This is a genomic window from Phycicoccus sp. M110.8, assembly GCF_032464895.1.
Lineage (GTDB): Bacteria > Actinomycetota > Actinomycetes > Actinomycetales > Dermatophilaceae > Pedococcus.
Window position 1 is genome coordinate 57,672 of the sequence record NZ_JAWDIC010000003.1, and the last position, 57,139, is coordinate 114,810.

The following is a 57,139-nucleotide window of genomic DNA, read 5'->3' on the forward strand; positions in this document are numbered from 1 at the left end:
GGGGGTGGCAGCCAGGCCCGTGAGGTTCAGGACGACCGCGGACACCCCGCTGGCCGGTATGCCGTCCCGGCCGGTGACCTGGAGGTCCAGCACCGCCTTGGGCCCCAACGGTCCCTGGCCCGCCGCCTGCCCGTCGACCGTCGTGCCACCGGCCCGGGTGTCGAGGAGGCGCCCCGGCGTCATGGGGGTGTACGAGGACCCGGCTGCGGCGAACCAGCCGACGACGTCGGCGACCACGTGGATCGACCCGGAGTTGTTGTAGAAGGACACCTTCCCGCCCGTGCCCACCGTCGCGATGACCAGGTTGGGCCGCACCTCCCCCGTCCTGAGGTTGAGGTTCGAGGCGCTGGGACGCGGCTGGCCGGTGGGCCAGACGGTGAGGAAGGTGGCAGCCGTGGGAGCCACGCCGGTCACGTTGAGGACCACGGCGCCGACGCCGGAGGCCGGGATGCCGTCGCGACCCCCGACCTGCAGGGTCCGCTCCGACCCGGCAGCAAGGGCACCACCTGCCTGCGCCTGCCCGTCGACCGTCGTACCAGCGGGGCGGGTGTCCATGAGACGGGCCGGCAGCAGGCTGTGGAAGCTGGCCTGCGGCGGGTCACCGGGGTCTGGGAAGTACCCCACCACGTCGACGACGACGTGGCTCGATCCGGCTCCCACCGTGATGGCGACGGATCCGGCGTTGCCTTGGGCGACGACGACGAGGTTCGAGGTGACCTCGCCCTTGCGCACGTTGAGGTTGGAGGCGTTCGGCGGCGTGCAGCTGAAGCAGCTCGCGGGCCACACCGTCAGGTAGGTGTCCCGGCTGGGGGCGACGGCCGTGACGTTGAGCGCCACGGCGTTGAACTGGAAGGTGTCCACCCCTCCGCGGGTGGTCACGGCGAGGATGGCGGTGCCGGTGATGGCTCCGGTGCCCGCATAGCGTCCGTCGACCGTGGTGCCACCGGGACGGGTGTCCATGAGCCGAGCCGGCGTGAGCGGGATGTAACCGGTCGGTTCCGGCGCAGCTTGTGCAACGGCCGGGTTCAGGAGTGCCGCGGCCAGGACGACGACCGCCGCGGCGCGCGTGAAGAGAGAACGGGCCATGTCTCCTCCAAGGGCCTCGAAACTGTGCGCCCCTCCGCACGCCAGATTCTGGGCCCCGGTGCCGCCGCCGGGCAGCCACAATCTGCGTAATCACATCGGCCGACCCCGGGTCGTCCCCCGTCACCCGGTAACGTCAGCCTCCATGAAGGGCATCATCCTGGCCGGCGGCTCGGGCACCCGGCTGCACCCGATCACCCTCGGGATCAGCAAGCAGCTCATGCCCATCTACGACAAGCCGATGATCTACTACCCGCTCTCCACGCTGATGATGGCGGGCATCCGCGAGGTCCTGGTCATCACGACCCCGGATGACGCGGACCAGTTCCGCCGCCTCCTCGGGGACGGCTCGCAGTGGGGCATCGAGCTCTCGTATGCCGTGCAGCCGGCGCCCGAGGGCCTGGCTCAGGCGTTCGTCATCGGCGCGGACTTCATCGGCTCGGACTCGGTCGCCCTCGTGCTCGGGGACAATATCTTCTACGGCACCGGCCTTGGCACGGCCCTTCGCGGCAACACCGACGTCACCGGCGGCCACGTGTTCGCTTACCACGTCAACGAGCCCTCGGCCTACGGCGTGGTGGAGTTCGCCGAGGACGGACGGGTGCTCTCGATCGAGGAGAAGCCGGCGAAGCCGAAGAGCTCGTATGCCGTGCCCGGCCTGTACTTCTACGACAACGACGTGGTGCAGATCGCCCGCGAGCTCGAGCCCAGCGAGCGTGGCGAGCTGGAGATCACCGGCGTCAACAACGCCTACCTGGAGCGCGGCACCCTCACCGTCACCGTGCTGGAGCGCGGCACCGCGTGGCTCGACACGGGCACGTTCGAGGGGCTGATGGACGCCTCGCAGTTCGTGCACGTGGTGCAGCAGCGGCAGGGACACAAGATCGGCTGCGTCGAGGAGATCGCCTGGCGCAACGGCTGGCTCTCGGACGACGAGCTCGGCCGGCTCGCCGAGTCGCTCGCCAAGAGCGGGTACGGCGGATACCTGCACGGGCTGCTCGCCGAGCGCCGGCGGGGAGTGGACGGCTGATGCAGATCCGTCCCCTCTCGGTTGTCGACGCCTACGAGGTCACCCCGCGGCAGTTCCCCGACGAACGTGGCCTGTTCCTCGAGTCGTTCCGCGGCGACCTCCTCGCCGAGCACGTCGGGCACGCGCCCCGGATCGTCCAGACCAACGTCTCGGTCTCCTCGCGCGGGACGGTGCGCGGCATCCACTTCGCCGACGTCCCGCCGTCGCAGGCCAAGTACATCACCGCGTTGACGGGCTCCCTGATCGACTTCGTCGTCGACATCAGGGTGGGTTCCCCGACGTTCGGCCAGTGGGACTCCGTGCTGCTCGACACGCGCGACCGCCGGGCGGTGTACCTCCCCGAAGGCATGGGCCACGCCTTCGTCGCCCTGGAGGACCACACCACGGCGATGTACCTCGTCACCGCTCCCTACAACCCGGGACGCGAGCACGGCATCCACCCACTTGACCCCGAGGTCGGACTCACCCTCCCCGACGGCATGGAGTCGCCGCTGCTGTCCCCCAAGGACGCTTCGGCGCCCTCCTTGGCCGAGGCGCAGGCATCCGGGCTGCTCCCCCGATATGCAGACTGTCAAGATTGGTACCGCGGGCTGCTCACTTGATGGGCACCCCGGACGATTAGCGTGCGGAACGGCGTTGCTGCTGGTCACAGCCTCGAAGGCGCGTCAACATGGCCTCAAGGGACTTGGTGAGGTGGTCAGGTCCGCGGCTTTTGACCTGTAAACTTCCAAAGGTTTGGTCAGGCAACAACACGGAGGACGGGCCGATGCCCCCCAGTAGACGTCAGCATCGCGAACGCCTTACACGCTGGACGTGGGCCCTCATCGACTCCTCGGCATGGCTTGTCGCGGTATTCCTTGCGGCTTGGCTTCGCTACGACCTGGACCTCGACCTCACAATCACATCCGCCATGGCGTGGTTCTCAGTGGGCGCGATCCTCGCCCAAGTGCTGTTCGGGACCGTCTTCGGCCCGTATGCCGTAGGGCACGAGCGTGGATCGTTCGAGGAGACCTACGACGTCGGCCGCACCGTGGCCCTGACCACACTCGTGCTGCTCACCCTGGTCTTCGCCTTTCACCTCAGCCCAATTCCACGCAGCGTTCCGTTCACTGCCCCGGCTTTCGCCATGATCGGCATGTTTGCCGCTCGCTTCATCATCCGGTCCTGGAGAGCTCGCCAAGCGCTCCTCGCAAAGGAGGAGCAGCGAGCGGTCATCTTCGGGGCAGGAGAGGCTGGGCGACGACTAACACGGAGCCTGATCCGGGACGCTGGAAGCGGCTACGCGCCTGTGGCTCTCCTTGACGATGACCGCGCTAAGGCACGTCTTCGCTTCGAAGGCGTCCGCGTGCGCGGGACGCGCAGCGACATGGCGGCCGTGGCGGAGAAGCACAGCGCGCAGGTCCTCATCATCGCCCTTCCGCTCGCGGAGGCCCCTACCATCCGTGAACTCACCAGCCTCGGGGAGGACGCCGGACTCGAGGTGCTCACCCTGCCGCCCATCAAGGACATCATCGGAGGACGGCCGACGGCCGGTCACCTGCGCAATGTCGACGTCGCCGACCTGCTCGGGCGTCGCCCCGTTAATCTGGACACCGCCGTGATCGCCGACCAGATCGCCGGCAAGAGCATCCTCGTGACGGGGGCGGGGGGCTCGATCGGATCGGAGCTGTGCCGGCAGATCGCCCGCTTCGGGCCGGCCAAGCTCTACATGCTCGACCGCGACGAGTCCGGCCTGCAGTCCACGCAGATGAGCCTGGACGGGCACGGCCTGCTCAACACCGAGACGGTCGTCCTCGCCGACATCCGAGACGTCGCCCGCATGCGCGAGGTGTTCACCCAGACCCGTCCCGACATCGTCTTCCACGCGGCCGCTCTCAAGCACCTGCCCCTGCTCGAAGCCAACCCGATGGAGGCGTGGAAGAGCAACGTTCTAGGCACCCACAACGTGCTCCAAGCGGCCGCCGAAGTCGGCGTCGGCACGTTCGTCAACATCTCCACCGACAAGGCGGCAAATCCCACCTGCGTGCTTGGCTACAGCAAGCGGATCGCCGAGCGCCTCACTGCTGACTTCGCGCGCCGGGAGCCTGGTCGGTACGTCTCGGTCCGCTTCGGCAATGTGCTGGGGTCCCGTGGATCTGTAGTCCACGCGTTCACGGCCCAGATCGAGCGGGGCGGACCGATCACAGTCACCCATCCCGATGTCGAGCGCTATTTCATGCTCATCCCCGAGGCCTGCCAGCTTGTCCTTGAGGCAGCATCGATCGGCTCGGACGGCGAGGTCATGGTCCTTGACATGGGCCAACAGGTGAGGATCGTTGAGGTGGCCAAGACGCTCATCCGTATGAGCGGGCGTCGCGACATCGAGATCACCTACACCGGCCTGCGCCCTGGCGAGAAGCTGGGCGAAGAGCTTTTCTCACCCGACGAAGGTCGTCGTCAAACGGCCCACCCCCTGGTCAGCAGCGTCGACGTCCCCGCCCTAGCCGCAGCCCACGTCTCGACGATCGTCCACCCTGACGCTCCAAGCGCGGTGGAGTGGATGCGCAAGGAAGCGTTCGTGTCGGTTCGTCCCCGTGGGGAAAGCGTCGGCGTCGACCGGTGAGTTCGCTGGCGTCCGAGGACGGGCCGCTCCTTTCGGTCATCGTCCCCGTATATAACGCGGAGACGCACCTTCTGGAGTGCCTGGAGAGTATTGCCGGCCAGACATTTGCCGACTTCGAGGTCATCGTCGTCGATGACGGTTCGACTGACGGCTCGCGCGGCATCGCAGAAGCGTTTGCGAACGAGGACGAACGCTTCACCGTGATCAACATCCCCAACGGGGGTGTCTCACGCGCTCGCAACTTGGGTCTCGACCACGCACAAGGCGAGTACGTGACCTTTGTGGACGCCGATGACTGGCTCGCTGACAACACTTACTCGGACTTGATGCAGCCGACGCAGCACGGGACCTTTGATGCTGTGGCGGGCGACCTGACGGTTGAGTCGAGCTCAGGCAAGCACGCAGTAGAGCAGACGACACTGCCCGGGGGCCGCTACGACGCTGAAAAAGTCCGCTCCTTGATCCTCCCGATGCTCATCAGCACGGACGTTCTCACCCGCGAGTGGCCCTTCCGCATTGTTACAAAGGTCTTTCGGCGGGCACACCTCCGTGAGCACGGGATCCTGTTCTCACCGGGCCTCCGGGCCGCTCAGGACTTCGTGTTTTCGGTTGCAGCTATGGAGCGCACGACCAGCTTTTACTACGCCAAGGGCTCTGCGGGCTACCACTACCGTTGGAATCCACAATCGCGCACCCGTTCGGCCTTAACGTCGGCGTGGGAGAACTACCGAGCGGTCGACCACGCACTCCGTGCGGCAGTCAACGATCGCCCGGAGTACGCAGGACAACTGGTGTTGGCCGAGCTCCACGGAGACCTCTCGGCGATGACCTACCTGTACCGTGCCTGTCGCCTTCGCGACTCGAAAGCGCTCTATCGGGTCATGCGTCGCAATCTGTCCTCGGTCGACCGCACCCCGGCTTACCGACTGCTGAGGTGGGAGGCAGTGCCCATTGGCAAGAGGGTCGTGTGCCGCTTGATGCGCGCCCGTCAGTACCGCACCCTGCACTGCCTGCTCACGGCGCGTGGACTTGCTCAGAGACTCCAACAGCGTAGGTCGGTTAGGAGGCGCTCCAGATGAGGCGCAAAGTGGCCTTCATTTGCAACAACCTCAACATTGGAGGCCCTCAAAAGGGACTGATAGGCCTATTGGACCGACTCGATCCTGAGCAGTTCTCGTGCACGGTCATCTCGCTACAGCCCGGGGGCGACTTGCGGCCTTACCTGGAAGAGCGATTTCGAGTGATCGACGTGGAGCCTTTGGCACGCAGCCTACAAGTGAACCGGGACCGAGTTGCCGCTGACGTGTGGTGCCTCGTCAGGCACCGGCTCTGGAAGTCGATACTGATGTACGCCTTCGCGATCCTCGCGGGTGCTGCTGGCCGCCCTGTTAATCCGTGGCGCCAACGGGTCTGGTTCTCTGGGCGCTCGGGGTTGCAACGGGTCGCCGAGCACTTCGACGCGGCGTTCGCTGTGTCGTCCGGCCCTTCGACGTACTTCTTGGTCGACTGCGTCGAATCGTCCCGCAGCTATCACTGGGTCATCGGCGACTACAGCCAGACCCCGATCGCACGGCGCGTGGACGTCCACTACCTCTCTCAACTTCGCGGTGGCCTGGCCGTGTCCGATGAGTGTGCGGATATCTTCACAAAGGTCTTTCCAGAGCTGAAGGCGCGTCGCCCGAAGCCTTACCAGTTCCAGACGCCGTGGCGGTTCTACGAGCACAATGAGGGCGGCATTCCGGAGTTCGAAACGGGCGCTGGCGCCAAGATCGTCACGGTCAGCCGTCTCGATCCCGGTAAGGGGCTGGGTCTCGCTCTGGAAGCAGCTGCCGAGCTGCGCGACGTGGGACTCGAGTTCCGGTGGCTCGTCCTAGGGGATGGTCCCGAGCGAACACGACTGACGGACCAGATCGAGCGTCTGGGACTCGAGGAGCTGGTCGTTCTGTGTGGCTTCAAGAACAACGTGTCGCAATACCTGCGGGCGGCGGATGTGTTCGTCCTACCATCGTCGTCGGAGGGCCGATCGACCGCGGTCGACGAGGCAATGGAACTGGGAGTGATACCTGTCATCACGGACTTCAAGACGGCCCGATCCCAGGTGACCGACGGTCGTACCGGCGTCATCAGTTCGTTCAAACCGGGTGACCTGGCCCGTAGCATCGCGAGTGCGCTCGATCCTGCCGTCCGAGCCACGATCCTTCCCAACATCGGCATCACCCGCGACGAGGACCCAACTCCCTTCTTTGTGAAGTTGTCGTCGTGACCCGCGCCCTGCGCTCTGTTGTGTTCGTGCTGCTCGCATGCGGCGTCGGCGCGACCATCCAGTTCGCTACGGTCGGAGCCCCGGACTACCCGAGCATCTGGATCCTGCCTGTCACCTTCGTGGCGGTCGCGTCCGCCGTCGTTGCCACCGGACGATCGACCGATCGCTTTCGTCTGCTCGAGTACTCCCTCGTGGCGTTGTGGTTCGTGCGCCTCGTGGTGATCCCTTGGCTCATGGTCGGCGCGGGCGGCCTCTACCTCGCCATTGAGCCGGTGCCCACTCCCGGCGAGTACCGTCGGGGCATCCTCTACATGGCGTACGAAACGGTCATCACAGGAGCCGTGCTCGCAGCCGCGCGGGCGTACACCCGGCGCGCACGGACCGAGCAACGCGCAGCGATCTCGTTCCGGCAGGGGAGCTACGTGCCGCAGTTGGCCCTGGTGCTCGCGGGGGGTGCTGCGCTGACCCTCGGCAGCGTCCGCCAGAGGTTCTCCTTCTTCACCAGCAGCATCACTGCCACAGCCCGTGAGCTGGCGAGCAGCTACGACGCCAGCACGTCGACCCTGTCCAGCCTGGCAAACCTCGCGCGCTTGGCGGTTCCGGGCGTCTTGATCACCATCGCGGTGAGGCAATACCGGAAAAAGCCCTCGCTGCAGCACCCCTTGGTGGCAATGGCCGGCTGCATCGTGGTGAACCTGTTCTACATTTCAACAAGCCGGGCCTCGTTCTTTGTGCCTCTTGCTGCGGCGATCATCGTGCTGGCCATCGCCTTCCCTGAAGCCCGCACCCTCATTCTCACCTGCGCAGGGTCGGCATTGGTACTCGCCACCGTGGTCGTCACCGTTCACAAATCGTTCGCGGCGTCAGCACAGTCGACTCTGGGCGACACTGCCAACTACCTCTCGACCTACCTGATGGGGCCCAAGGAGTACGCCATGGGCATAAGGGCCGTCCACCAGTACGGCTCGGCGGTCGACGGGCGCACGCTTTTCGGCGACCTGGCAGGCAATGTGCCGTTCGTCAGCAGCCATATCGACCCACTCAACAGGACGAGCCAGTACTACAACTGGACGTATCTAGGACGGAACGTCGGCGAAGGTGGTGGTTTCATAGCCCCCGCCTCCATCCAGAGCGCCTTCTACGTCGGCTGGGTGCTGGGCCCTTTTGCGACCGCGCTCGGCCTCGCGCCGGCCGTCTTCGGCATGAGGTACCTGCAAAGGCCAGACCAGGACCCTTCGGTCTCGTACGTCGCGGCGTTTGCCATCGTCATGGGCCTGCTGTTCCACACCAACAGCTTCTCCACCATCGCCGCGTTTCTGACCTTCCCAATCATCCCCCTGCTCCTGTTGGCCAGATTCGACCTCTGGATGACGCGAACCAAACGGGAGGGTGGTCCGACTCATGAGCGGCATTCGTATCGCGCGGCGTGATGTCTTCTGGACCTATGCCAACCTTGTCTTGTCCAGCGGGGTCAATCTCTTGCTCCTCCCCCTGATCCTGTGGGCCCTGACACCCGACGAAGTCGGTCAGTGGTATGTCTATTCCGCTCTCGGCGGACTCTCCCTGGTGCTGGACTTTGGGCTCTCCGCGACTTTATCCAGGCACGTCACATTTGCTTGGTGCGGTGTGTCAACGATTGAGAAGCAGGGGTACACGGACCAGCAACTAGACGGCCAACCAAACTACCCGCTGCTGCGCTCGCTGGTTGCTGCGACGAAGTGGGCGTACCACCTCGTGGGAGCGACGGCGCTGCTGCTCGCTGCCACGGTCGGCACCCTGCATGTTCAGCATGCGGTGCATGCCGGCTCGATCGTCGACAAGCAGCTCACCAGTTGGTGGGTCTACGTGGCGGCCATCTGGATCAACACATCCATGGCCTACTGGAACCCGCTGCTGCGGGGCGTAGGAGCTGTCGCGGAGACCGGGCAGGCCAACGTGGCGGGCAAGATCGCCCAGCTGCTGTTTACCTCGGCTGCGCTAGTAGCAGGATTCGGCTTGTTGGGCGTCTCGGTCAGCTACTTGGCATCCACCTTCGTCTTCCGCTGGATGTCCAAGCGCTACTTCCGGCGCCGCTCCGGCCTCCTGCACGAATCGCGGGACGAGGAGGGGGCATACTCGCGCTCCGCCCTGCTCAGGACCATCTGGCCGAACGCCGCCCGTCAGGGAGTGGTCAGCCTATCCCAGTACGTGATGACGTGGTCTCCCGTCCTCATTTCCTCGGGCTTTCTCGGTCTGCGCCAAGCGGCCACGGTGGGTCTGACAGTGCAGATCCTGGGAATCATCAAGGTCTTCGGCAACGCCCTCTTCAACGCCTTTCTCCCCCAGTTCAGCAGCCTAAGGCTCACTGGTGATCTGGACCGCTTGCGGGCTCGGGTCGCCCTCGTCCTGGGAAGTGCGACGTACAGCATCTTGGGCCTCGGCACCCTGGCCCTCGTCGTAGGTCCGCCAGGGCTGCACCTCTTGGGCACGGACGTGCGCCTGATGCCCTTGGCGTACGGTCTGTGCTTTTTCCTGAGCGAGTGGGCCGTCAACCAATACGCGCTGGTCAGCGGCTACCTGGGCACCGCCAACCGGGTCCCGATGCACAAGGCCTACTTCATCACCGCCCTTGTCGGAACTGCCGGTCAATTCCTTGCCGTCTCACGCCTCGGCTGGGGTTTGTGGGGCGTCATCGTGCCGCCCCTCCTGGCGTCGTTGGTCTACAACGACTGGATCTGGTTCCGACGGGCAGCGACCGATCTCAGAACAACCAGCTTGGGCCTGTTGGGTCGTTCCCTGACCGAGCCCTACGTCTTCGTTGCGACCCGTATTGGAGTGAAATGATGCTGCTCCGGCTCATCCACCTCGCCGGCGGGCTTCGGCGCCGTGGCGTCCCCTTGGCCCCCTCCGTCGTGGGTCGTCTGATCCGCTTCATGTACGGCTGCGAGATCTCCTACCTCGCCGACATCGACCGAACAGTGGTATTCCCGCACAAGGGATTGGGTGTCGTCGTCGGCGACGAGGCGGTCATCGGACCGGGATGCAGGATCTTGCAGAACGTGACTATCGGCGGCCGGTCGGGCATGCCCGGCGGTCCCGTCCTTGGACGCGACGTCCTAGTCGGTGCCGGCGCCTGCCTCTTGGGAGCCATCACCATCGGCGATGGCGCGATCATCGGTGCGAATGCCGTGGTGCTCGCCGACGTGCCTGCGGGGCACACGGCCGTGGGCGTGCCTGCCAGACTCATCGCGCCGACCCACGCCTAGACTCAGTCGTGGGGCCCGATGGCCTAATAAGAGTGGCTGCCCGTGAGAGCGACCTTGAGAGTCCTGACCAAGATCTTGAGGTCGAACGCGAGCGAGGCGTGATCCACGTAGTAGAGGTCAGCCGCGATCTTGCGCCCGTGGTCGATGCCGGACCGGCCGTTCACCTGCGCCCAACCCGTGATTCCCGGACGAACCTCAAGGCGTCGGCGCTGATCGGCGGAGTAGCACTCCACGATCTCCAGCAGCTCCGGCCTCGGACCCACGAGGCTCATCTCACCCCGCCAGACATTGACCAGTTGTGGCAGCTCGTCCAAGCTCCAACGACGCAAGAGGCTCCCCGTCCTGGTCATTCGCTCTTCGTGGTCACCGGAGGACTTGAACACGAAATCGTCAGGCACTCCGTCGCTCCACGCATACGCCTCTGCCGAGGTCGCTGGAGCCGCCGCATTCATGGTGCGGAACTTGAGGATCTCGAAGGGCACACCGTCCTGACCGGCTCTCTGCTGGCGGAACAGCACCGGCCCCGGATCGGTCGCCTTGATGCTGACGGCCACAGCCATCAGGACCGGCGAAGCAGCGATCAGGACTGCCCCACTGGCACAGCGGTCAATGACCCGTTTGATCACCAGGTAGGTGCGCTTGGACAACACCGACGCTCTCCTTCTCCTCGTCCGTGAGCTGGGCGAGTGGCACCAGACCTCCAACACCATCAGCAAGTCCGAGCACGCGCGTCGGGCGGGCGAATGAGTCGACAACGACCATCCCACGACTGCCGATGATGCCCCCCGACACGACAGGAACTCCCGCCAGGAGGGCGCGTCCGAAGCGCTGCTCGAAGAAGTCGGGCGACCCCGTATTCAGCTGGCTGCCGGTAGCCGAAGTGTCGAGCCGCACCACATGCGCTGAACGCTCCACTATGGCCGCAAGGAACTCCGTTGAGAGATTCCCGATCCCGACGTCCACCACGATTGCCTTGTCCGACAACCTGTCCAGCCACTCAGTGCCGATCGCCCCCCGCGCGGAGATCGCAGTGATCATCAGATCCACCTTCTGGTCTGTCCAGACCTCGATCTGGGTGGATGAGTGACGGGGAAGGATAGCGTTGATCGCGTCCACCGCTAGCTGCGCTGCGTCTGCCCGGCGGGCGTACAGAAACACTCGTGCACCCCGCTCGACCAAGAGCAGACCGGCCTTGAACCCGATGTTGCCTGACCCGACCACGCCCACCTTCAGCGCCCCGAGATCTGCTCCCATCAGGTGCGTCACCAAGACGTCCAAGGATCGCACCGTCGCGTCGTTGGGCTTGTGAGGATGCAGGGTCGAGTGCTGAATGCACTGTGTGGCGATGCCGAGGATGTCGACACCCTGCTTGCGCTCCACATCGATAAACAGCTCGCGCCCTGGCTCATCCAGCTCGCGCAGGATCTGCTCGGCGCCGATCGGGGTCTCGACCGAGAAGGCGGCGATGACCCCTTCGGCGTCAAGCCGGTCGGGGAGGCGGACCGTTCCATGACCGTGCAGAGTGGCTGTGCAGCACACCACGACTCGTCGAGGCAGTGCCTGCTTGCTCACCACGACTCCACCGTAGGACGTTCCGTGAACAGGAACGACAACGCGAGGACTCCTGCGTCGATCCTCCGGCGCCGGCACTTGGGAGCAACCGCCGCAAGGCGCAGACGCGCCCCCAGACCGCGCTGCTTCATCAGCCGTGCCGGCATCGCCTCCTGCGCACCGACCACCTCGATGACGGCAGCCGCTTGCTCCCACATCCACCCCCGCCGGAGTTGAGCCACTCGCCGCACCTTGGCGCCGAGACCCCGGTTGGCACCGATCTGGTTGGAGTCGTGTTGTCGATAAAGCATCTGCGGTTCGGTGTCGATATACCAGTCCCAGCCGTTCTCCCGGACGAAGGCGTAGTCCAGCCAGTCGTGGTACTCAACCTCGGTTAGGACGCGTCTGTGTTCTAGCAATACCTGCTGCAACCTCATGAAGACGTCCGCCCTCAGGACGTGCGTACACCCTGGGCCCGGACTGGAGAAGAGGTGGTCCCACTCGCGTTGACGTCCGGCCTTGTCGACGAGTGAGACCGAACCATCCTCGCTCCAGGACCACACACTGCTCGAGTACCCGGCTGCGTCGTGGCGAGACAGGACGTCGACGGCCCGGTCGACCTTCCCGGGGAGCCAGATGTCGTCTTGGTCGGCCAGCGCGACGTAGTCGTACGAGTCGACGGAGACTTCGGACATCAACCGAAAGAAGTTCGCCGCCGCAGATCCGAGGCGCCCCGGCGAAGGCATCATCTGCACCCGAGCGTCCCTCTGCACCAAGGCCTCGACCCACTCGCGGGTGCCGTCCGTGCTGTCGTCGACGCTGACGACGAGAGTGATTTCCACGCCAAATTGGCCAAGGATCGAGTCCACTTGAGGTGCGATGAAACGCATCCCGTTGTACGCCGCCATCAGGACCACCACGCGCGCTGGACCTGATGGCCGCGGCTCCGGCCGGTGTGCGACCGATGCTTGCTGTAGGACGTCCCGAGCAGTTGCTGGGGGGCGACTTCTGAGGGGCAAGAGACTCTGCCTAGAGACGATTGACGCCGGGAACCGGGGGCAGGACGCCCCGCGTGTCCAGAATCACGGGCGCGTGCTCCGCGATGGAGGCTAGGTCGAACTTCGCGTGCGACTGCAGCAGTACGGCGACATCGCAGTCCTTGAGCGCCTTCTCGACGTCCTCGGCGGACGAGAAGACCGACTCCGAGCCGTGGGGAGCCCAGGACGGCACGAACGGATCTGCATAGCGAAGGTCTGCACCCCAAGAGAGCAGGGTCGCTGCGAGCGGATCCGCTGGGCTCTCTCGGCGGTCGGCGATGTCCGCCTTGTACGTGACGCCGAGGAGCAGGATCCTCGCCCCGCGCACGGCCAGCCCTCGGTCATTAAGCAGACGCCAGACCCGCGAGGCGACGTAAGTCGGTGCGGCGTCGTTGATCTCCTCGGCCATCTCCACCATGCGAAACGCGTACCCGAGCTTCGCCTTGACGCGGTGCGACAGGTAGGACGGGTCGACGGGGATGCAGTGCCCCCCGACGCCCGGACCCGGCCTGAAGGCCATGAAGCCGAAGGGCTTCGTCTCAGCACAGTTGATGGCGTCCCAAAGGTCGATCCCAAGGTCGTCGCTGAAGCGCACCATCTCGTTGACCAAGGCGATGTTCACATGACGGAACGTGTTCTCGATCAGCTTGGCCATCTCCGCCTCCTTCGCGCCCTTTGCCTCGACCACGGTGTCGATGAAGGTGCCGTAGAAATTCTTGGCCGCGACTGTGGCTGCCGGGGTGAGGCCGCCCACAACCTTCGGCGTGTTCTTGACGCCGTAGGTCGGGTTGCCGGGGTCGATCCGCTCGGGTGAGAACGCGATGAGGACGTCATCCGCACCGAGGTCGCCTCGTGCCAGGACCCGAGGGGCAAAGACCTCCTCGGTCGTCCCGGGATAGGTGGTGGATTCCAAGATGACCAGACAGCCTGCCTGCACGTGCTGGCCGATGGTCTCGGCGGCCGTCTCGACCATCGTCAGGTCTGGCCCACCTGCATCGGATAGTGGCGTTGGGACGCAGACGACTATGACGTCCGCCTCGGCCAGCACCGTTGGGTCCGAGGACGCCGAATAGCCGGCCCGCTTGGCGGCTCCCAGCTCCTCGTCCGAGATGTCGTCGATGTGGGAGGTGCCAGCGTTGAGCGCCTCAACGGTCGCGGTGTTGGGCTCGTAGCCCGTCACCGCGAAGCCGGTTGCGGCAGCCCTGAGCGCTAGCGGAAGTCCGACGTACCCCTGTCCCATCACGACCAGGCGGCTGGATGACATGTGCGGATCAAGCTCCTCGTGGACGACCAACGTTGACAAACCCGACACAGCATAGTTGCAGCGCGGCCGGATCCCGTACGGCGCGCATGACATGCGGGCGACGCCTCGGGCCGCAGGCAGGCGACCCGAGGCGCGCTCGAGGAGACCCCTCAGGCTTGGGCGATTCGTCCCACCGCTGCGGCCACGGCGTCGGCGACCCCCAGCTCGAAGACGCTCGGGACGATCTGGTCGGACGTGGGCTCGGGCACCAGGTCGGCGATCGCGCTCGCCGCCGCCAGCTTCATCGCCTCCGTCACGCGTGGCGCGCCGGAGTCCAGGGCGCCCCGGAAGATGCCGGGGAAGGCGAGCACGTTGTTGATCTGGTTCGGGTAGTCCGACCGGCCAGTGGCGACCACCGCGGCATACCGGGCAGCCACCTCCGGGTGCACCTCGGGCGTGGGGTTCGCGAGCGCGAAGATGATGCAGTCGGGTGCCATCCGCGCCACCTCCGCCTCCGGCACCTGGCCGCCCGAGACGCCGACGTAGACGTCGGCACCGACGAGGGCGTCCCCCAGCGAGCCGCTCAGGGCTCGCGGGTTGGTGGTGACCGCCAGGCGTCGCTTGTGCGGCTGCTCGGCGAGGTCGGTGCGCGCTGGCGAGATGATGCCGCGCGAGTCGCAGACCACGATGTCCTCGACACCCGCCCGCGCCAGCAGGCGCGTCACCGCGACACCGGCCGCGCCGGCCCCCGACACCACCACGCGCAGGCCGGCCTGCTCGCGGCCCACGACCTTCGCGGCATTCAGCAGCCCGGCGAGCACCACGATCGCGGTGCCGTGCTGGTCGTCGTGGAAGACCGGGATGTCGAGCCGCTCCTGCAGGCGGCGCTCGATCTCGAAGCAGCGCGGCGCCGAGATGTCCTCCAGGTTGATGCCGCCGTAGGTGGGCGCGATCCGGGCGATCGCGTCGACGAGCTCGTCGACCGTGCCGGTCTCCATGCACACCGGGACGGCGTCGACACCGCCGAAGTGCTTGAACAGGACGGCCTTGCCCTCCATGACCGGCATCGCCGCCAGCGGGCCGATGTCGCCCAGGCCGAGCACCGCCGTCCCGTCGGAGACGACCGCCACGGTGTTGGACCGGGAGGTGTACCGCGCGGCGAGCGCCGGGTCGGCCGCGATGGCACGGGACACGTCGGCCACGCCGGGCGTGTACAGCAGGGACAGGTCGGCCCGGTCACGCAGCTGCTGCGTGGCGTGTACGCCGAGCTTGCCGCCCTCGTGCGCCCGGAAGACCGGGGAGGACGGGTCGAACAACGGGTACGACGGAGACGCGGACACGGAAGGTCACCTCAGACAAAGGAGGGGGGCGTTGGGGCACACCGCGCACGGATCGAACCGCGCGGTCTCGAGACGGAGCCGGGTGTGGCCACACAGAAACGCAGAGGCGGGGGTTACCCGCGAGTTCATCGTGGCACAGGGGCACGGGCGCCGACCAGCCCCGTGACGAGAGTGTGACCCGCGTCGCGCGACAGGTTCTCGGATGCGAGACGGAAACGATCTGGTCGGGACTGGCGCCGTTCGCAGGCGGGGCTGGCAGGATGCCCCTATCCCCACAGCCGTGGTGGGGCGCACGTCCCAGCCACGCGGCATACCCCGAGGAAGGACCTCACCAGCATGACCTCACGCCTTCGCCCCGCCGCCGCCCTGGTCGCGGGCCTGGCCACGGCCGGACTCGCCCTGAGCGCGTGCGGCTCCAGCTCGCTCGACACCGGTTCGTCGTCGTCGAGCAGCTCGAGCTCCTCCTCGTCCTCGTCCTCCAGCTCCGGCGGGGGCGTGGACCAGGCCCTCGCCGCCAAGGTCCCGCAGAAGATCAAGGACAAGGGCACCATCATCGTCGGGTCCGACGCGTCCTACGCCCCCAACGAGTTCCTCGCCAGCGACGGCAAGACCGTGCAGGGCATGGACGTCGACCTCTTCAACGCGGTCGCCGCCAAGCTGGGGCTCAAGGCCGAGTTCAAGAACGCCGGCTTCGACACGATCATCCTCGGTGTCAGCAGCGGCAAGTACGACATCGGCGTCTCCTCCTTCACGATCAACGACCAGCGCAAGAAGCAGGTCAACATGGTCAGCTACTTCAACGCCGGCACCCAGTGGGCGGTCAAGAAGGGCAACCCGAAGAAGGTCGACCCGGCCAACGCCTGCGGCCTGTCCATCGGCGTCCAGAAGGGCACGGTGCAGGTCGACGACCTGACCGCCCGCTCCAAGAAGTGCACCGCCGCCGGCAAGCCCGCCATCAAGCAGATCGTCGAGCAGGACCAGTCGAAGGTCACCGCCGACCTCGTCTCGGGCAAGGCCGACGCGATGCTCGCCGACTCCCCCGTCTGCCTCTACGCGGTCAAGCAGACCAACGGGCAGCTCGAGGCCCTCGGTGACATCTACGACTCGGCTCCCTACGGCTTCGTCGTGCCCAAGGACGAGACCGACTTCGCCCAGGCCATCGCCGACGCGCTGAAGGCGACCGCTGCGGACGGCAGCTACAAGGCAGCCCTGAGCAAGTGGGGCAACGACAGCGGGTCGATCACCGACTTCGCCGTCAACCCCTGACGAGCCGGACCGAGGCAGGCACCATGACCGAGGCAACGCAGCAGCGACCCGGTTCGACCGGGGCGGGCGCCGACAGCGCCCGCCCTGGCGCCATCCACGCGCGACCGGTCCCCCATCCGTGGCGGTGGGTGGCGCTGGCCGTCATCGCCGTGCTGATCGCCATGATGATCAGCTCGTGGGTGACCAACCCGAAGTGGGACTTCGGGTTCGCCCTCAAGGTGATGAACTACAACCCGGTCCTGAGCGGCCTGGTGCAGGGCACCATCCTCACGACGATCTTCTCAATGATCCTCGGCGTCGTCGGCGGCGTGCTCATCGCCATCATGCGGCTGTCGAGCAACCCCATCCTGCGGGGCGTCTCGTTCGTCTACACCTGGTTCTTCCGCGCCATCCCCCGGTACGTGCTGCTCGCCGTCCTCGGCGTCGGCGTCCTGTACCTCTACCCCACGCTCGACTTCGGCATCCCGTTCGGGAAGGAGATCGCCAAGGCGTTCGGCTTCGGCGACCCCACCTTCTGGACCCTGGACGTCCGCACGATCAGCAGCGGCATCATCGTGGGCATCATCGGCCTCGGGCTCTCCGAGGCGGCCTACATGGCCGAGATCGCCCGGGCCGGCATCCTGTCGGTCGACCGCGGGCAGACCGAGGCCGCCCAGGCCCTCGGCATGTCCGCGGGCAAGACGATGAGACGGATCGTGCTGCCGCAGGCGATGCGGGTCATCGTGCCCCCGACGGGCAACGAGACCATCGCCATGGTCAAGGACACCTCGCTGCTCGCCGCGGTCCCCGTCACGACCGAGCTCTTCTTCCAGACCCAGCAGGTCGCAAACCAGACCTACCGGATCATGGGGTCCTACGTCGCCGCGGTGGCCTGGTACCTCATCATCTGCTCGGTCCTCATGGTCGGGCAGTCGTGGCTGGAGAAGCGCTTCGGCCGCGGCTTCGGCCAGCCCAGCGCGACCAACCGGGCCCGCTTCCTCAAGATCGGGGCAGACCACTGATGGCCACCGACACGACCAGCAACGCCGACACGACCAGCAACGCCGACACGTCACGGGGCGCCGCCGCCTCCCGGCGTGCCGCCGGCGCCGCCGACACCTCCGGCTCCCGCCGCGCCGACTTCCCGCTCGTCCACGCCGTCAACGTCACCAAGGCGTTCCACGGCAACGAGGTCCTCAAGGGCATCGACATGGACGTCCAGCAGCGCGAGGTCGTCTGCCTGCTCGGGCCGTCCGGCTCGGGCAAGACGACGTTCCTGCGTTGCATCAACCAGCTGGAGTCCATCGACGGCGGCCGCATCTGGGTCGACGGCGAGCTCATGGGCTTCAGCGACCGCGGCGGCACGCTGCACCACCTCACGGACAAGGAGATCGCCACCCAGCGCCGTGACATCGGCATGGTGTTCCAGCGGTTCAACCTCTTCCCGCACATGACGGCCCTCGAGAACATCATGGAGGCGCCGATCCAGGTCAAGGGCGAGAAGAAGAAGGACGTCCGCGACCGGGCCCTGGCCCTGCTCGAGCAGGTGGGCCTCGCCGACCGCCACGCGGCATACCCCTCCCAGCTCTCCGGTGGGCAGCAGCAGCGCATCGCCATCGCGCGGGCGCTGGCCATGCAGCCGAAGCTCATGCTCTTCGACGAGCCGACGTCCGCGCTCGACCCCGAGCTCGTCGGTGACGTGCTCCAGGTCATGCGCCAGCTGGCCCAGGACGGCATGACGATGATCGTCGTGACCCACGAGATGGGCTTCGCCCGCGACGTCGCCGACCGGGTCGTCTTCATGGACGGCGGGGTCGTCGTCGAGCAGGGCAAGCCGTCCGAGGTCATCAGCAACCCGCAGCACGACCGGACCCGCTCCTTCCTGCGCCGGATGCACCAGGAACGCGACGAGTAGTGCTGAGCCTCTGCCTCGTCGTCGTCAAGGGCCGCTCGATGGAGCCCACGCTGCACACCGGCGACCGGATGGTGGTCCTGCGCGGCGCTCCCCCGAAGCTGGGTCGGCTCGCCATCGTCCGCCTGCCCCCGGACGAGTCGGGCACGCCCCGGCCGCTGGCGGTCAAACGGGTCACCATGCGTGATCCGGAGGACCCCAGGCGGTACTGGGTGGAGAGTGACAACCAGGCCATGCCGGGCGTCGCCGACTCGTGGACCTACGGTGTGGGGTCGCTCGGGCGCGACCAGATCCGTGGACTGGTCCTGTTCCGGCTCCCCCACCGGGTGCGCCTGCCGCGGGTGCGCCGGCGACGGCGACGCCCCGACTGAGACCGCCGGGGCGCATTGCAGGCGGCGGCATGCCGGACAGCCGGCGCCACGCAGGCCCGCTGCCCTCTAGGGGAAACAATGTCGTTCCTGACTGATTCGGCCGAAATCGAGACAAGCAGGCGTCCGGGCGAAATCATGTGACCTCGGGGAGCCAGCCACTTCATCATCAATGGGAACGCACGCTGCCTCTCGCCTGGACGGCAACGCCTTAGGAGGCTCAGTGCGCAGTCGATCTGCAGTGCGCAGGTTGGTGTCGGCGCTGGCTGCAGGATGCCTCCTGCTCAGCGCGCTCGCCACGGGCGTGCCCACGGCGCATGCGGATGCCCCCTATACGGGGGTCGGCAGCCCCACGGGCGGCAGCTTTGCCTCTTTGCCGCCGTCACGGCTGCTCGACACCCGCACCAACCTCGGTGGCGCGGGACCAGTGGCGGCCAAGGGAACAGTGCACCTGCAGGTCACCGGCCGCGGCGGGATCCCCACCACCGGCGTGTCAGCCGTGGTCCTCAACGTCACCGTCACCAGCCCCACCGCACCAGGCTTCATCACCGCCTACCCGGACGGCGCCACCCGCCCCACCTCCTCCAACCTCAACTTCACCGCCGGCCAGAGCATCCCCAACCTCGTCGTGGCCAAGCTCAGCACCGACGGCAAGGTCGCCCTCTACAACGGGTCCCCCGGCACCACCCAGCTCATCGCCGACGTCGCCGGCTACTACCTCGCCGGCAGCGTGACCAGCCCCGGAGGTTTCCAAGCGCTCGACCCGGCACGCCTGCTCGACACCCGCACCAACCTCGGTGGCGCGGGACCAGTGGCGGCCAAGGGAACAGTGCACCTGCAGGTCACCGGCCGCGGCGGGATCCCCACCACCGGCGTGTCAGCCGTGGTCCTCAACGTCACCGTCACCAGCCCCACCGCACCAGGCTTCATCACCGCCTACCCGGACGGCGCCACCCGCCCCACCTCCTCCAACCTCAACTTCACCGCCGGCCAGAGCATCCCCAACCTCGTCGTGGCCAAGCTCAGCACCGACGGCAAGGTCGCCCTCTACAACGGGTCCTCCGGCACCACCCAGCTCATCGCCGATGTCGCCGGCTACTACCTCGGCGCGTCGGCTGCAGCACCGCAGCCTGCACCCGCCGTCACCGGCATCACCCCCAGCCACGGCCCCTCCGCTGGCGGGACGATGGTCATCGTGAGCGGGACCGACCTGACGAACGCCAGTCAGGTGCTGTTCGGGAACGTTCCGGGCATCAACATCACCGTGTCGGCGGCGGGTCAGCTCTCCGTCAGCTCGCCTCCTGGTACGGGAACCGTGGATGTCAGGGTCACCACACCCGCCGGAACTTCGGCACCGGTCGCCGCAGCCCGTTTTACGTACGACACCCCGACGTGGTGCCAGGGCGCGTACTCACCCGAGGTGCATGTTTCGGGCTCGTTGGCTGCAAGCACGACGTGGGGCACCGATTGTGCGGGCCAGTACGTTGTCGACAGTACTGTCACGGTGCCGACCGGGGTCCTGTTGACGGTACTGCCGGGCACAGTCGTCAAGTTCAGCCCCTCGACCGGGCTGGTCGTCAACGGCACCCTCAACGCCGCCGGCACCGCCACCAACCCGGTGATCCTGACCTCCGTCTGGGACACCACCACCGGCGCCGACACCACCACCATCGTCTCCAACCCCTCCACCCCCCAACCCGGCGACTGGAAAGGCATCAACGCTCCCAACAGCAGCGGCGCCACCATCACCGTGGCGCACACCACGATCGCCTACGCCTCCACCGGCGTCGCGATGCCCAACGGCGGCAGTCTGTCCCTCACCGCCAGCACCATCACCAAGACCGACGGCGGGGTCTACGCCAGCGCCCTGACCAACCCCGTCATCACCGGCAACACCTTCACCGCCATCACCAACCTCGAGATCAACCTCACCTACTCAGGCATCACCCTGGCCAAGCTCGACGGCAACACCGCCACCAACTCCACCGGCGCCCCAGTCATCGAACTCAGCTCCTGCGCCCTGACCACCAGCGGCACCTTCCCCTGGACCTCCACCAACCTCAACCCCGTCATCTGGGGCGGACTGACCATCCCCACCGGCACCACCCTGACCCTCAACCCCGGCACCATCCTCAAGCTCTACGGCTCGAGCGGGCTGGTCGTCAACGGCACCCTCAACGCCGCCGGCACCGCCACCAACCCGGTGATCCTGACCTCCGTCTGGGACACCACCACCGGCGCCGACACCACCACCATCGTCTCCAACCCCTCCACCCCCCAACCCGGCGACTGGAAAGGCATCAAACTCTCCGCCGTGAAGGGAGCCGTGTTCGACCACCTCGTGATTCGATATGCCGACACGGCGATCCAAGTTGGCCAACTGACGGACCTCACGGTCGACAACTCTCAATTCGCGTACAACACCCGAGCGTTCTCGGTCGGTAACGCTGTGGGCGACGATCCCGTGACGCAGAGCTTGGTGACGGCAATTCAGAGCTCCGACAAGGTCGGCGTCTCAGCCTGCCTCCCGCCGTACACCTCGTTCGTGCACGGCAGCGGGAACTGGTACGGGCGTAACGGCTTCCCCGGAGTCGGCGGCGACTGGACCCAGTACCTGGGTCTGGCCGCTGGGGATGCGTCCACCCTGTACTCATGGGTCACGCCCTTCTACGACACCAACTTCGATCTGGGGACGAACACCATCCCGTGGACTCTCTACAGTTGCCCCCCACTCGCGATTCCCCCATTCCCCGTCACACCAATCCTCACGAACGTCGAGAGCGCGGGAGGAACCACCGCATACGTGCGCCCGATGAGCCCCCCCTTTCCAGCTCTCGTCGAGCAGTAGAACTGGCGGAGACCCGGGTGCTCTCGTGACCACGCAGACATGGCGCCTGGGTCCGGAGGAGAGGAACACACCTCTCTTGTGGAGCCTTAACATGTGCCGCCGGAATCGTGCCGGTAAGCAACGGCGGCTCGGGCCGGCCTAGGACGACAGGAAGAGGAACTTGAGATCACGAAATGCGTTGCTGGCTGTCGTCACTTCCATCGCCTGCCTGTTCTCCGTCGGCACTTCAGCCGCGACCGCGACGCAGCCCGCCGTGGCCGCTCCCTCAGTCACCGCCTTCACGGTCAACCAGGAGCACGCCCGTCCCGTTGTCTACGACGCCTCCAGCACCGACTCGATCACCGCCTCCAACACGTGGGGAGACGATGTCGCCGTGAGGGCCGTCCTGTCGGACGGCTCGTCCATGTCGGTGTCGGTGATGCCTCCCATGGGCCAGCGCTTCGCCCCAGGCACCTACGCCCTGGGCAACGGCATCGACACGACCCATGCAGCTGCTGCCGTGGACGGCGTCGGCTACACGTGCTCGACAGTGCGCGGCACCCTGACCGTGATCTCTGTCGAGCGCTCGTCCACGGGCTCCCTGACCGGGCTGGCCGCCGACTTCGACCAGACCTGCGACTACCAGATCGGCCACCAATCGGGTCAGGTCCGCTGGAACAGCACGGTGGCCTATGCGGGTTTCCGGGCCGCCGGCGCCGAGTTCGCGCCGCAACCGATCCTCGAGCGCGGCGGGGCGCGGACCCTGACCCTCACGGCCGCGGGATCGACCTCGCTGTCAGCCCAAGCCACCCGCGTCGTCGCCCACGCTGACTCGGCGACGGGGTCGTTCGCCATCGCGTCCGATGCCTGCTCCGGGCGCACCCTTCAGCCCGGGGACAGCTGCTCGGTCTCCGTCACCATGACACCGTTGGTCTTCGGAGCGGTCGAGGCGAGCGTGGAGCTGACCACGTCCGAGGGCGTCATGACATACCTACCGCTCTACGGCACAGGCACGGCCTCCAGCAAGGGCACCTTCCACTCCGTTCCCAGCACCCGGGTGCTCGACACCCGCTCCGGCACCGGCGGCTGGCTCGGCGCCGTGGGCGCGGGGCAGACGGTCTCGCTACGCGTGGGTGGAGTCGCGGGCACACCCACGGCGGACGTCGCCGGGGTCGTCCTCAACCTGACGGTCACGCAGCCCACCACCACCGGCTACGTCACCGTCTACCCCGCCGACCGTCCCAGGCCGACCGTGTCCAGCCTGAACTTCCACACGGGACAGACACGGGCCAACCTCGTCACCGTGCCCGTCTCGCCGAACGGGACCATCAAGCTCACGAACGCGCTCGGCTACGCACACCTCATCGCGGACCTGGTCGGCTACTACAGCGCCACGAGCAACCTCGAGACGACCGTCGGCGCGGGCAGCCAGTACCAGGTGCTGTCCCCGACCCGCGTGGTCGACACCCGGGACGGACAGCCCCTCCAGCCGGGGCAGGTACTGGAGGTCAAGGTCGACTTCTTCCACCCGGAGCGCAACGCTCCTGTGACTGGGGTCGCAGTGAACATCACCGCGGTGTCCCCGACCCGTCCGGGCTACCTCACCGTCTGGGACGGCGTGGGCAGAATCCCCGGCACGTCCTCGCTGAACTTCACAGCCGGCGAGAACGTGCCCAACCTCGCCGTCGTGGCCGTTGCGAAGGGCAGCGATGGAGTGCCGACGTTCGCCATTGCCAACTCCTCGGCGCCAGACACGAACGTGCTGGTCGACCTGGTGGGTCTCTACGAGGACTCCGGCGGCACTGGACTGCGGTTCAGGAGCGTCACGCCACAGCGCATCGTCGACACGCGCACTGGCCTGGCCGGCGTGCGTCCGTCCATCCCGGCAAACGCCACGCGCACGTTCGGCGCACCCGCGAGCACGGTCACCGACGACACGCGCGCCCTTGTCGGCAACCTCACCGCCGTCAAGCCGAGCTCGAGCACGTTCCTCACCGTGTGGCCCGGGACGGGCAACCGACCCGCGACCAGCTCGCTCAACGCCCCGGCCGGGGCCATCGTGGCCAACGCGCTCATGGCCCAGGTCGGCAGCGCCAACGGTTTCAGCATCTACAACAAGGCGGGTACCACGCCCACCTTGGTCGACGTGATGGGGACGATGGAGTCCTACCCGCCCCGTTCCGCCGGTGCGACGGCAGACTCCCAACAGCTCGTGACCCAGGACTGGACCCCTTGGCAGGTCACCACAGCGCGGCGATGACGGGCACAACCTGACCGCACAGCGCCGGCCGGCTCGGCACCTGGTCTCGCCACGGCATACCCGGCGTGTGCGGCGTAGGCACGCGGGGTAGGTTGGACGAGCACTGTGATCGTCCGTCTCGCAGAAGGGATTCGCATGCTCTCCCGTTTCTTCCGCACCACTGAGGTCAGCGCCCACTGCGACCTGCCTTGTGGTGTCTACGACCCCGCCCAGGCCCGCATCGAGGCCGAGTCGATCAAGGCCATCATCGCCAAGGTCGCCGACAACAACGACCCCGACTTCCGCACCCGCGCGGTGGTCATCAAGGAGCAGCGCTCCGAGCTGGTCAAGCACCACCTGTGGGTGCTGTGGACCGACTACTTCAAGGCACCGCACTTCGAGAAGTACCCGCAGCTGCACACCCTCTTCAACGAGGCCACGAAGCTCGCGGGCGCGTCCGGCACCAAGGGCGAGTTCGACGCCGGCAAGGCCGACGAGCTGCTCGCCAAGATCGACGAGATCGACAAGATCTTCAAGGAGACCAAGGCCGCCTGAGGCGTCCCACCTCCCGACCCGAGGGCCGGTCCGCATCGAGCGGACCGGCCCTCGGTCGTCTACCGGCACCCCTGCTCGGCGTCCGCTCGGCGCAGGCGGAGAGCCGCTGGTCAGATGGTGTGCGCGGCATCCCACCACTGGGGTCCGGCGAGGAATACGGTGCGGGGCGGACTGCGAACGCAATCCGCCCTTTTCGCATGTGGAGGTACGAAAGGTGAGCACCGACGACGCTGTCGACCACGACACCGTTCCACCCGCCAACAAGGGGATGCTGGCTGCGGCCGCGGTCCTGCTGGCGATCCCGATCATCGCCCTGTTGTGGGTGAGCAGCTACGCCAAGGTCGAGCCCAAGCTGGGCGGGTTCCCCTTCTTCATCTGGTACCAGTTCCTGTGGGTCTTCCTGTGCTCGGGGATGACGTACACGGCATACCGGCTGGTCCTCAAGGCGAGGCCGCACCGTCCCATGACGCACGCGACCACCCGTGACGACGAGGAGGGCGACCGATGAGCGCGATGGTCCCCGCCGCCGCCAACACCGGCGTCAACACCACGGCCCTCGTGGTGCTCATCCTGCTGTTCCTGCTCGTCACCGGCATGGGCTTCTGGGCCACCCGCTGGCGCAAGGCCGACAGCATGGAGTCCCTCGACGAGTGGGGCCTCGGTGGTCGCCGGTTCGGCACCTGGGTGACCTGGTTCCTCCTCGGTGGCGACCTCTACACGGCATACACCTTCGTGGCGGTGCCGGCGGCGATGTTCGCCCTCGGTGCGGTCAGCGGCTTCTTCGCCGTCCCGTACACGATCGTGCTCTACCCGATCATCTTCATCTTCATGTCGCGCCTGTGGTCGGTGAGCCACCGGCACGGGTACGTCACGCCGGCCGACTTCGTGAAGGGCCGCTACGGCTCCCGCGGGCTGGCGCTGGCGATCTCGCTGACGGGCATCCTGGCGACAATGCCGTACATCGCGCTGCAGCTCGTCGGCATCCAGGCCGTGCTCGAGGTCGCCGGCCTCGGTGGCAGCAACGCCCTCGCCAAGGACCTGCCGCTGTTCATCGCGTTCGCGCTGCTCGCGGCCTACACCTACTCCAGCGGCCTCCGCGCCCCGGCGGTCATCGCGTTCGTCAAGGACGCGCTGATCTACCTGGTCATCATCGTCGCGGTCATCTACCTGCCGTCGAAGGTCGGCGGCTGGGACGCCGTGTTCGGTGCGGCCGAGGCCAAAATGGCCAAGCCCAACCCGGTGACGAACAAGCCCACGGGTGCGTTCATCCCCAGCAGCCAGCAGTACTGGGCCTACGCCTCGCTGGCACTCGGGTCGGCAATGGCGCTGTTCATGTACCCGCACTCGATCACGGCGACGCTGTCGAGCCAGAACCGCAACACCATCCGCCGCAACGCCTCGATCCTGCCGGCCTACAGCTTCGTGCTCGGTCTGCTGGCGCTGCTGGGCTGGGTCGCGATCAAGGCCGGCACCAAGCCGATCGGCCTCGACGGCAAGCCCAACGCGCAGCTGGTCATCCCCCAGCTGTTCGAGGACATGTTCCCGAGCTGGTTCGCCGGCGTCGCCTTCGCCGCCGTCGCCATCGGTGCGCTCGTGCCGGCGGCGATCATGTCGATCGCGGCCGCGAACACCTTCACCCGCAACATCTACCGCGACTGGCTGAAGCCCAACGCGACGCACGCCCAGGAGGCCAAGGTCTCCAAGCTCGTCTCGCTGCTGGTCAAGGCGTTCGCGCTGGTGTTCGTGCTCACCCTCGACAAGCAGAACGCCATCAACTTCCAGCTCCTCGGTGGCATCTGGATCCTGCAGACGTTCCCCGCGATCGTCTTCGGGCTCTACACCCGCTGGTTCCACCGCTGGGCCCTGCTCGTCGGCTGGGCCGTCGGCATGGTCTACGGCACCATCACCGCCTACAACGTGGTCAACCCCGCCACCAAGGCCCACTTCGGCGGCTCGCTGGCCATGATCCCCAGCATCGGCAAGATGGGCTACATCGCGATGACCGCGTTCGCGTTCAACCTGATCGTCGCCGCGGTCCTGACCCTGGTGCTCAACGCGCTCAAGGTCGACAGGGGCCACGACGAGACGATCAAGGGTGACTACTTCGCCGACGCCGGCGACCCCCGCGTCGAGAAGCACCTCGAGACCGACGTCCACCTCACCACCGGGTCGCCGTGACCCGGCCGGTGGGCTGACAAGGGGTGGTGCCGGACGCGGTCCGGCACCACCCCTTCGTCGTGTGCCCGGTCCAGAGCCCGCGTATGCCGTGGAGCCCGCTCGGCGCTCAGGCGCCGGTCGCGCCTCCAGGCGCCAATGGCGTGCTAGGCGCCAGGGCGTGCTCAGCCGCTAGTGGCGCTCAGGCGCCGGCGCGCTGCCGGCGGCGGGTGAGCACCCGCGAGAGGGAGTCGACCACCCGCGGGTCGTACTCGTAGCCGAGGCCGAGGTGGATGCGCTCCATCGCGTGCTCGTCCTGCGCCTCGTCCCGGCCGGCGAGGTCGACGTAGGCGTTGGCCACCTTGATGATCCGGCTCGACAGTGGGAGGTCCTGTCCGAACTCGCGGACCTGGCGGTAGGGCGTGGTCTGGGCCTGCAGGATGGTGGCCACCTGGTCCAGCACGCCAGTGGACCGGACGATCTCGGCCCCGTCCTGGGCGATCCGCTGCTGGTCGACGGGCGCCGCCATCACCGTCGCTCCGCGCGGGATGGGCTCACGCAGGGCTACCTGGCCGAGGTCGTGCAGCAGGGCGGCGTACTCGAGGTCGGTGAGCTCGCGGTGGCTCATGCCGAGGTCGCGCCCGACGGCGACCGCGAGGTCCGAGACGTGCTGGCCGTGGCCGGTGCCTGTGTAGCCGGCGAGGTCGGTGAGCGAGGACAGGGCGCCGATCGTCTGCCGGTAGGTGGTGCGGATGGAGGCGTACCGCTGCACGGCGAAGTACGTCAGCACCAGCGGGAAGAGGAAGAGCGGGACCGAGGCGACGCCGATGGCGACCTCCGCCAGCGCGATGAGCGCCCCCGAGGTGACCAGGGCCGTGGCCAGCGCCCCCACCGACCGGTACTCGTCCAGCACCGCCGGCAGCAGCGGGGACTCCTGCACGTCGGCCCGGATGCAGGCCTCGAGGGTGAGGTCGACGACCATGGCGACACCACCCACGAGCAGCATGACGACCGCGACCAGCCACCGTCGGTGGTTCCACTCCGACTCCCAGTCCAGCAGGGTCCGGCCGGCGAAGTGGACCTGGCGGAACAGCACCGGCGCGACGGCTGCGCCGATCAGCCGGGCCGCCGTGTCGCCCCACTGCGGCACCGAACCGGTGACCCTGCGCAGCAGCTGCCCTACGAGCATGCCAGCGCTGATGACCGCGATCACCACGTCGGCGCCGATCGGCGCCCTGCCGTCGGCGGCGATGGTCGAGAAGGCCAGACCCAGGGCGGCAGCCGTCGACATCGGGGCCGTCTCGCGACCGGTCAGGATCGTCAGCCGCGCGGTCTCGCCCAGCGCGATTGCCACGAGGAACAGGACCAGCCGGCCCCACTCGTCGCTGACGAGGGACCCGAGTGAGGGAGCGGCCGACCACCACGCCGAGAGGACGACGACAACGGCGAGGACGGCGATGGGGGCACCGAGCCGGACGGTGCGCCAGCTCGCGTTCACGAGGTGACCTGGGCGGGTCGGGAGCTGTCGGGGACGCCGTGGATGTGCTCACGGAGGTCCTGCCGCAGTGCGAGCCGGTCCGACACCTCGGGGTCGTCGTGGTCGAGCGCCAGCGAGGTGGCGACGGAGGCGTCCGGTCGCGGGGTCGGCTGCCACGGGTGCCGGACGAGCACCTTGCCGAGGGCTTCGACGACGACGGGGTCGAGGTGCGTTCCGGCGCGGCCGCGCATGACCTGCAGGGCGTCCTCGACGGCAAGGGCCGGACGGTAAGACCGCTCGGTCGTCAGGGCGTCGAAGACGTCGGCGACGGCGACGATGCGGGCCACCAGCGGGATGTCCTCGCCGGCGAGGCCGGCCGGGTAACCCAGGCCGTCGTAGCGCTCGTGGTGGTGGGCGATGCCGTCGAGCGAGCCGGACAGGAACTCGATGCCGCGGACGAGCTCGACGCCGGCGCCGGCGTGCTCGGCGATGACGACGAAGTCCTCGTCATCGAGGGGTTTCCTCGCGCGCAGGTACCTGGCGGGGACACCCACCTTGCCGATGTCGTGCAGCATGCCGGCGGTGCGGACATCCTGGATCTCCTTGTGCCCCAAGCCCAGCGCCTCGGCGAGCCACTCGCTCAGCTGGGCCACCTTCTGGCTGTGGCCGGCGTTGGTCGGGTCCTTCTTCTCCTCGGCCGTGACGAGGGCGCGCAGCGTGCGGTCGTGGGCCCGCAGCTCCTCGCCGTACTGGCCGAAGGCCCACTGCGCGACGGCGAGCGGGGCCAGGACGAGGATGGCGCTGAACCAGCCGACGCCGGCGGGGATCCACAGGACGACGAAGAGGAAGCCGATCACGCCGTAGCCGATGTAGGCCAGGCCGGAGGTGCTGAGCAGCTTGAGGATCTGGGTCCGCACGCGGGTGCCGGAGGCCACCCGCAGGACGCCTGCGATGAGGATCGCGTTGAGCAGGCACTGGGTGACGTCGGCGACGATCAGTGGGATGCCCACCGAGGTCAGGATGGTGACCGCTGACTCCGAGCCCCCGAACGCCTGGATCCCGCCCACCTGGGCGTAGACCAGGCCACCGAGTGACCCCATCGCCGAGAACAGCGAGATGTTGAAGACGCGGACGATGAACTGCTGCTTGTCGAACTGAAGGACGGTGCCGACCGCTCCGACGATGGCAGCCCCTACGGGGCCCACGATCACCGCCGCGGCGAGCAGGACGATGCTGATGAACGAGAGCTGGACTCGGGACCCGACATCGGTCTCCCGGAGCACCCAGCTGGTGATGCCGAGACTTGCCAGCACCGCTACCGCCAGCCAGTCGCGGGGAGGCCCGTCGAGCACGTACCCGACGAGGGCCAGGACCAGCGCGAGGGCGCCGACTCCTGCGACGAAGCTGACCGTGGCTCCGCTGCCCAGCCGTGACCTGGCTGGTTGGGCGGGCTCGGTGGTCACGACATCAATCTACGACGCGGCCCGGTCGGGCCGCAGCAGACTCAGATCGAGTCTGCGCCGCCCCAGCCCCAGCCACGTGCAGCGGCGTCCACGCCACCCCAGCCCCAACCGCGCGAGTACTGCGTCGGGCCGTCGGCCGGCGCCCAGACGATCGACTCCTCGTTGGTGAGGATGGACTCGAAGAGGGTGGTGATAGCCTTCATGGCTGCTGCTCCTTCTGCCCGAGTACGGACTCATCCGTTTGGTTGGTTCGGGCCGGTACTTGTCGCCAACCGTCAGGGGTTCGCTTGGCCGACGGGACTATGATGCCCGCCAACCGGTGGGTTTTGCCTGCCGTAGACCCCTTCTTTGCCAAGTCTTGAATCTCGGACTCCGCCATTCGGAGGAGAGTGCGCCCCGAAACAGCCCGGAACTCGCCAGTAGGGCAGGAGCACGCGGCGGCGTGTGAGAGACTGGACGGTGGCCCGGGTGTCACCTCGACACCACCACCCCCCGACGGAAGCGATTTCCCATGAGCAAGCGCGCCCGCAAGCGCCGCTCGCGCAAGGGCAACGCGGCCAACCACGGTCGCAAGCCCAACGCCTGAGCACGCGCTACAGACGCAGCACGAAGCGGGCGGTTCGACCTGGTCGAACCGCCCGCTTCGTGTATCCGGGTCAGCGCCCGGCCGCGACTGCTACTCGCTGATCTGGTACCTCAGGGTGGTGATCCGCGCGACGATCTGCGAGCGGAGCTCCACCGGCGCCTCCTCGCTGTGGCACGAGCGCTTCACCAGGGCCTTGAGCGCCTGGTCGAGGTCGTACTCCTTCAGGCAGGGACCGCACTCGTCGAGGTGCTGCTTGATCTTCTCGGTGTCGTCGAGCGTCATCTCGCCGTCGAGGTACTCGTACACGCGGTGCAGGACCTCGGAGCAGTCGGTGCCCGACGCGGGGTCCTCGCCGGCCGTGCGGCCGCAGTCGCCGGCGCTCATCGGTCCGCGCCCTGGGCCGCGAAGCCGCGCTCGGCGGCATACTCGGTGAGAAGCTCACGCAGCTGGCGCCGGCCACGGTGCAGGCGTGACATGACGGTGCCGATCGGGGTGTCCATCATCTCCGCGATCTCCTTGTAGGCGAAGCCCTCGACGTCCGCGAGGTACACGGCCATCCGGAAGTCCTCCGGCAGCTCCTGCAGCGCACGCTTGACCTGCGTGTCGGGAAGGTGGTCGAGGGCCTCGACCTCGGCCGAGCGCAGTCCCGTGGACGTGTGCGACTCGGCGCGGGCGAGCTGGTAGTCCTCGATCTCCGCGGCGTCGGACTGCTGGGGCTCCCGCTGCTTCTTGCGGTAGCTGTTGATGTAGGTGTTGGTGAGGATGCGGTACATCCACGCCTTGAAGTTGGTGCCGGGCTTGTACTGGTGGAACGCCGCGAACGCCTTGGTGTAGGTCTCCTGGACCAGGTCCTCGGCGTCGGCGGGGTTGCGGGTCGTGCGCAGGGCCGCGGAGTACAGCTGGTCGAGCAGGGGCATCGCCTCGCGCTCGAAGCGGGCCTGCCGCTCAGCCGGTGACTCGGTGGCCACGTCGACCGTGGTGTCGGGTGTCTCGCTCATTGCCCTCCAGCCTAGCCCGTGTGCCGCACGGACAGGCTCGGCGATGGGGGCGGAGAAGCCCAGCGCTCCCGTCGGCGACAGGTCGACGCGTCGACGGCTCGGACGATCGGTCACAGTGGGCACAGGCACTCTCCGCAGGGGTTGGGGAACACCGTGGTCAACGACGGTCGCCGGTGGCTCATTCCCCGCGGCCACGCGATCCACAGGTCGCTCATGGACTTCTCCCACCGTGCGCGCAGCCGGCAGGAGCACGCTCCCCCCGTCATCAGATCCGAGCCGTGCGTTCCTGCGCCTCCGGCCGAGCACGGGAGGCATCCCCATGGCACGGCGCTCACCCCGGCGGTCCCGGCGCTGGCCGGTGCTGGCGGTGGCGGCGGTTGTGGTGGCCGCCCTCGCCGTCGGCGCGTGGCTGGTCCTGCGACCCGGCGCCAGTGCCGGCGCCGCGACCGGGACCTCGATCCTGGCCACGGCCACCGTCGGCCCGGTCGAGGAGTCGGTGTCGGGCACCGGGACCCTCGCCGCGGCGCACCAGGCGGACCTCTCCTTCACCGTCGGCGGCACGGTGACCTCCGTCCGGGTCACGGTCGGGCAGCACGTCCGCCGGGGCGCAGTGCTCGCCACGGTCGACCCGTCGTCCCTGCGCGCCGCGGTGTCGGTCGCCGAGGCGAACCTCACCGCCGCGGAGGACGCCGCAACGGCCGCGGCGAGCGGCACCTCTGCGCAGCTGGCGTCCGCCGACGCCCAGCTGGCCGCTGCCCAGGGCACCCTCGCCCAAGCCAGGGCCAACCTGTCCGCAGCCACCCTCACGGCCCCGCTGGACGGCGTCGTGGCGGCCGTCTCGATCGCCCCCGGGGACTCGGTCGCGGCCGCCTCCGGGTCGTCCTCCTCCACCGGGGGCGGGTCCGGCGGGAGCGGGGGCTCCTCGGGAGGAGCGGGCGGTGGCTCGGGTGGGGGCGGCGGCGCGGCCGGCACCGGGAGCGGGAGCTCGGCCGCACCCGGCCAGGGCGCGAGCGCGTCCGCGTCGGCCGGTACCGGCCAGGTCGTGGTCATCTCCCCCACCTCCTGGGTCGTCGACGCCTCGGTGGCTGCCGCCGACCTCGGGAAGGTCAAGCGGGGGATGCAGGCGCAGGTCCTCACGACGGGGTCGACCCAGCCGGTGTTCGGCACCGTCGGCAGCGTCGGCGTCATGGCGACCTCGACGAGCGGCGGGGTCGCCACCTTCCCGGTCACCATCGACGTCACCGGCAACCCGCCAGGGCTCTACGCCGGGACCAGCGTCACGACGCGGATCATCTACAAGCAGGTCCAGGACGTGCTGACCGTCCCGACCGCCGCCGTCTCGCAGTCCGGCGGACGGGCCACGGTGACCGTGCGGCAGGGCGGCAGGGACACCGCGGTCCCCGTGACGGTGGGCACCGTCTACGGGGCGCAGACCCAGGTCCTGTCCGGCCTCACCGCGGGAGAGCAGGTCGTCGTGCGCCGGCTCACCTTCTCCCCGACCACCGGCACGGGCACCACCGGGCGCGGGGGCGGCTTCGGCGGTGGCGCTGGCGGTGGCGGTGGCTTCGGTGGTGGCGGTGGCGGTGGCTTCGGTGGTGGCGGCCGTGGGAACGGGGGCTGACCGGTGCTCCCCGTACCTCCCTCGACGGACGCGCGTGAGGTCATGAGCCTGCGCGAGGTCACCAAGACCTACGCGACGGGCGCGATCGAGGCCGCGGCGCTGCGCGGGATCACCCTCGACGTGGCGAAGGGCGACTACGTCGCGATCATGGGCCCCTCGGGCTCGGGCAAGTCGACCCTCATGCACATCCTCGGGTGCCTGGACGTCGTCACCGGCGGCCAGTACCTGCTCGCCGGGCAGGACGTCGCCGCGATGACCGAGGCCGAGCTCGCGCGCGTGCGCAACGCGCGCATCGGCTTCGTGTTCCAGCAGTTCAACCTGCTGCCCACCCTGTCCGCGTGGCGCAACGTCGCCCTCCCCCTGTCGTATGCCGGTGTGCCGGGGGCCGAGCGTCGCCGCCGGGCCATCGCCACGCTCGAGCGCGTCGGCCTCGCCGACCGCGTCGACCACCGGCCCGGCGAGCTGTCCGGTGGCCAGCAGCAGCGCGTCGCCATCGCCCGCGCGCTCGTCACCGACCCGGCCGTGGTCCTCGCGGACGAGCCGACCGGGAACCTGGACTCGGTCGCCACCGCCGATGTGCTCTCGCTGCTGGACGAGCTCCACCGGGCCGGGCGCACGGTCGTGCTCATCACCCACGAGGCCGAGGTCGCGGCCCGCGCGGCCCGCGTGGTGCACATCCGGGACGGGCGGCTGGACCTCGGGGTGGGCGTGTCGGCAGGTGGTGCCGCATGACCTTCGCCGAGACGCTCCGGTCTGCCGTCGAGGCCATCTCCGACCGCCGCCTGCGCTCGGCCCTGACCACCCTCGGCATCCTCATCGGCGTCGCCGCGGTCATGCTGACTGTCGGGCTGGGCCAGGGCGCGCAGAGCTCGGTGCAGGCGCAGATCGACAAGCTCGGCTCCAACCTCCTCATCGTCACGCCCGGGAGCACCACCACGACGACGGGGTTCCGGGCCGGGCGTGGGTCGGCATCGACCCTGACCGTCCGCGACGCGCAGATGCTCGCGGACCACACCGTCGCACCCGACGTCGCGGCAGTGGCACCGGTGACCACGACGAGCCAGTCCGTGCTCGCCGGGGACCAGAACTGGACCACGTCGGTGGAGGGCACCACCACGGCGTGGCATACGGTGCGGGCCCGCACCCTCCAGCAGGGCCGGTTCTTCAGCCCCGCCGAGTCCGACGCCGCCGCGCCGGTGGCGGTCGTCGGGCAGACCACGGCGGCCGAGCTGTTCGGCAGGCGCAGCGCGGTGGGCAGCACGATCACGGTCGAGGGGGCCGACCTGACCGTGATCGGCGTCCTCGCCTCCGCCGGCGCCAGCACCACCGCGGACGAGGACGACGTCGTCCTCGTCCCGTCCACCACCTTCGCCCAGCGGCTCGCCACGAGCGCGAACACCTCGGCGGTCAGCACGATCTACCTCGAGGCGACGTCGCAGGGGACGCTCTCCGCGGCATACCAGGAGGCGCAGCGCGCCCTCGCGGTCTCGCACGACGTCACGGCGGCCACCGCGGACTACACGGTGAGCAGCCAGGCGTCCCTGGTCTCCACCGCCACGTCGACGGCCAGGACCCTCACGATCCTGCTCGGCGGCATCGCCGCCATCTCCCTGCTGGTCGGCGGCATCGGCGTCATGAACATCATGCTCGTCTCGGTCACCGAGCGGATCCGCGAGATCGGGCTGCGCAAGGCGCTCGGCGCCACACCGGGCGCGGTGCGGCGGCAGTTCCTCACCGAGGCCAGCGTGCTCGGCCTGGCCGGGGGTCTGCTCGGGCTCGCGGTGGGGTACCTGGGCGCGCGCCTGCTCCCCGGTGCGATCGGCCAGCCGGTGACCGTGCAGCCCGCGGTCGCCGTCGTCGCCCTCGCCATCTCCGTGGCCATCGGCATCGCGGCGGGCGTGTACCCCGCCGCCCGCGCCGCGCGCCACGCCCCCATCGACGCCCTCCGCAGCGAGTGAGCCCTTCCCCCAGGAGCCGGACATGACCTCCACCGCATCCCGCACCACCCTGCGTGCCACTGCCCTCGCCTGCGCGACGCTCCTGCTGGCGGCCTGCGGCAGCGCTGCCGGAGCAGGCTCGTCGGCCTCCGCCACCACGTCGGCGGCGCGGCCGACCGGCGGCGCCGGCGGCGGTCAGGGACAGTTCCCCGGGGCCAGCGGGCTGGTCGCGGCCGTCCAGGGACGGACCCTGCAGGTGCAGGGCGCCTCGAGCCAGACGGCTGTCACCTGGGCCGCGGGGACGACGTTCACCCGCGTCGTGCCGACGACGGCGGCCGCCGTCAGGGTGGGTGCGTGCGTCCAGGTCCGCAGCGGCCAGCAGCCGGGAGCCTCCGCCCCGGCGACCCAGCTCGTGGCCGCGTCGGTCATGGTCTCCACACCGGTCAAGGGCACGTGCTCGGTCGCGGCAGCGTTCGGTGGCCGCGGCGCAGGGCCCGGCCAGGGCGGCCCGCGTCCGAGCGGCACGCGGACGGGCGTTCCCGGTCGCGGCTTCGGTGGCGCCTTCGGCGGCGTCTTCGGGTCGGTCGCCTCGGTGGGCGCCGGGAGCTTCGTGGTGACCGCGACCGTCCCGCAGCGTGGGGGCACCGACACGACGACGGCGACCCCCGGCACCGCGCCCCGGACGGTGACGGTCACGACGACCGCGGCCACGACGTACACGACCACCGTGCCGGCCACGGCGGCCGCCGCGAAGGTGGGGACCTGCGTGACCGCGCGCGGCCGCGCCGACTCCACCGGCGCGATCGCGGCCACCGCCATCACGGTGCGCCCGGCGGTCGGTGGCCAGTGCACCGGCTTCGGACGCCCGGGCTCCGGAGTTGGACGTGGCTGACATCCGCACGACGCGGATCGCGCGACGGACGTCTGCCGCCGCCCTGGTGCTCGTCGTGGTCGGAGGCGGCACCGCCTTCGCCGTCACGAGGGCATCGGCGATCGGTCCCGGCCTGCGCACCGCCGTCGCCGGAACGGGCGACGTGCAGCAGCAGCTCGTGCTGTCGGGCTCCGTCGCACGGGCCACGCAGTCGACGGCCGCCTTCTCCACGCGGGGGACGGTGTCGTCGGTCGCGGTGACGGTCGGCCAGCGCGTCTCGGCCGGCCAGGTGCTGGCGCGCCTCGACCCCACCGACCTCGACGCGGCTGTGCTGCAGGGGCGCGCGCAGCTCGCCAGGGCCCAGGCCCAGCTCTCCTCCGACGAGTCCGGCGCCGGCTCCGCCACGGCGGCGACGGGCGGCTCGGGCGGCAGCTCGGCCGGCTCGGGGTCGTCGGGCTCGGGCGGCAGCTCCGCCGGCTCGGGGTCGTCGGGCTCGGGCGCCGCGCTGTCCGGCGGCGGGTCCTCCCGCTCGACGGGCACCGCCGGTTCGGGCGGCTCGGCTGCTCCCGCCGGCACCAGCCCCTCCGGGGCCGGGTCGTCCGGGGCCGGGTCGTCCGGGGCCGGGTCGACCCGGAGCGGGACGGGCGCCGGCGCCCGGTCGGGGTCCGGGACACCGGGTGCCTCCGCCGGGTCCGGCCTGCCCTCGAGCCCCGCGACAGCCGCAGCGCAGGCCGTCGTCACCCGCGACCAGGCGGCGGCCCGTCGGGCGCAGGGCGACGCGTCCCGGGCGCTCGCGGCATCCACGGCGGCGCTGGCCAGCGCGACGGCGACGTGCGCCCCGGTGCTCGCCGCCACCGGGGCCGCGACCGGTCCCGGCGGCACGCCCGCCCCCACGCCGAAGCCCACGACCTCCCCCACGGCAGCTCCCACGACGTCCCCCACCGGGACGCCGCGCGGCACCTCCACGACCACCGCGACCACGTCCGCCAGCCCCACGGCGACGTCCTCGCCCACCAGCACAGCCGGCGGGGGCTCACCGACCGCCGAGCAGCTGGCGGCGTGTGCCGGCACCCTGGCCGCCGCCCACACCGGCGAGCAGGCGGTCGCGACGGCGCAGGACGCCGTCGCCCAGGCACAGGCGACCGTCGACCAGGGCATCGCCGCCTGGGAGAAGGCGCTCCAGGGCGCAGCCTCCGCCGCGAGCGCTGCGGGTGGGGGCACGGGATCGGGTGGTTCCGCCGGCAGCTCCGGCTCCTCGCAGGCCGGCTCGTCCCGCGCCGGCTCGGGCTCCTCCCCCACCGCTGGCAGCGCGACCACCCGTTCCTCCGGCGCGTCGAGCAGTGCGGCCGGCTCCGCACGACCGGCCACGTCCGGGGCGACGGGCGCCTCGGGGGCGACCACCTCGGCCGCCTCCCTGGCGAGCCGGGAGGCCTCGGACCAGGCAGCGATCGCCTCGGCCCAGGTCGCCCTCACGCAGGCCCAGCAGGCCCGGGACGCAGCCACCCTCACGGCCCCACGGGCCGGCGTCGTCGGCGCGGTCGGCTACACGGTCGGCGCCTCGAGCACCTCGCGCAGCGTCACCATCCTCGGCGACGGCGGCGCCACGGTGACCGTGAACGTGCCGGTGACACGCATCCCGGCCGTCCGCGTCGGGCAGCCCGCGACCGTGACCGCGGCGTCGGGCACGGCATACCCCGGACGCGTCGGCGCCATCGGCCTGCTGCCCAGCACCAGCGGGGGCGCGAGCGCCGCCGTGACGTACGCCGTCGTGGTCAGCGTCCCGGCCCCCGCGCCCGACCTCGACAGCGGGTCGGTCGCCACGGTCGCGGTGACGACCGCCTCGGCGCGGCACGTGCTCGTCGTGCCCAACTCGGCGCTGACGATGACCGGCACGGCGTCCGCCACCGTCACCGTGGTCGCGGGCGCCGTCCAGACCCCGACCCGCGTGACCCTCGGCACCTCGGGGCCGACGACGACCCAGGTGCTGACCGGCCTGCGGGCCGGGCAGCGGGTGCTGCTGGCCGACCCGTCGGTGCCGCTGCCCACCAACACCCTGACCGGACTCGGCCGGCTCGGCGGGGGCGGCGGCTTCGGGGGCGGCGGGCTCGGCGGTGGCGGTGGTTTCGGCGGTGGCGGGACCGGAACGCGGAACCCCGGGGGCACCGGCCGCGGTTAGCTCCCCCAGCCGCGGGCGAGCCAGGACCGCACGTCGGCGACGACGTCGGCCGGGTTCCTCGGGAACGCGTGCCCGCCGGTCGCCTCGCTGACCAGACCGGGGTCCGGCAGCTCGGCGCGCACCTCCGCCGGCGTCCCGAACGGGTCGGTGCCCCCCTGGACGACGTGCAGCGGTATGCCGTGGGCCAGCGGGGTGCGCAGCTCCTCCGCCCGCGACACCTCCGGCCGCCCCGGCGGGTGGAGCGGGAAGGACAGGCAGAGCACGCCGTCGGCCCCCGACAGGTGGGCCGTGCGGCAGGCGACCCGCGCGCCGTTGCTCTTGCCGCCGACGACGAGGGCGCCACCCAGCCGGCGACGACCGGAGCGCAGCCACTGCACGACCGGCAGCCACGCCGGGTCCTGGGTCGGCGCCTGCGGCGGCATCTTCCGGCCGGCCAGGACCCACGCCTGCTCGACGAGCGCCACGGCCCAGCCGTCGGGCACGAGCGTCTCCCGCAGCGGCGCGAACTCGGGCGCCCGCAGGCTGCCGCCCGCGCCGTGCGTCAGGACCAGCACCCCACGGACCTCGGCGGGGCGGGTCAGGTGGATCCGCGCGGGACCCATCGGGGTGTCGACCTCGGTGCGGGTCGTGCGGCCCGTCATGCGGGGTTCCGACCGCCGTCGCCCGGGGCTCCGCGGCCGCCGGTGCCGATGATCTCGCCGGTCATCGGGTCGACGACGCCGTCGAGCTCGTCGAGGCCCGCGGGCTCGATGAGCGAGGGGCCGTTGCTGCGGTTGGACGAGACGGCCGAGCCGACCGGGTACGCCTCGAACCGACCCGGCCGCTCGAACGCCAGGAGCCGACCGACCTCCGCGAGGTCGGTCATCGTCGGGTCCAGCCAGGTGGCCCAGTCCTCGCGCTCGAGCACCAGGGGCTGCCGGTCGTGGATGCGGTCGAGCCCGGGCTCGGCGTCGGTCGTGAGGATGGTGAACGTCGTCAGCCACGCGTCGGGGTCGTCCTTGTCGGCGACGTCCTTGTCGCGCCAGAACTCGTACAGCCCCGCGAACGCGACGACGTCGCCGTCGGCGCGGCGGGTGAAGAACGGCTGCTTGCGCGGCTTGCCCTTGGCGTCGGTGGCCACCGGCGACTTCTGCCACTCGTACCAGCCCTGCGCCGGCACCAGGCACCGCCTCGCCGCGGCCGCCCGCGCGAACGACGGCTTCTCCAGGACCGTGTCGGCCCGGGCGTTGATCATCCGCATGCCGATCTTGGGGTCCTTGGCCCAGCTCGGCACGAGCCCCCACGTGAGCAGGCGGAGCTGGCGCACGGGCGCCGGCTCCCCGGCATACCCCTCCTCCTTCTGCTCGCGCGGCACCCGGGTCAGGACGACCGGGGCCTGCTTGCTCGGCGCCATGTTCCAGTCGGGGGTGCCGGCCGGTGGGTTCTGCGGGTTCTTCAGGACGCTGCGGACCGGCTCGAGCGAGCGGTCCTCCTCGACCTCGAACTCCTCGACGAGCTCGTCCGGGTTCGCCGTCGCCGCGTATCTCCCGCACATGCTGGACAGGGTACGCAGGGCCGGTGACGGGCCCATACGGTAGGAAGGGAGACGACGTTCCCGTTCCCCGACCGGCACCACAGGAGTGATCATGACGCTCGTCCGCCGCGTGGCCCGACCCATGCTCGCCGCGATCTTCGTCGCGCAGGGCCTCGAGCAGCTGCGCCACCCCGCGGCGCTGCGCGAGAAGGTCGCCCCCTTCGCGCAGAAGGTGGCCCCGCTGGGGCTGCCCGACGACCCCGAGCTCCTCGTCCGCGCGAACGGCGCCACCATGGTCGGCGGCGGCGCGCTGCTCGCCACCGGCCGCCTGCCGCGCGTCGCGGCACTGGCGCTCGCCGGCTCGCTGGCCCCGACCACCTACGTCGGCCACCCGTTCTGGGCCGAGAAGGACCAGACCACCCGGCGCACCCAGCGCATCCAGTTCCTCAAGAACGTCGGGCTCATCGGCGGCCTGCTCCTCGCAGCCGTCGACACCGAGGGCCGCCCCGGCCTCGCCTACCGCGCCGGTCTCGCGAGCGACTCGGCCCGCCGCTCGGCGAAGCGCGCCAAGCGTGAGGCGAAGCACGCCGCCCACGCCGCCCGTCGCGAGGCCAAGCTCGCCGCGAGCCAGGCGCACGATGCCCTCACCTGACCCTGCGCCGGCGGCCCGCCTCGACTGGGCCGCCCCCACTCCGCCCGGAGACGTCACCGGCACCGCCGTCCTCCCGGGCAGCAAGTCGCTCACCAACCGCTACCTCGTGCTCGCGGCGCTCGCGGGCACGCCCTCGCTCCTGCGGGCGCCGCTGCGCTCCCGCGACACCCTGCTCATGGCGCAGGCGCTGCGGTCGCTGGGTGCCACGGTCGAGGACCTGCCCGACGCCTCCGGCTCGCTGGACTGGCACGTGACGCCGGCGGCGGTCCGCGGCGGGAGCACCGTCGACTGCGGGCTCGCGGGCACGGTCATGCGCTTCGTGCCCCCGGTTGCCGCCCTCGCCGACGGGCCGGTCGCCTTCGACGGCGACGCCCAGGCGCGCGTGCGCCCGATGGGGCCGGTCCTGCACGCGCTGCGCGCCCTCGGCGCGACCATCGACGACGGGGGCCGCGGCACCCTCCCGTTCACCGTGCTCGGGACGGGGCGTATGCCGGGCGGCCCGGTCACGCTGGACGCCTCCGCGTCCTCGCAGTTCATCTCGGCGCTGCTGCTGGCGGGCGCCCGCTACGACGACGGGGTCACCGTCCACCACGCCGGGGAGCCGGTGCCGTCCGAGCCGCACATCGAGATGACGGTCGAGACCCTGCGCGACGCGGGCGCGATCGTCGACGACAGCGAGCCGAACACCTGGCGGGTCGAGCCGTCCGAGCTCGCCGGCCTCGACGTCCAGGTCGAGCCCGACCTGTCCAACGCCGCGCCCTTCCTCGCCGCCGCCCTGGTGTGCGGCGGCCGGGTCACGGTGCCCGGCTGGCCGCAGCACACGACCCAGGCCGGGGACGCCATCCGCGACATCCTCGACGCCATGGGCGCCGACGTGTCGCTCACCCGCGAAGGCCTGACCGTCGCCGGCACCGGCGAGGTCTCGGGCGTCGACCTCGACCTGCACGACGCGTCCGAGCTCACCCCGGTCGTCGCCGCGCTGGCCGCCCTCGCCGACTCGCCGTCGCAGATCCGCGGGGTCGGTCACATCCGCGGCCACGAGACCGACCGGCTGGCCGCCCTCGCCCGCGAGCTGCAGGCGCTCGGCGGCAACGTCAGCGAGACCGAGGACGGCCTGCGCATCTCACCGGCGCCGCTCTCCGGCGGCCTCTTCCACACGTATGCCGACCACCGCATGGTCATGGCCGGCGCCGTGCTCGGGCTGCGTGTCCCCGGTGTCACCGTCGAGGACGTCGGCACGGTCGGCAAGACCCTGCCGGAGTTCACGTCGCTGTGGGAGGGCCTGGTCGGCTCCAGCCGGGGTGCGGTCAGAGCATGAGCCGTCGCACCTCCGACTACGACGAGAGCGACGTCAGGATCCGGCCGAACCGGCGCGGGTCGCGCCCGCGCTCCAAGGACCGCCCCGCCCACGAGGACGCCCTCCCGGGTTTCGTGACCGCCGTCGACCGGGGCCGGTACACCGTCCTGATGGGGCGCGGCGTCGGCGGCAAGCGGATGCCCGAACGGGTCGTGACCGCGATGAAGGCACGGGAGCTGGGCCGCAAGGGCATCGTCGTCGGCGACAACGTCGACCTCGTCGGCGACACCGGCGGTGGCCCGGACGCGCTGGCGCGGATCGTGCGGGTCACCCCACGCGAGTCGGTGCTGCGGCGCACTGCCGACGACACCGACCCCGTCGAGCGCGTGATCGTCGCGAACGCCGACCAGCTGGTCGTCGTGTCCGCCCTGGCCAACCCCGAGCCCCGGCCCCGGTTGATCGACCGCTGCCTCGTCGCCGCCTACGACGCGCACCTCGATCCGCTGCTCGTCCTGACCAAGGCCGACCTCGCCGACCCCGCGGACTTCCTGCAGCAGTACGCCCCGCTCGACGTCGCGCACGTCGTCACCTCGACCGGGGAGAGCGGCTTCGACGGCCTCGAGGCGCTGCACGAGCGGCTCGAGGGGCGGGTCAGCGTGCTCGTCGGCCACTCCGGCGTCGGCAAGTCCACGCTGGTCAACGCGCTGGTGCCCGACGCCGGCCGCGCGACCGGCGTCGTCAACGACGTCACCGGACGCGGCCGGCACACCTCGACCTCCGCGGTCGCGCTGCGGTTGCCCGGTGGCGACGGCTGGGTCATCGACACCCCCGGCATCCGCTCCTTCGGCCTGGCGCACGTCGACCTCGGCCGGATCATCGAGCACTTCCCCGACCTCGAGCCCGGCACTGCCGGCTGCCCCCGCGGCTGCACCCACGACGAGGAGGAGTGCGCGCTCGACGCGTGGGTCGCGTCAGGTCAGGCCGGTCCCGCGGGCGCCGCGAGGTTGGACTCGCTGCGCCGGCTGCTGCGGGCGAGGTCCGGCGAGGCCGACTGAGCCCACCGCCGACGGGCACTGCGCGGGGCGAACAGGTCCTGGCTCCACCAGGCGAGCGCGAGCCCCAGCACCGGCATCAGCACCAGCGTCGCGACCTGGGCGCGCAGCGGCGCGGAGAGCATCGTCACCTCGTCGAGCCGGTCGGCGCGCCAGAGCAGGAACGGCGTCACGAGGTTGGCGATGACCGCCGCCGGGACCGCGACCCACCCGCGGCCGCCATCGCGCCCACCGTGGCGGCGCGACAGCGCGAGCGCGCCCAGCAGGGCGCCCGGCAGGAACGGCGCCCCTTGTCCGGCGAAGAGGATGAGCGCGGGCAGCGCGAGCAGGCGCCACCACCCCCGCCTTCCCGCGCGCACCGCGCCCGCCGCCGCCCCCGTCCACGCCCCGAACCACCCGGCGATGGCCAGGATGCCGAGCGTGCCGGCCCAGCTGAACTCGGGCGCGTCGGCGACCAGGCGCATGAACACCCGGGCGGCGACCCCCCACGCCACCCCCAGGGCGAGGCCGGTCGCCGCGCCCCTCAGGGTGCCCGGGCCAGGGAACCCCGTCGGCGCCGGTGTCGCCGGAGCCCCTGTGGCCCGGTCGGGCGCGGTCATCGTGTGGTCCATGGTTCCTCCGGGTGTCGTTCCCATTGCTGCTGACACCTCACCGACGCGCCGCGCTCCTCCGCCGGGTGACCTGCCGAAATAGGCAGAACTCCGCGACAATCCGTGTCACCCGCGACCGGTGGAGGAACGTCTGTCGAGGTGATGGAGGCGGTGGGAGCACTGCAGGAGGGCGGGGTCGCGGCGGCCCCGGGGGTGGCCGCCGACGACCTCGTCGTCGTGCTGTTCCGCGCCGAGGCGCCCCGCCTCGTCTCGCTCGCACGGTTCTTCGTCGACGACCGCACCGCGGCGGAGGACCTCGTGCAGGAGGCCTTCATCCGCCTGTCGCGCAGCTCCTCACGCATCCGCGACCGGGACCGCGCCGCGGCATACCTGCGCTCGATCGTCATCAACCTCGCCCGCGACCACAACCGCCGCGGCCTGGTCTCCCTGCGGCACCGCCCCCCGGCGCAGCCCGACGAGCCGTCCGCCGAGGAGACGGTGGCCGCCGCGCACGCGCGGCAGGAGGTCGTCGACGCCGTACGGGCCCTGCCCCGGCGACAGCGCGACTGCGTGGCCCTGCGCTACTACCTCGAGCTGCCGGTGGAGGAGATCGCCCGCACCCTGGGGGTGTCTCCGAACTCGGTCAAGACGCACCTGCAGCGCGGCCTGCGGGCACTCGCCACCACCTTGGAGGAGAAGCGATGAGCGCGCTGGAGGACCGCCTGCACGACGCCCTCACCGAGGTCGGGAACAGCCGCGCCCCGGCGCCGGACCTCTTCGAGCGGGTCGTCGACGGCATCGAGCACGACCGTCACCGGCGGCGCCGGGCACACCTGCTCGGCGCCTGCTGGGTCGTCGGCCTGGTGCTCGCGACGACCCTCGTCCTGACCCTGACACCCCGCGGAGAGAGAGGACTGGAGATGCCCTGGTGGGTCCTGGAGGTGGCGACGAACCTCGTCCTGCTCGGCATCGCGCTGTGGCTGGGCCCGTTCATCAAGAGGTTCGGGAGGGCGTACGCAGCCGACGTCTTCCACGACAACCCGCTGACGGGCAAGAGCTACATCGTGCTGACCGACATCGTCTACTACCTGATCTTCGCCGCCTTCATCCTGTTCAGCCTCCACGTGTCGCCACAGGCCGACTGGAAGAACGACATCACCGGCCACGTCACGGCGGAGCAGGTGACGTTCGAGCTGTCCCGCATCGGCGGCATCCTGCTCATCATCGGCATCCTGCACGGGGTGAACATCGTGCTCATGCCCGTGCTCGGCCGGCTCTTCTCGCTCAACCGCAGGCTGCCCGACCGCACGCACTGAACGCGACCGCGCCGCCCCCGGACGGGGACGGCGCGGTCGGTGTGCGCTGGTGTGCGCGGCGGGGAGTCGGCCTCGGTCAGGAGTCCTGGGACCCGTCGCCCACGCGCTCGTACGGCTCGTCGAACGACGCCTGGTCGCGGACCTCGGCCCGGAAGACCGGCTGCTGGTCCGAGACGTCGATGGTCTCGATGATCTCCCGCGGTGCCGCGAAGTGGCAGGCCGACAGGTGCTCGCCCACGCCGTCCGGGCGCAGCTCGAGCAGCGGCTCCTCGGCCGAGCACTTCTCCTGCGCCTTGAAGCACCGGGTGTGGAACCGGCAGCCGCTCGGCGGGTTCGCCGGCGACGGGACGTCGCCCTTGAGGACGATCTGCTCCTTCTTGTCGCGCAGCGTCGGGTCCGGCACCGGCACCGCCGACAGCAGCGCCTGGGTGTACGGGTGGGTCGGACGCGCGTAGATGTCGTCCTCGTCACCGAGCTCGGCCATCTTGCCCAGGTACATCACCCCGACACGGTCGGAGATGTGCCGGACGACGGACAGGTCGTGCGCGATGAAGATGTAGGACAGGCCGAGCTCGTCCTGCAGCTTCTCCATCAGGTTGACGACCTGCGCCTGCACCGACACGTCCAGCGCCGAGACGGGCTCGTCGCAGATGAGGACCTTCGGGTTGAGCGCGATGCCGCGAGCGATGCCGATGCGCTGGCGCTGGCCACCGGAGAACTGGTGCGGGTACCGGTTGATGTGCTCGGGGTTGAGGCCGACCATGTCGAGCAGGTCCTGCACCGCCTTGCGACGGCCCTTCTTCGGCACGGCGTCCGGGTGGATCTCGAACGGCTCACCGATGATGTCGCCGACCGTCTTGCGCGGGTTGAGCGAGGTGTACGGGTCCTGGAACACGATCTGGATGTCGCGACGCAGGCGCCGCATGGCGCGGCCCTTCTGGGCGTACATGTCGACGCCGTCGAACATCACCGTGCCGGACGTCGGCTCCTCGAGCCGCATGAGCAGCCGGCCGAGGGTGGACTTGCCACAGCCGGACTCGCCCACGATGCCGAGGGTCTCGCCCTTGAGCAGCTCGAAGCTGACGCCGTCGACGGCCTTGACGTGGCCGACGGTGCGGCGCAGCACGCCACCCTTGATCGGGTAGTGCTTGACCAGGTCGGTCGCGGTCAGGATGGGCTCAGCCATGGAGGACCTCCTCGGCGAAGTGGCAGGCGCTCTCGCGACCGGGTGCCACGGTCAGCAGCTGGGGACGGTCCTCACGGCAGACGTCCTGGGCGTAGCGGCAGCGCGGGTTGAACGCGCAGCCCGGCGGGATCCGCATGAGGTTCGGCGGCAGGCCACCGATGGCGGCCAGCTGCTGGCCCTTCTGGTCCAGGCGCGGGATCGACTCCAGCAGGCCCTTGGTGTACGGGTGGGCCGGCTGCCGGTACAGGTCGTACACGTCCGCACGCTCGACGATGCGGCCGGCATACATGACCGCGATCTTGTCGGCGACGTCGGCGACGACGCCGAGGTCGTGCGTGATGAGGATGAGCCCCATCTGGCGCTCCTCCTGCAGCTCCTGCAGCAGCGCCATGATCTGCGCCTGGACGGTGACGTCCAGGGCGGTGGTCGGCTCGTCGGCGATGAGCACCGCCGGGTCGAGCGCGATCGCCATCGCGATCATGATGCGCTGGCGCATGCCGCCGGAGAACTGGTGCGGGTACGCCTTGACCCGCTCCTTGGCTGCCGGGATCTGCACGCGCTGCATGAGCTTGACGGCCCGCTCCAGGGAGTCGGACTTGTTCATGCCGCGGTGCTTGCGGAACATCTCCGCGATCTGCCAGCCCACCGGGAACACCGGGTTGAGCGAGGACAGCGCGTCCTGGAAGACCATCGAGATCTCCGGGCCGCGGGTCCGGCGCCGCTGGTCCTCCGGCATGGTGAGCAGGTCCTGCCCGCAGTACCGGATCTGCCCCTGCGGGATCTTCGCCGGCGGCATGTCGAGGATGCCCATGATCGCCTGGGCGGTCACGGACTTGCCCGACCCCGACTCGCCGAGGATCGCGAGCGTCTCGCCCTCGTGCAGGTCGAAGTTCACGCCGTTGATGGCCTTGGCCACGCCGTCGGGGGTGTGGAACTCGACGTAGAGGTCTTCCACCTCGAGCAGCAGGCCGTCCTGCGGGGTGTACACGGGCCCGTCGGTCTTGTGAGACCGGTGGGGCTTGGTGTCAGTGGTCGTCATGTGGTGTTCGTCTTTCCCGCTCAGCGCGACTTCGGGTCGAAGGCATCGCGCACCGCGTCGCCGAGCATGATGAAGGCCAGCACCGCCAGGGACAGGAACAGGCTGGGGAAGAACAGGATGTGCGGCGTGGTCCGGAAGGCCAGCAGCGCGTCCGAGATCGCCACACCCCAGGAGATGGCGGGCGGGGTCAGGCCGATGCCGAGGAAGCTCAGCGTCGCCTCGACCGAGATGAACACACCGAGGTTGATGGTGGCCACGACGATCATCGGCGCGACGGCGTTCGGCAGGACGTGCGACTTCATGATCCGCCACGGGCTCGCGCCGAGGGCACGGGCCGCCTGGACGTAGTCGTTCGGCTTGACCTGCAGCACGCTGGAGCGCATCAGGCGGGCCAGGCTCGGCCAGCCGAAGATCGCCAGCACGAGGACGACCTTGCCGACCACCACGAAGTACGGGGTGTTGGCGTCGTTCGGCTTGACCGACATGAACAGGATGCCGCCGAGCAGCAGCGGGATCGCGAAGAACATGTCCGTGATGCGCGAGACGACCGCGTCGAGCCAGCCGCCGTAGAAGCCGGACAGCATGCCGAGGGCGCCACCGATGATGACGGTCGCGACCGTGGTGAACACACCGACGAGGATCGAGGCGCGGGCGCCGTAGATCGTGCGCGAGTAGATGTCGTAGCCCTGGATGTCGCGCCCGAACCACGCGTTGGCGTTCGGGGGGACGCGGGCGTCCTTGAGGACCGCGGCCGACGGGTCGACGTTGGTGAACAGCGACGGCCACGCGGCCATGAGCAGGAACAGCGCGATCAGCACGACCGAGACCCAGAAGATCGGGTTCTTCTTCAGCGACCGCCAGGCGTCGGAGGTCAGTGAGCGGGGCGCGTCGCTGACGTCCCCGCCAGCAGCGCCGGTCTCGGCCGAGACGGCAATGGTCGAAGCCTCAGTCATGGCTGATCCTCGGGTCGAGCACGCCGTAGAGCAGGTCCACGACGAGGTTAACGAGCAGGAAGACGAGCACCAGGATCGTCACCGTGCCCACGACCGAGACACCGTCGCGGTTGTGGATGCCAGTGAAGAGGTACCCGCCGACTCCCTGGATGTTGAAGATGCGCTCGGTCACGATCGCGCCACCGAGCAGGGAGCCGAAGTCGGCGCCGACGAACGTCACGACGGGGATCAGAGAGTTGCGCAGGGCGTGCACGCCGATGGAGCGCTGACGGGTCAGGCCCTTGGCGATCGCGGTCCGCAGGTAGTCGGCCCGCAGGTTCTCCACGAGGTTGGTGCGGGTGAGGCGCGCGACGTAGGCGATCGACGCGCTGCCCAGCACGAAGGCGGGGAGCACGAGCGAGTAGAGCTCCCTGTCGGCCGAGTACGTCACCGGGAACAGCTGCCACTTCACACCCAGGTAGTACTGGAGCGTCGCGCCGATGACGAAGATCGGCACGGAGATCACGAAGAGGGTGCTCACCAGGACGAGGTTGTCTATGAACCTGCCCTTGCGTATGCCGGCCAGCACGCCCGCGATGATGCCGATCACCGCCTCGAAGATGATCGCCATGCCGGCGAGCTTCGCGGTCGTCGGGTAGCGCTGCTCGAGCTCCGCGGACACCTGGACGCCACGGAACGTGGTGCCGAGGTCGCCCTGGACGGCCTGCCCGAGGTACTTGCCGTAGCGCACCATGAAGGGGTCGTCGAGGTTGTGCTCTGCACGGAACTTGGCGACGAAGGTCGGCGAGCAGGGGCGCTCGCCACACATGCCCGCCGTGGGGTCACCCGGCAGGAACGAAACCATGGCAAAAATGATGAACGTGGCTCCAAGCAGCACCGGGATCATCTGGAGCAATCGCCGAAGGATGTACTTGTACACGTCACCTCCTCACATCTGACGCCGCGGGAGGGGGGTGGTCCCGGTGGCGTGGCCGGTCGAGCCGGGTGGGTCCGCGGACCCAACCGCTCCTCGACACAACATAGTCGTATGGACGGTACATGGGGCAGGCCCCGGGGTTGTCCCGGGGCCCTCCCCGGACAGGCCGTCGGCCTGCCGGCACGGGGCCGGCAGGCCGACGGTCGCTGTTCGGTCGGCGCACCTCGTGGATGCGCCATCCGGGGTGACTTACTTCAGCGAGAGGCTGGCGAAGTCGATGGTGCCGAAGGCGGTGATCTTCACACCGGTGACCTTGTCGGACCAGCCGAAGGTGGCGGTGGAGTACCACATCGGGATGGCCGGCATGTCGTTGGCGAGGAGCTTCTCCGCCTCCTGGTACTTGGCGTTCGCCGCAGCCGCGTCGGTCTGGGCAGCAGCCTCGTTGAGGAGCTTGTCGAACTCGGGGTTGCTGTAGTCACCGTCGTTCGAGGACGCGCCGGTCTTGTAGATGGGGGCGAGGAAGTTCTCGATGGACGGGTAGTCCATCTGCCAACCCGTGCGGAACATGCCCTTCATCTTCTTGGCCGCGATCTGCGCGCGGAAGGTCGCGAAGTCCACGACCGGGGTGGCGACACAGTCGACACCGAGAGCGCCCTTGATCGAGTTGCAGGTGGCCTCGACCCACGCCTTGTGCGAGGCGTCGGCGTTGTAGGCGATGGTCATCTTGCCGCCCTTGAAGCCACCGGCCTCGTCGAGCTTGGCCTTCGCCTTGGCAGCGTCGAAGGTGCAGTACTCACCGCACTGGCCGGCCTTGTAGCCGTCGACGACCGGGGACACCCAGCCGGTGGCCGGCTGACGGGTGTTGTTGAAGATCTGCTTGATGATCGTCGGGCGGTCGATCGCCATCGAGATCGCCTGGCGGATCTTCGGGTCGGCGTAGTTCGGGTCGACCTTGGCCGGCGCGAAGGTGATGGTCTGGATGACGCCGACGGCCTTCTGGGCGTTGCGGTCCGGGAGGTCCGTCTTGTACTTGTCGTCGATCATCGCCGAGGACGGGACCTCGTCGGTCACGTCGAGCTGGTTGGCGATCACGTCGTTGTAGGCAGCGTCGCTGTCCTGGTAGATCTTGAACGTGATGCCGTCGAGCTTGCCACCGAACTTGCCCGAGTAGTCAGCGAACTTGCTGAGCTTGATCTCGGTGTTCTTGGTCCAGGCGTCGAGCTTGAAGGGGCCCGCGCCGATCGGCTTCTCGCCGTAGGCCTTCGGGTCCTTGAAGAACGAGTCCGGGAGCGGCGCGAAGGCGGAGTAGCCCAGGCGCACCGGCATGTTCGAGACCTTCTCGGTGGTCTTGATGGTGAAGGTGTAGTCGTCCTTCACGGCAAGGCCGGTCATCTTGTCGGCCTTGGGCTTGGTCTTGCAGTCGGCGTCGGCGCACTGCAGCGCGTCGAAGCCCTCGATGGGCTCCATGAAGTAGCCGGAGGACTGTGCGTTCGGACCGTAGGCGGCGTAGTTCCAGGCGTCGACGAAGTTCTTCGCCTTGACCTCGGTGCCGTCCTGGAACTTGTAACCCTTCTTGATGGTCACCGTGAAGTTCTGGTTGTCCGAGGTGTCGATCTTGTCGGCGATGTCGTTCTCGGGAGCACCGGTCTCCGCGTTGTAGTGAACGAGCTTCGCGGTGATCGCGTCGAGCACGTTGCCACCGCAGGTCTCGGTGGTGTTGCTCGGGATCAGCGGGTTCTGGGGGTTGCACCCGCGGACCGTGACGGTGCCACCGGTCTTGCCGCCGGCGGTCGAGCTGGTGTTGTCCTTGCTGCTGCCCCCACCACACGCTGCAGCGAGCAGCGTGACAGCGGAGACACCGGCAACAACAGCCACCGTGCGAGCAGTTCCTCGCATGGATGTCCTCCTACATAGGGATTCCCGACCGGTGTGGACGGGGTGGTCCGGGCGACGCACCGGTCGGCGCGCAGCCCTCCAACGCACAGTGCGTCGTCGTGTGGCACCCATGAAAGAGCAAGGAGACGGTAAAGGCGACGGTCTGGCACAACCCGAGACAAAAACGTGATCGTCCTGCAGCCGAGTTGAGAGCAGATCTTGCGGCGGGGTGCCGATCCGGCCCGTCGCAGGGCATTCCGGCACATTCCGGGACCGGCGTGTCGTGGCTGGTCCCCGGGGCGGGAGGCGCCCTGGTCTAGCGTGACGGCGTGGCCTACGACGACGACCTGCGGCTCGCCCACGTCCTGGCAGACGCCGTGGAGCGCATCACGATGGCTCGGTTCCGCGCCGAGGACCTCGTGGTGGAGTCCAAGCCGGACCTCACCCTGGTGAGCGACGCCGACCGCGACGCCGAGGAGCTCATCCGGGCCCAGCTCAAGCGCACCCGCCCCCGCGACGCCGTGGAGGGCGAGGAGTTCGAGACCACGGGCCACGGCCCCCGCCGCTGGGTCGTCGACCCGATCGACGGCACCCACAACTTCGTGCGCGGGGTGCCCGTGTGGGCCACCCTCATCTCCCTGGTCGACAACGAGATGCCCGTCCTCGGGCTCGTCGCGGCTCCCGCCCTGGGCCGGCGCTGGTGGGCCGCCAACGGCTCGGGGGCGTGGTCCGGGCGCAGCCTCGCGGCGGCCAAGCGCATCTCGGTCTCCCGTGTCTCCCGGCTCGAGGACGCCTCACTGTCCTACTCCAGCCTCAAGGGGTGGCGCGCCGTCGACCGGTACGACGAGCTGCTCGACCTCACCGACACCTGCTGGCGGACCCGCGCGTACGGCGACTTCTGGTCGTACATGCTCGTCGCCGAGGGCGCGGCCGACATCGCCGCCGAGCCCGAGCTCGCCGTCCACGACATGGCCGCGCTCGTGCCCATCGTCACCGAGGCGGGCGGCCGCTTCACCTCCCTCGCCGGCAAGGACGGCCCGTGGGGCGGCAACGCCGTGGCGACCAACGGGCTGCTGCACGACGAGGTCCTCCGGCGCATCGGCACCGACGCCCGGGCCTGACGGCCCCCGTTCGGTCTCCTCCCCTCAGGCGGGGACCACCGCCACCTCGCCGAGCCCCAGCCCGCGCAGCCCCTCGGCGCAGCGCTCCGCGTCGCCGACGACGACCACGGTCCACTCCCCCGTCACCCAGCGCCGCCAGGCCGCGAGCAGGGCACGGGGGTCCAGCGACCGCATCTGCTCGAGGTTGTCGGTGGTGAACTGTGTGGTCAGGCCCTCGAGGGACAGCGCTGCCGCCTCGTCGGCCACCGCGTCGGCCGTGGCGAAGCGGCCGGGTGCCGTCTTGCTGATGAAGTCCACCCCGGCGCGCACCTCCTCCTCGGCCAGGCCGTCGCCGACCCGCCCGAGGATGTCGAGCAGCAGCTGGACCGACTCGACCGTAGCGTCCGCGCGGACCGACCCCGACGTGAGGAAGAGGCCGCCGCGCCGCCGCGGCCGGAAGGCCGAGCGGATGCCGTAGGTGTAGCCCTTCTCCTCGCGCAGGACCGCGTCGACCCGCGCGTTGGGCGAGCCACCGACGACGAACCCGAGGACGGGGTATGCCGCCCAGCCGCCGTCCGCGCGCCGGTCGGGTCCGGGGCACCCCACGAGCAGCTCGGACTGCACCGCACCGGGGCGGTCCACGAGGACGAGGCGCGCACGGTCGCCCGCGAACGCCGGCGCCGCCGGTGCAGGCAGCTCGCGCTGGTGCGGGTTGGACCAGCTGCCCAGGCCGGCGGCCGCGAGCGCGGGCACGTCGAGGTCGGCGAGGTCCCCCGCGACGACGACGGTGGCACCGCGTGGGCCCACCTGGCCGCGGTGGAACTCGGCGACGGCCTCCCGCGTGATGGCGCGGACGGTGGCCGGGGAGCCGCCGGTCGGGCGGGAGGCCCGGTCGCCGGGGTCGAAGATGGTGGCCACGAACTGTCGCGCCGCCCGCTGCGGCCCGAGGGCCCGCTCCTGCTCGATCTCGGCCAGCCGGGTCTTCAGGTGCCGGTCGAGCTCGGGCTGGGGGAACACCGGGTCGGCGAGCAGTCGGCGCAGCAGGTCGAGCGCCTCGGCGAGACGCCCCTTGGGCACGTCGAGGTCGACCGACAGGCCGGCGTCGGTGACGCCCGCGCCTATTGCGATTCCCTTGCGCTCGAGGAGCTCGGCGAACTCCTCGGCGCTGTGCTCGGCCGTCCCCTCATCGAGCATCCGCGCCATGATCGTGGCCACGCCCTCCACCTCGGCAGGCTCCGCCGACAGGGGGAACGGGACGGCGGTGCGGACCGAGACGACGTACTGGCCGGGGATGTCGTAGAGCACGAGCTCGACGCCGTTGTCCAGGGTGGCCCGGGTGGGGACCGGGAACTGCCACGGCTCGGGCGGCAGGACCGGCGGACGGTCCGTGGTGCCGGCCACGCCGCTCGCCGCGGTCCCGTGCTCGATGCCGGCGTCGTGGTCGGTGGTGCGGGGGGTGCTCACGCGGCGTCCTCCTGGGCCTGGACGAGGTGTCGGACCACGGCCCGGTGCTCCGGGCGCAGCCAGGCGTCCGCGGCGGCCCGCACCTCGTCGGCGGTCACGGTGGCGAGTCGGTCGAGGAAGGTGTTCACGAACTGCGGGTCGCCGTGGAGCAGGACGTGCTGGCTGATCAGGTCGGCCCGCTCCTCCTGCCCGGCGAGGGCCGACAGCCACGAGCGCTCGGACTGGGCCAGGGCGGACTCGAGCTCGACGTCGGTGGGCCCCTGCGCGGCGAAGCGCTCGAGCTCCTCGACCACGGCGGCCTCGATCTCCTCCGGGTCGTGGCCCTCGGCGACGTCGACGACCAGGAAGCCCAGCGACGCACCGTCGACGAACCCCATGGTGTGGGCCTGGACCGAGTTGGCGGCCTGCTCGCGCCGGACCAGGCGCTGCACCAGCCGCGAGGTCGTCAGGCCACCGAGCGTGTCGACGGCCAGCGCGGCCGCGAAGAACTCGTGGGTGTTGTCGACCGGCAGCCGGAAGGCGACGTGCAGCCGGTCGTTCGGGACGGCGCCGGGGCGGTCGACGCGGACCGGGGCGTCGAGCGGCCGGAGCTGCGGGAGGTTGTCCCGGGGCGGGGAGGCGGACGCCGGGAGCGGGCCGAAGTAGCGCTCGGCCGCGGCGAACCCCTCCTCCGGCGTCAGGTCGCCGACCAGGGTGAGCACGGTGTTGTTGGGCCCGTAGTAGTGACGGAAGAAGGCGTGCACGTCCTGCAGGCTGGCGGCGTCGAGGTCCTCCATGGACCCGATCGTCGGGTGGTGGTACGGGTGGCCGGCAGGGAACGTCGCGGCATACACCTCGATGAGGGCGTTGCCGTAGGGGACGTTGTCGTACCGCTGGCGCTTCTCCTCCTTGACCACGTCACGCTGGTTGTCGAGGTTCTCCTGGGTCACGGCGTCCAGCAGGTGGCCGTGCCGGTCGGCCTCCATCCACAGGGCCAGCTCGTAGGCGCCCTTCGGCACCGTCTCGAAGTAGTTGGTGCGGTCGAACCACGTGGTGGCGTTGAGCCGGCCGCCCTCGGCCATGAGCCGGGCGAAGTGCTCGCCGCTGGCGACGTTGCGCGAGCCCTGGAACATGAGGTGCTCGAACAGGTGCGCCAGCCCGGTGCGGCCGGGCACCTCGTGGCGCGACCCGACGTCGACCCACAGGTTGACGGTCACCATGGGCACGCTGCTGTCGGGCGAGACGACGACGCGCAGCCCGTTGTCGAGGGTGCGCTCGTGGATGGGGTACTCCAGCGGCATGCCAGCACCCTACGTGCCGGGCACGGCCCGCGAGGGCCGGTCCGGCGGTTGCCGCCGGGCGTCAGAGCGTGCGGCTGGCCTCGTCGCGGGCCTGGGCCACCGACTGCACCGGGGGCCGCTTGTCCGCGGGGACGCGCGGCAGGGACGGGGCGTACGCCTCACCCAGCTGCTCGATCGCGGTGCGGGCGAACACCTGCTGCTCGGTGACGGTGCGCTCCGAGCGGCCCCGGCCGAGGAAGCTGACCGCCCAGTGCAGCAGCGTGGTCAGCCGGTGCTTGAAGCCGATGATGTAGACGAGGTGGACCGCCAGCCACAGCACCCACGCGACGAAGCCGCCGAAGTGCAGCTTGCCGATCGAGGCGACCGCGCTGAACCGCGAGATCGTCGCCATCGACCCCTTGTCCTTGTACTGGAACGGGCCCTGCGCGGGGCGTCCCGCGAGGCGGCGCTTGATCGACTCCGCGGCATACCGGGCGCCCTGGATGGCCACCTGGGCCACGCCCGGGTACCCCTTGAGCGAGGCCATGTCACCGACGACGTAGACTTCGGGGTGCCCCGGGAGGGTCAGGTCGTCGTTGACCTCGATGCGGCCGGCGCGGTCGAGGGCCGCACCGGACTGCTCGGCCAGCTGCGCCCCGAGCTCGGACGCCTGGACGCCGGCGGCCCACACCTTGGTGACCGACTCGATCCGCCGGGTCGTGCCGTCCTTGTCCTTGACCTCGATGCCGGTGGCGTCGACGTTGGTCACCATCGCGCCGAGCTGGACCTCGACGCCGATCTCCGCCAGCCGCTTCTGCGCCTTGGTGCCCAGCTGGTCACCGAAGGCGGGCAGCACCTGCGGCGCCGCGTCGAGCAGGATGATGCGCGCCGAGGCCGTGTCGATCCGGCGGAAGTCGTGCCGCAGGGTGCGCCGGGAGAGCTCGGCGATCTGGCCGGCCATCTCCACGCCTGTGGGGCCGGCGCCCACGACCACGAAGGTCATGAGGCGCTCGATCTCCTTGGGGGTGCTGGCCAGCTCGGCGTACTCGAACGCCCCGAAGATCCGGCCGCGCAGCTCGAGGGCGTCGTCGATCGACTTCATGCCAGGGGCGTACGTCGCGAACTGGTCGTTGCCGAAGTAGGACTGGCCGGCTCCGGCCGCGACGATGAGGGAGTCGTACGGCGTCACGGTGTCGCGGTCCAGCACCCGCGAGGTGACGGTGCGGGCCTCGAGGTCGATGTGGGTGACGGTGCCCAGCACGACCCGGGCGTTGGCCTGGCGCGCCAGCACCTCTCGCGTCGACGGCGCGATCTCGCCCTCGGACAGGATGCCGGTGGCCACCTGGTAGAGCAGGGGCTGGAAGAGGTGGTGGGTGGTCTTGGCGACCAGCGTGATGTCCACGTCGGCACGCTTGAGCGCCTGGGTGCCGAACAGGCCCCCGAAGCCCGACCCGATGACGACGACCCGGTGGCGCGGGGCGGTGGTCCCATCCTGCTGCGACGACATACCAACACTCTCCTGTCAAAGACGAAGGACGGCCACCCGGGTTGTCCCCCCGGGCGCCGTCCTCGATGACGCCTTGCACTCGTGTCAACCACGCTAGTGGCCGCGGTATGCCGGGTCACGACACCCCCCGTGCCGGGTGCGACGGGGATCACGTCCGGCGCCCCTGGCGTCTCGCGGGCTGGTCAGAAGAGCCGCTGGGCGCGGGTCTCCTCGGACTCCTCGAGGGCGAGGAGGAACCGCTTGCGGTCCAGTCCCCCGGCGTAGCCGACCAGGCTGCCGTCGGCGCCGATCACCCGGTGGCAGGGCACGACGATGGCGATCGGGTTGCGGCCGTTGGCGAAGCCGACCGCCTGGCTGAGGTTGACGTCGCCCAGCGCGCGGGCGAGGTCGCCGTAGGAGCGGGTCTGGCCGTAGGGGATCTCGCGCAGCAGGGCCCACACGCGCTGCTTGAACTCGTCCCCGCGCGGGGCCAGCGGCAGGTCGAAGTCGGTGCGCTCGCGGGCGAAGTACTCGGTGAGCTGGCGGACCGCCTCGGCCCCGGCCGCGTCGTCGCGCTCCCCCAGCTCAGCGGGGTCCGGCGCGTGCTTCTGGCTGTAGGTCATGACCCGGGTGACCGCGCCGTCCTGCGACACGATCGTCACGTCGCCGATCGGCGACGGCATGACGGTGTGGGTGGGCACGAGCCGATTGTGTCGCACGGCACCGACAGCGCGGGACTGCCCGACGCCGGTCCCGGTCTACCCGGCAGGCGGCTCGATCGCGGCTGCCAGCCGGGCGGCATACTCCTGCGCCTCCTCGTCGGAGGCGTAGCGGGTGCGCGGCCAGAAGAACCCGCGCAGGCCGTCCCCCTTCGTCCGGGGCACGACGTGCCAGTGCAGGTGCGGCACCGACTGGGAGACGACGTTGTTGGCAGCGACGAACGACCCCTGGGAGCCGAGGCCCACCGGCATCGCCGCGGCCGTGCGCTGCACCGCCCCCATCAGCGTGGGCAGCAGCTCGCGCGGCAGGTCGGGGAGGGTGTCGACGTGGACCCTCGGCACGAGCAGGACGTGGCCCTTGAACAGGGGCCGCGTGTCCAGGAAGCCGAGCACCAGCGGCTCGTCGAGCACCGTGAAGGACGGCACCGCGCCGTCGACGATCCGGCAGAAGAGGCAGTCGTCGGGCACGCGAGCGACCCTATCCCCGCTCGGCTCCCGGAGCCCGGCGCGGCGGCCGGGGCAGGAAGTAGCTCGTCCGTTGCTGGTACTCGCGGTAGCCGGGGCGCTCGGCCATGTGCCGCTCGAGCAGCTTGGCACCGGTGCCGTAGACGAGGAAGTAGGTCATGACGACGGGCGAGAGCACCGTCAGCACCCCCGGCCACGCGCTGGCCGCAACGAGGAACAGGCCCCACCAGACGCTGGAGTCGCCGAAGTAGTTCGGGTGGCGCGTCCAGGACCACAGGCCGCGGTCCATGACCTTGCCCTTGTTCGCGGGGTCGGCCTTGAAGCGCGCGAGCTGGGCGTCGCCGACCGCCTCGAAGCTGACGCCGAGGAGCCAGAGCAGGACACCGACGACCGCGACCCACACCACTCCGTCGCCGGCCGCCGCACTGACTTGC

54 protein-coding genes (2 of these 54 only partly in view) are annotated in these 57,139 nt (G+C 69.9%); 29 read left to right on the plus strand and 25 right to left on the minus strand.

What is annotated here, in order from left to right; all coding sequences use genetic code 11:
• Positions 1-1,086 carry the 5' portion of a hypothetical protein gene (locus RKE38_RS13545; protein WP_316008012.1) on the minus strand. It extends 192 nt beyond the left edge of the window, so the window shows 1,086 of its 1,278 coding nt (coding positions 1-1,086); it begins with the start codon at positions 1,084-1,086; the stop codon falls past the left edge of the window.
• Positions 1,087-1,228: 142 nt separating this feature from the next.
• On the opposite strand from RKE38_RS13545, the gene rfbA reads away from it, so the two are divergent.
• The 8 genes from rfbA (at position 1,229) to RKE38_RS13585 (ending at position 10,223) form a co-directional block, all read left to right on the plus strand.
• Entirely contained in the window at positions 1,229-2,113 is an 885-nt protein-coding gene (gene rfbA, locus RKE38_RS13550; protein ID WP_316008013.1) for a glucose-1-phosphate thymidylyltransferase RfbA, read from the plus strand.
• Positions 2,113-2,715, plus strand: coding sequence for a dTDP-4-dehydrorhamnose 3,5-epimerase (locus RKE38_RS13555; protein ID WP_316008014.1), 603 nt, complete (start codon positions 2,113-2,115; stop codon positions 2,713-2,715). The genes rfbA and RKE38_RS13555 overlap by 1 nt, the downstream gene beginning before the upstream one ends.
• A gap of 308 nt (positions 2,716-3,023) precedes the next feature.
• The gene (locus RKE38_RS13560; RefSeq protein ID WP_316008015.1) at positions 3,024-4,715 is read left to right on the plus strand and encodes a nucleoside-diphosphate sugar epimerase/dehydratase; all 1,692 of its coding nucleotides are present in this window, start codon (positions 3,024-3,026) and stop codon (positions 4,713-4,715) included.
• Positions 4,712-5,794, plus strand: a complete 1,083-nt coding sequence (locus tag RKE38_RS13565; protein WP_316008016.1) for a glycosyltransferase family 2 protein — start codon at positions 4,712-4,714, stop codon at positions 5,792-5,794. Before RKE38_RS13560 ends, RKE38_RS13565 begins: the two co-directional genes overlap by 4 nt.
• A gap of 161 nt (positions 5,795-5,955) precedes the next feature.
• Entirely contained in the window at positions 5,956-6,978 is a 1,023-nt protein-coding gene (locus tag RKE38_RS13570) for a glycosyltransferase (protein ID WP_316008017.1), read from the plus strand.
• Positions 6,975-8,408 (plus strand): hypothetical protein, encoded by a 1,434-nt coding sequence (locus RKE38_RS13575; protein ID WP_316008018.1) that lies wholly within the window; start codon positions 6,975-6,977, stop codon positions 8,406-8,408. Before RKE38_RS13570 ends, RKE38_RS13575 begins: the two co-directional genes overlap by 4 nt.
• A complete protein-coding gene (wzx, locus tag RKE38_RS13580) occupies positions 8,380-9,801 on the plus strand; it encodes an O-unit flippase-like protein (protein ID WP_316008019.1) in 1,422 nt (473 codons plus the stop codon). The genes RKE38_RS13575 and wzx overlap by 29 nt, the downstream gene beginning before the upstream one ends.
• A gap of 68 nt (positions 9,802-9,869) precedes the next feature.
• Positions 9,870-10,223: a serine O-acetyltransferase gene (locus RKE38_RS13585; RefSeq protein WP_316008020.1), complete on the plus strand. Its 354-nt coding sequence runs from the start codon at positions 9,870-9,872 to the stop codon at positions 10,221-10,223.
• Positions 10,224-10,246: 23 nt separating this feature from the next.
• On the opposite strand, the gene RKE38_RS13590 is transcribed toward RKE38_RS13585, so the two are convergent.
• The 5 genes from RKE38_RS13590 to RKE38_RS13610 form a co-directional block, all read right to left on the minus strand.
• Positions 10,247-10,873 carry a sugar transferase gene (locus RKE38_RS13590; protein ID WP_316008021.1) on the minus strand — a complete coding sequence of 209 codons (627 nt, stop codon included), beginning with the start codon at positions 10,871-10,873 and terminating at the stop codon, positions 10,247-10,249.
• Entirely contained in the window at positions 10,830-11,798 is a 969-nt protein-coding gene (locus RKE38_RS13595; protein ID WP_316008022.1) for a hypothetical protein, read from the minus strand. Before RKE38_RS13595 ends, RKE38_RS13590 begins: the two co-directional genes overlap by 44 nt.
• A complete protein-coding gene (locus RKE38_RS13600) occupies positions 11,792-12,694 on the minus strand; it encodes a glycosyltransferase (protein WP_316008023.1) in 903 nt (300 codons plus the stop codon). The genes RKE38_RS13595 and RKE38_RS13600 overlap by 7 nt, the downstream gene beginning before the upstream one ends.
• A 109-nt stretch (positions 12,695-12,803) precedes the next feature.
• Positions 12,804-14,105 carry a nucleotide sugar dehydrogenase gene (locus RKE38_RS13605; protein WP_316008024.1) on the minus strand — a complete coding sequence of 434 codons (1,302 nt, stop codon included), beginning with the start codon at positions 14,103-14,105 and terminating at the stop codon, positions 12,804-12,806.
• Positions 14,106-14,224: 119 nt separating this feature from the next.
• Positions 14,225-15,394 carry an NADP-dependent malic enzyme gene (locus RKE38_RS13610; RefSeq protein ID WP_316008025.1) on the minus strand — a complete coding sequence of 390 codons (1,170 nt, stop codon included), beginning with the start codon at positions 15,392-15,394 and terminating at the stop codon, positions 14,225-14,227.
• Between the two features lie 336 nt (positions 15,395-15,730).
• Between RKE38_RS13610 and RKE38_RS13615 the strand changes: the two genes are divergently transcribed.
• From RKE38_RS13615 to mctP, 9 genes are all read left to right on the plus strand, one after another.
• Entirely contained in the window at positions 15,731-16,660 is a 930-nt protein-coding gene (locus RKE38_RS13615) for an ABC transporter substrate-binding protein (protein WP_316008026.1), read from the plus strand.
• Positions 16,661-16,683: 23 nt separating this feature from the next.
• Positions 16,684-17,661 (plus strand): amino acid ABC transporter permease, encoded by a 978-nt coding sequence (locus RKE38_RS13620; protein WP_316008027.1) that lies wholly within the window; start codon positions 16,684-16,686, stop codon positions 17,659-17,661.
• Positions 17,661-18,554 (plus strand): amino acid ABC transporter ATP-binding protein, encoded by an 894-nt coding sequence (locus RKE38_RS13625; RefSeq protein WP_316008028.1) that lies wholly within the window; start codon positions 17,661-17,663, stop codon positions 18,552-18,554. Before RKE38_RS13620 ends, RKE38_RS13625 begins: the two co-directional genes overlap by 1 nt.
• On the plus strand, positions 18,554-18,922 hold the full coding sequence (locus RKE38_RS13630) for a S24/S26 family peptidase (protein ID WP_316008029.1): 369 nt from the start codon (positions 18,554-18,556) through the stop codon (positions 18,920-18,922). Before RKE38_RS13625 ends, RKE38_RS13630 begins: the two co-directional genes overlap by 1 nt.
• A 370-nt stretch (positions 18,923-19,292) precedes the next feature.
• Positions 19,293-21,767 carry an IPT/TIG domain-containing protein gene (locus RKE38_RS13635; RefSeq protein ID WP_316008030.1) on the plus strand — a complete coding sequence of 825 codons (2,475 nt, stop codon included), beginning with the start codon at positions 19,293-19,295 and terminating at the stop codon, positions 21,765-21,767.
• A 253-nt stretch (positions 21,768-22,020) separates the two neighbouring features.
• Complete coding sequence (locus RKE38_RS13640) at positions 22,021-24,006, plus strand: hypothetical protein (RefSeq protein WP_316008031.1); 1,986 nt, start codon at positions 22,021-22,023, stop codon at positions 24,004-24,006.
• 135 nt (positions 24,007-24,141) lie between these two features.
• Positions 24,142-24,540: a superoxide dismutase, Ni gene (gene sodN, locus RKE38_RS13645; protein WP_316008032.1), complete on the plus strand. Its 399-nt coding sequence runs from the start codon at positions 24,142-24,144 to the stop codon at positions 24,538-24,540.
• 214 nt (positions 24,541-24,754) lie between these two features.
• Entirely contained in the window at positions 24,755-25,048 is a 294-nt protein-coding gene (locus tag RKE38_RS13650) for a DUF3311 domain-containing protein (protein ID WP_316008033.1), read from the plus strand.
• Positions 25,045-26,718: a monocarboxylate uptake permease MctP gene (mctP, locus tag RKE38_RS13655; RefSeq protein WP_316008034.1), complete on the plus strand. Its 1,674-nt coding sequence runs from the start codon at positions 25,045-25,047 to the stop codon at positions 26,716-26,718. The genes RKE38_RS13650 and mctP overlap by 4 nt, the downstream gene beginning before the upstream one ends.
• A gap of 178 nt (positions 26,719-26,896) precedes the next feature.
• Here mctP and RKE38_RS13660 read toward each other — a convergent pair whose 3' ends face one another.
• The 3 genes from RKE38_RS13660 to RKE38_RS13670 are packed head-to-tail and all read right to left on the minus strand — an operon-like array spanning position 26,897 to position 29,837.
• Positions 26,897-28,192, minus strand: coding sequence for an HD-GYP domain-containing protein (locus RKE38_RS13660; protein WP_316008035.1), 1,296 nt, complete (start codon positions 28,190-28,192; stop codon positions 26,897-26,899).
• The gene (locus RKE38_RS13665) at positions 28,189-29,634 is read right to left on the minus strand and encodes an HD-GYP domain-containing protein (RefSeq protein WP_316008036.1); all 1,446 of its coding nucleotides are present in this window, start codon (positions 29,632-29,634) and stop codon (positions 28,189-28,191) included. The genes RKE38_RS13660 and RKE38_RS13665 overlap by 4 nt, the downstream gene beginning before the upstream one ends.
• Before the next feature lie 41 nt (positions 29,635-29,675).
• Complete coding sequence (locus tag RKE38_RS13670; protein ID WP_316008037.1) at positions 29,676-29,837, minus strand: hypothetical protein; 162 nt, start codon at positions 29,835-29,837, stop codon at positions 29,676-29,678.
• A 308-nt stretch (positions 29,838-30,145) separates the two neighbouring features.
• On the opposite strand from RKE38_RS13670, the gene RKE38_RS19580 reads away from it, so the two are divergent.
• Positions 30,146-30,220 carry a 50S ribosomal protein bL37 gene (locus RKE38_RS19580; RefSeq protein WP_369791897.1) on the plus strand — a complete coding sequence of 25 codons (75 nt, stop codon included), beginning with the start codon at positions 30,146-30,148 and terminating at the stop codon, positions 30,218-30,220.
• A 90-nt stretch (positions 30,221-30,310) separates the two neighbouring features.
• Here RKE38_RS19580 and rsrA read toward each other — a convergent pair whose 3' ends face one another.
• A complete protein-coding gene (gene rsrA, locus RKE38_RS13675) occupies positions 30,311-30,604 on the minus strand; it encodes a mycothiol system anti-sigma-R factor (protein WP_316008038.1) in 294 nt (97 codons plus the stop codon).
• Positions 30,601-31,218, minus strand: coding sequence for a sigma-70 family RNA polymerase sigma factor (locus tag RKE38_RS13680; protein WP_316008039.1), 618 nt, complete (start codon positions 31,216-31,218; stop codon positions 30,601-30,603). Before RKE38_RS13680 ends, rsrA begins: the two co-directional genes overlap by 4 nt.
• Before the next feature lie 319 nt (positions 31,219-31,537).
• Here RKE38_RS13680 and RKE38_RS13685 point away from each other — a divergent pair, with 319 nt between their 5' ends.
• The 5 genes from RKE38_RS13685 to RKE38_RS13705 are packed head-to-tail and all read left to right on the plus strand — an operon-like array spanning position 31,538 to position 37,823.
• Positions 31,538-32,839, plus strand: coding sequence for an efflux RND transporter periplasmic adaptor subunit (locus RKE38_RS13685; RefSeq protein ID WP_316008040.1), 1,302 nt, complete (start codon positions 31,538-31,540; stop codon positions 32,837-32,839).
• A gap of 42 nt (positions 32,840-32,881) precedes the next feature.
• Entirely contained in the window at positions 32,882-33,571 is a 690-nt protein-coding gene (locus RKE38_RS13690; protein ID WP_316008041.1) for an ABC transporter ATP-binding protein, read from the plus strand.
• Entirely contained in the window at positions 33,568-34,797 is a 1,230-nt protein-coding gene (locus tag RKE38_RS13695; RefSeq protein ID WP_316008042.1) for an ABC transporter permease, read from the plus strand. The genes RKE38_RS13690 and RKE38_RS13695 overlap by 4 nt, the downstream gene beginning before the upstream one ends.
• 22 nt (positions 34,798-34,819) lie before the next feature.
• Positions 34,820-35,668, plus strand: coding sequence for a hypothetical protein (locus RKE38_RS13700; protein ID WP_316008043.1), 849 nt, complete (start codon positions 34,820-34,822; stop codon positions 35,666-35,668).
• Positions 35,661-37,823, plus strand: a complete 2,163-nt coding sequence (locus RKE38_RS13705; RefSeq protein ID WP_316008044.1) for a biotin/lipoyl-binding protein — start codon at positions 35,661-35,663, stop codon at positions 37,821-37,823. Before RKE38_RS13700 ends, RKE38_RS13705 begins: the two co-directional genes overlap by 8 nt.
• On the opposite strand, the gene RKE38_RS13710 is transcribed toward RKE38_RS13705, so the two are convergent.
• Together RKE38_RS13710 and RKE38_RS13715 are read right to left on the minus strand one after the other, a co-directional pair.
• Positions 37,820-38,464 (minus strand): alpha/beta family hydrolase, encoded by a 645-nt coding sequence (locus tag RKE38_RS13710; RefSeq protein ID WP_316008045.1) that lies wholly within the window; start codon positions 38,462-38,464, stop codon positions 37,820-37,822. The two genes, RKE38_RS13705 and RKE38_RS13710, sit on opposite strands and share 4 nt — an antisense overlap.
• Positions 38,461-39,357, minus strand: coding sequence for an SOS response-associated peptidase (locus RKE38_RS13715; protein WP_316008046.1), 897 nt, complete (start codon positions 39,355-39,357; stop codon positions 38,461-38,463). Before RKE38_RS13715 ends, RKE38_RS13710 begins: the two co-directional genes overlap by 4 nt.
• 91 nt (positions 39,358-39,448) lie before the next feature.
• Between RKE38_RS13715 and RKE38_RS13720 the strand changes: the two genes are divergently transcribed.
• The 3 genes from RKE38_RS13720 to rsgA are packed head-to-tail and all read left to right on the plus strand — an operon-like array spanning position 39,449 to position 42,340.
• The gene (locus RKE38_RS13720) at positions 39,449-39,988 is read left to right on the plus strand and encodes a DoxX family protein (RefSeq protein ID WP_316008047.1); all 540 of its coding nucleotides are present in this window, start codon (positions 39,449-39,451) and stop codon (positions 39,986-39,988) included.
• Complete coding sequence (gene aroA, locus RKE38_RS13725) at positions 39,975-41,306, plus strand: 3-phosphoshikimate 1-carboxyvinyltransferase (protein WP_316008048.1); 1,332 nt, start codon at positions 39,975-39,977, stop codon at positions 41,304-41,306. Before RKE38_RS13720 ends, aroA begins: the two co-directional genes overlap by 14 nt.
• Positions 41,303-42,340: a ribosome small subunit-dependent GTPase A gene (gene rsgA, locus RKE38_RS13730; protein WP_316008049.1), complete on the plus strand. Its 1,038-nt coding sequence runs from the start codon at positions 41,303-41,305 to the stop codon at positions 42,338-42,340. The genes aroA and rsgA overlap by 4 nt, the downstream gene beginning before the upstream one ends.
• On the opposite strand, the gene RKE38_RS13735 is transcribed toward rsgA, so the two are convergent.
• Positions 42,262-42,948, minus strand: coding sequence for a hypothetical protein (locus RKE38_RS13735; RefSeq protein WP_316008050.1), 687 nt, complete (start codon positions 42,946-42,948; stop codon positions 42,262-42,264). The genes rsgA and RKE38_RS13735 overlap by 79 nt on opposite strands.
• A 150-nt stretch (positions 42,949-43,098) precedes the next feature.
• Here RKE38_RS13735 and RKE38_RS13740 point away from each other — a divergent pair, with 150 nt between their 5' ends.
• Together RKE38_RS13740 and RKE38_RS13745 are read left to right on the plus strand one after the other, a co-directional pair.
• Positions 43,099-43,632 (plus strand): sigma-70 family RNA polymerase sigma factor, encoded by a 534-nt coding sequence (locus RKE38_RS13740; RefSeq protein ID WP_316008051.1) that lies wholly within the window; start codon positions 43,099-43,101, stop codon positions 43,630-43,632.
• The gene (locus RKE38_RS13745) at positions 43,629-44,243 is read left to right on the plus strand and encodes a hypothetical protein (RefSeq protein ID WP_316008052.1); all 615 of its coding nucleotides are present in this window, start codon (positions 43,629-43,631) and stop codon (positions 44,241-44,243) included. Before RKE38_RS13740 ends, RKE38_RS13745 begins: the two co-directional genes overlap by 4 nt.
• Positions 44,244-44,319: 76 nt before the next feature.
• Here RKE38_RS13745 and RKE38_RS13750 read toward each other — a convergent pair whose 3' ends face one another.
• The 5 genes from RKE38_RS13750 to RKE38_RS13770 all read right to left on the minus strand — a co-directional run bounded on the left by RKE38_RS13750 (position 44,320) and on the right by RKE38_RS13770 (position 50,233).
• Positions 44,320-45,429 (minus strand): dipeptide ABC transporter ATP-binding protein, encoded by a 1,110-nt coding sequence (locus RKE38_RS13750; RefSeq protein ID WP_316008053.1) that lies wholly within the window; start codon positions 45,427-45,429, stop codon positions 44,320-44,322.
• Positions 45,422-46,468, minus strand: coding sequence for an ABC transporter ATP-binding protein (locus RKE38_RS13755; RefSeq protein WP_316008054.1), 1,047 nt, complete (start codon positions 46,466-46,468; stop codon positions 45,422-45,424). Before RKE38_RS13755 ends, RKE38_RS13750 begins: the two co-directional genes overlap by 8 nt.
• A gap of 20 nt (positions 46,469-46,488) precedes the next feature.
• Complete coding sequence (locus RKE38_RS13760; RefSeq protein WP_316008055.1) at positions 46,489-47,421, minus strand: ABC transporter permease; 933 nt, start codon at positions 47,419-47,421, stop codon at positions 46,489-46,491.
• Positions 47,414-48,340: an ABC transporter permease gene (locus tag RKE38_RS13765; RefSeq protein WP_316008056.1), complete on the minus strand. Its 927-nt coding sequence runs from the start codon at positions 48,338-48,340 to the stop codon at positions 47,414-47,416. The genes RKE38_RS13760 and RKE38_RS13765 overlap by 8 nt, the downstream gene beginning before the upstream one ends.
• Positions 48,341-48,586: 246 nt before the next feature.
• Positions 48,587-50,233, minus strand: a complete 1,647-nt coding sequence (locus RKE38_RS13770) for an ABC transporter substrate-binding protein (protein WP_316008057.1) — start codon at positions 50,231-50,233, stop codon at positions 48,587-48,589.
• A 308-nt stretch (positions 50,234-50,541) separates the two neighbouring features.
• Between RKE38_RS13770 and hisN the strand changes: the two genes are divergently transcribed.
• Complete coding sequence (hisN, locus tag RKE38_RS13775) at positions 50,542-51,333, plus strand: histidinol-phosphatase (protein WP_316008058.1); 792 nt, start codon at positions 50,542-50,544, stop codon at positions 51,331-51,333.
• Positions 51,334-51,357: 24 nt separating this feature from the next.
• Here the strand turns inward: hisN and RKE38_RS13780 are convergent, their stop codons facing one another.
• From RKE38_RS13780 to RKE38_RS13805, 6 genes are all read right to left on the minus strand, one after another.
• A complete protein-coding gene (locus tag RKE38_RS13780; protein ID WP_316008059.1) occupies positions 51,358-52,776 on the minus strand; it encodes a pitrilysin family protein in 1,419 nt (472 codons plus the stop codon).
• A complete protein-coding gene (locus tag RKE38_RS13785) occupies positions 52,773-54,056 on the minus strand; it encodes a pitrilysin family protein (protein WP_316008060.1) in 1,284 nt (427 codons plus the stop codon). Before RKE38_RS13785 ends, RKE38_RS13780 begins: the two co-directional genes overlap by 4 nt.
• A 61-nt stretch (positions 54,057-54,117) precedes the next feature.
• On the minus strand, positions 54,118-55,542 hold the full coding sequence (locus RKE38_RS13790; RefSeq protein ID WP_316008061.1) for an NAD(P)/FAD-dependent oxidoreductase: 1,425 nt from the start codon (positions 55,540-55,542) through the stop codon (positions 54,118-54,120).
• A gap of 182 nt (positions 55,543-55,724) precedes the next feature.
• Entirely contained in the window at positions 55,725-56,222 is a 498-nt protein-coding gene (locus tag RKE38_RS13795; protein ID WP_316008062.1) for a methylated-DNA--[protein]-cysteine S-methyltransferase, read from the minus strand.
• A 57-nt stretch (positions 56,223-56,279) separates the two neighbouring features.
• Entirely contained in the window at positions 56,280-56,708 is a 429-nt protein-coding gene (locus RKE38_RS13800) for an HIT family protein (protein WP_316008063.1), read from the minus strand.
• A 10-nt stretch (positions 56,709-56,718) separates the two neighbouring features.
• Positions 56,719-57,139, minus strand: partial view of a DUF1295 domain-containing protein gene (locus RKE38_RS13805; protein WP_316008346.1) — the 3' portion only. It continues 389 nt past the right edge of the window; only the last 421 of its 810 coding nucleotides appear in the window; the start codon falls outside the window, past its right edge; the stop codon is at positions 56,719-56,721.

Coding starts and splice junctions, on each gene's coding strand:
- rfbA (WP_316008013.1), top strand. CDS start 1,229: ATGAAGGGCATCATCCTGGCCGGCGGCTCGGGCACCCGGCTGCACCCG.
- RKE38_RS13555 (WP_316008014.1), top strand. CDS start 2,113: ATGCAGATCCGTCCCCTCTCGGTTGTCGACGCCTACGAGGTCACCCCG.
- RKE38_RS13560 (WP_316008015.1), top strand. CDS start 3,024: ATGGCGTGGTTCTCAGTGGGCGCGATCCTCGCCCAAGTGCTGTTCGGG.
- wzx (WP_316008019.1), top strand. CDS start 8,380: ATGAGCGGCATTCGTATCGCGCGGCGTGATGTCTTCTGGACCTATGCC.
- RKE38_RS13615 (WP_316008026.1), top strand. CDS start 15,731: ATGACCTCACGCCTTCGCCCCGCCGCCGCCCTGGTCGCGGGCCTGGCC.
- RKE38_RS13620 (WP_316008027.1), top strand. CDS start 16,684: ATGACCGAGGCAACGCAGCAGCGACCCGGTTCGACCGGGGCGGGCGCC.
- RKE38_RS13625 (WP_316008028.1), top strand. CDS start 17,661: ATGGCCACCGACACGACCAGCAACGCCGACACGACCAGCAACGCCGAC.
- sodN (WP_316008032.1), top strand. CDS start 24,142: ATGCTCTCCCGTTTCTTCCGCACCACTGAGGTCAGCGCCCACTGCGAC.
- mctP (WP_316008034.1), top strand. CDS start 25,045: ATGAGCGCGATGGTCCCCGCCGCCGCCAACACCGGCGTCAACACCACG.
- RKE38_RS13670 (WP_316008037.1), bottom strand. CDS start 29,837: ATGAAGGCTATCACCACCCTCTTCGAGTCCATCCTCACCAACGAGGAG.
- rsrA (WP_316008038.1), bottom strand. CDS start 30,604: ATGAGCGCCGGCGACTGCGGCCGCACGGCCGGCGAGGACCCCGCGTCG.
- RKE38_RS13680 (WP_316008039.1), bottom strand. CDS start 31,218: ATGAGCGAGACACCCGACACCACGGTCGACGTGGCCACCGAGTCACCG.
- RKE38_RS13685 (WP_316008040.1), top strand. CDS start 31,538: ATGGCACGGCGCTCACCCCGGCGGTCCCGGCGCTGGCCGGTGCTGGCG.
- RKE38_RS13690 (WP_316008041.1), top strand. CDS start 32,882: ATGAGCCTGCGCGAGGTCACCAAGACCTACGCGACGGGCGCGATCGAG.
- RKE38_RS13695 (WP_316008042.1), top strand. CDS start 33,568: ATGACCTTCGCCGAGACGCTCCGGTCTGCCGTCGAGGCCATCTCCGAC.
- RKE38_RS13700 (WP_316008043.1), top strand. CDS start 34,820: ATGACCTCCACCGCATCCCGCACCACCCTGCGTGCCACTGCCCTCGCC.
- RKE38_RS13710 (WP_316008045.1), bottom strand. CDS start 38,464: ATGACGGGCCGCACGACCCGCACCGAGGTCGACACCCCGATGGGTCCC.
- RKE38_RS13715 (WP_316008046.1), bottom strand. CDS start 39,357: ATGTGCGGGAGATACGCGGCGACGGCGAACCCGGACGAGCTCGTCGAG.
- RKE38_RS13720 (WP_316008047.1), top strand. CDS start 39,449: ATGACGCTCGTCCGCCGCGTGGCCCGACCCATGCTCGCCGCGATCTTC.
- aroA (WP_316008048.1), top strand. CDS start 39,975: ATGCCCTCACCTGACCCTGCGCCGGCGGCCCGCCTCGACTGGGCCGCC.
- rsgA (WP_316008049.1), top strand. CDS start 41,303: ATGAGCCGTCGCACCTCCGACTACGACGAGAGCGACGTCAGGATCCGG.
- RKE38_RS13735 (WP_316008050.1), bottom strand. CDS start 42,948: ATGGACCACACGATGACCGCGCCCGACCGGGCCACAGGGGCTCCGGCG.
- RKE38_RS13745 (WP_316008052.1), top strand. CDS start 43,629: ATGAGCGCGCTGGAGGACCGCCTGCACGACGCCCTCACCGAGGTCGGG.
- RKE38_RS13750 (WP_316008053.1), bottom strand. CDS start 45,429: ATGGCTGAGCCCATCCTGACCGCGACCGACCTGGTCAAGCACTACCCG.
- RKE38_RS13755 (WP_316008054.1), bottom strand. CDS start 46,468: ATGACGACCACTGACACCAAGCCCCACCGGTCTCACAAGACCGACGGG.
- RKE38_RS13760 (WP_316008055.1), bottom strand. CDS start 47,421: ATGACTGAGGCTTCGACCATTGCCGTCTCGGCCGAGACCGGCGCTGCT.
- RKE38_RS13770 (WP_316008057.1), bottom strand. CDS start 50,233: ATGCGAGGAACTGCTCGCACGGTGGCTGTTGTTGCCGGTGTCTCCGCT.
- RKE38_RS13785 (WP_316008060.1), bottom strand. CDS start 54,056: ATGCCGCTGGAGTACCCCATCCACGAGCGCACCCTCGACAACGGGCTG.
- RKE38_RS13790 (WP_316008061.1), bottom strand. CDS start 55,542: ATGTCGTCGCAGCAGGATGGGACCACCGCCCCGCGCCACCGGGTCGTC.